The sequence below is a fragment of the Stieleria sedimenti genome, from assembly GCF_025060895.1.
Taxonomy (GTDB): Bacteria; Planctomycetota; Planctomycetia; order Pirellulales; family Pirellulaceae; genus Stieleria; species Stieleria sedimenti.
In genome coordinates, this window is the sequence record NZ_JANZKV010000121.1 from 1 (window position 1) to 57,671 (window position 57,671).

Annotated in this window: 35 protein-coding genes and 1 tRNA gene (1 of these 36 running past the window's edge); 23 read left to right on the top strand and 13 right to left on the bottom strand. The window is 58.4% G+C overall.

All coding sequences use genetic code 11. From position 1 onward, the window contains the following. From NZK35_RS16325 to NZK35_RS16360, 8 genes are all read left to right on the top strand, one after another. Nucleotides 1-3,233 (top strand): right-handed parallel beta-helix repeat-containing protein (locus NZK35_RS16325; RefSeq protein ID WP_259633598.1); only part of this gene is annotated, 3,233 nt, incomplete at its 5' end. A gap of 212 nt (nt 3,234-3,445) precedes the next feature. Continuing rightward, nucleotides 3,446-4,009: an ECF-type sigma factor gene (locus tag NZK35_RS16330; protein ID WP_259633599.1), complete on the top strand. Its 564-nt coding sequence runs from the start codon at nt 3,446-3,448 to the stop codon at nt 4,007-4,009. 103 nt (nt 4,010-4,112) lie between these two features. Beyond that, nucleotides 4,113-8,270, top strand: a complete 4,158-nt coding sequence (locus tag NZK35_RS16335; protein WP_259633600.1) for a serine/threonine-protein kinase — start codon at nt 4,113-4,115, stop codon at nt 8,268-8,270. Nucleotides 8,271-8,490: 220 nt separating this feature from the next. Continuing rightward, on the top strand, nt 8,491-22,881 hold the full coding sequence (locus NZK35_RS16340; protein WP_259633601.1) for a putative Ig domain-containing protein: 14,391 nt from the start codon (nt 8,491-8,493) through the stop codon (nt 22,879-22,881). Between the two features lie 152 nt (nt 22,882-23,033). Beyond that, complete coding sequence (locus NZK35_RS16345; RefSeq protein WP_259633602.1) at nt 23,034-23,618, top strand: hypothetical protein; 585 nt, start codon at nt 23,034-23,036, stop codon at nt 23,616-23,618. A 22-nt stretch (nt 23,619-23,640) separates the two neighbouring features. Further along, complete coding sequence (locus NZK35_RS16350; protein WP_259633603.1) at nt 23,641-24,924, top strand: dockerin type I domain-containing protein; 1,284 nt, start codon at nt 23,641-23,643, stop codon at nt 24,922-24,924. A gap of 638 nt (nt 24,925-25,562) precedes the next feature. Continuing rightward, nucleotides 25,563-25,853, top strand: a complete 291-nt coding sequence (locus tag NZK35_RS16355) for a hypothetical protein (protein WP_259633604.1) — start codon at nt 25,563-25,565, stop codon at nt 25,851-25,853. 212 nt (nt 25,854-26,065) lie between these two features. Further along, nucleotides 26,066-28,333, top strand: coding sequence for a dockerin type I domain-containing protein (locus NZK35_RS16360; RefSeq protein WP_259633605.1), 2,268 nt, complete (start codon nt 26,066-26,068; stop codon nt 28,331-28,333). A 186-nt stretch (nt 28,334-28,519) separates the two neighbouring features. Here NZK35_RS16360 and NZK35_RS16365 read toward each other — a convergent pair whose 3' ends face one another. The 4 genes from NZK35_RS16365 to NZK35_RS16380 form a co-directional block, all read right to left on the bottom strand. After that, a complete protein-coding gene (locus NZK35_RS16365) occupies nt 28,520-30,025 on the bottom strand; it encodes a B12-binding domain-containing radical SAM protein (RefSeq protein WP_259633606.1) in 1,506 nt (501 codons plus the stop codon). Continuing rightward, complete coding sequence (ispH, locus tag NZK35_RS16370; RefSeq protein ID WP_259633607.1) at nt 30,022-30,891, bottom strand: 4-hydroxy-3-methylbut-2-enyl diphosphate reductase; 870 nt, start codon at nt 30,889-30,891, stop codon at nt 30,022-30,024. The genes NZK35_RS16365 and ispH overlap by 4 nt, the downstream gene beginning before the upstream one ends. Nucleotides 30,892-30,952: 61 nt before the next feature. Further along, a complete protein-coding gene (locus NZK35_RS16375) occupies nt 30,953-31,381 on the bottom strand; it encodes a transcriptional regulator (RefSeq protein WP_259633608.1) in 429 nt (142 codons plus the stop codon). Then, nucleotides 31,371-31,985, bottom strand: coding sequence for a hypothetical protein (locus NZK35_RS16380; RefSeq protein WP_259633609.1), 615 nt, complete (start codon nt 31,983-31,985; stop codon nt 31,371-31,373). The genes NZK35_RS16375 and NZK35_RS16380 overlap by 11 nt, the downstream gene beginning before the upstream one ends. A 262-nt stretch (nt 31,986-32,247) precedes the next feature. Between NZK35_RS16380 and NZK35_RS16385 the strand changes: the two genes are divergently transcribed. Further along, nucleotides 32,248-33,747: a type IV pilus twitching motility protein PilT gene (locus NZK35_RS16385; RefSeq protein WP_259633610.1), complete on the top strand. Its 1,500-nt coding sequence runs from the start codon at nt 32,248-32,250 to the stop codon at nt 33,745-33,747. A gap of 24 nt (nt 33,748-33,771) precedes the next feature. After that, entirely contained in the window at nt 33,772-35,274 is a 1,503-nt protein-coding gene (locus NZK35_RS16390; protein WP_259633611.1) for a TAXI family TRAP transporter solute-binding subunit, read from the top strand. 178 nt (nt 35,275-35,452) lie between these two features. Here the strand turns inward: NZK35_RS16390 and NZK35_RS16395 are convergent, their stop codons facing one another. The 3 genes from NZK35_RS16395 to NZK35_RS16405 form a co-directional block, all read right to left on the bottom strand. Next, nucleotides 35,453-35,698, bottom strand: coding sequence for a DUF4032 domain-containing protein (locus tag NZK35_RS16395; RefSeq protein ID WP_259633612.1), 246 nt, complete (start codon nt 35,696-35,698; stop codon nt 35,453-35,455). Between the two features lie 375 nt (nt 35,699-36,073). Then, complete coding sequence (locus NZK35_RS16400; protein ID WP_259633613.1) at nt 36,074-37,411, bottom strand: TlpA family protein disulfide reductase; 1,338 nt, start codon at nt 37,409-37,411, stop codon at nt 36,074-36,076. A 220-nt stretch (nt 37,412-37,631) separates the two neighbouring features. Continuing rightward, entirely contained in the window at nt 37,632-38,225 is a 594-nt protein-coding gene (locus NZK35_RS16405) for a hypothetical protein (protein WP_259633614.1), read from the bottom strand. 422 nt (nt 38,226-38,647) lie between these two features. On the opposite strand from NZK35_RS16405, the gene NZK35_RS16410 reads away from it, so the two are divergent. Further along, nucleotides 38,648-39,211, top strand: coding sequence for a fibronectin type III domain-containing protein (locus NZK35_RS16410; RefSeq protein ID WP_259633615.1), 564 nt, complete (start codon nt 38,648-38,650; stop codon nt 39,209-39,211). Between the two features lie 102 nt (nt 39,212-39,313). On the opposite strand, the gene NZK35_RS16415 is transcribed toward NZK35_RS16410, so the two are convergent. Further along, nucleotides 39,314-39,387, bottom strand: a tRNA-Val gene (locus tag NZK35_RS16415). Between the two features lie 283 nt (nt 39,388-39,670). Here NZK35_RS16415 and NZK35_RS16420 point away from each other — a divergent pair. From NZK35_RS16420 to NZK35_RS16430, 3 genes are all read left to right on the top strand, one after another. Continuing rightward, complete coding sequence (locus tag NZK35_RS16420) at nt 39,671-39,961, top strand: hypothetical protein (RefSeq protein WP_259633616.1); 291 nt, start codon at nt 39,671-39,673, stop codon at nt 39,959-39,961. A 168-nt stretch (nt 39,962-40,129) separates the two neighbouring features. Next, nucleotides 40,130-40,426 carry a hypothetical protein gene (locus NZK35_RS16425; RefSeq protein WP_259633617.1) on the top strand — a complete coding sequence of 99 codons (297 nt, stop codon included), beginning with the start codon at nt 40,130-40,132 and terminating at the stop codon, nt 40,424-40,426. Between the two features lie 385 nt (nt 40,427-40,811). Further along, nucleotides 40,812-41,222: an STAS domain-containing protein gene (locus NZK35_RS16430; RefSeq protein WP_259633618.1), complete on the top strand. Its 411-nt coding sequence runs from the start codon at nt 40,812-40,814 to the stop codon at nt 41,220-41,222. Between the two features lie 284 nt (nt 41,223-41,506). On the opposite strand, the gene NZK35_RS16435 is transcribed toward NZK35_RS16430, so the two are convergent. Next, nucleotides 41,507-43,225, bottom strand: a complete 1,719-nt coding sequence (locus NZK35_RS16435) for an alpha/beta hydrolase (protein WP_259633619.1) — start codon at nt 43,223-43,225, stop codon at nt 41,507-41,509. A gap of 283 nt (nt 43,226-43,508) precedes the next feature. Here NZK35_RS16435 and NZK35_RS16440 point away from each other — a divergent pair, with 283 nt between their 5' ends. Together NZK35_RS16440 and NZK35_RS16445 are read left to right on the top strand one after the other, a co-directional pair. Further along, entirely contained in the window at nt 43,509-44,315 is an 807-nt protein-coding gene (locus NZK35_RS16440; RefSeq protein ID WP_259633620.1) for a glycosyltransferase, read from the top strand. Nucleotides 44,316-44,400: 85 nt separating this feature from the next. Next, entirely contained in the window at nt 44,401-45,027 is a 627-nt protein-coding gene (locus NZK35_RS16445) for a GNAT family N-acetyltransferase (protein WP_259633621.1), read from the top strand. Nucleotides 45,028-45,088: 61 nt separating this feature from the next. On the opposite strand, the gene NZK35_RS16450 is transcribed toward NZK35_RS16445, so the two are convergent. Next, nucleotides 45,089-48,061, bottom strand: coding sequence for a zinc-dependent metalloprotease (locus NZK35_RS16450; RefSeq protein ID WP_259633622.1), 2,973 nt, complete (start codon nt 48,059-48,061; stop codon nt 45,089-45,091). 513 nt (nt 48,062-48,574) lie between these two features. Here NZK35_RS16450 and NZK35_RS16455 point away from each other — a divergent pair. Next, nucleotides 48,575-49,837: a serine hydroxymethyltransferase gene (locus NZK35_RS16455; protein WP_259633623.1), complete on the top strand. Its 1,263-nt coding sequence runs from the start codon at nt 48,575-48,577 to the stop codon at nt 49,835-49,837. Nucleotides 49,838-49,911: 74 nt separating this feature from the next. Continuing rightward, entirely contained in the window at nt 49,912-50,376 is a 465-nt protein-coding gene (locus NZK35_RS16460; protein ID WP_259633624.1) for a response regulator, read from the top strand. Nucleotides 50,377-50,593: 217 nt separating this feature from the next. On the opposite strand, the gene cmoB is transcribed toward NZK35_RS16460, so the two are convergent. The 3 genes from cmoB to NZK35_RS16475 all read right to left on the bottom strand — a co-directional run bounded on the left by cmoB (nt 50,594) and on the right by NZK35_RS16475 (nt 53,402). Next, on the bottom strand, nt 50,594-51,610 hold the full coding sequence (cmoB, locus tag NZK35_RS16465) for a tRNA 5-methoxyuridine(34)/uridine 5-oxyacetic acid(34) synthase CmoB (protein ID WP_259633625.1): 1,017 nt from the start codon (nt 51,608-51,610) through the stop codon (nt 50,594-50,596). A gap of 98 nt (nt 51,611-51,708) precedes the next feature. Further along, the gene (gene cmoA, locus NZK35_RS16470; RefSeq protein WP_259633626.1) at nt 51,709-52,452 is read right to left on the bottom strand and encodes a carboxy-S-adenosyl-L-methionine synthase CmoA; all 744 of its coding nucleotides are present in this window, start codon (nt 52,450-52,452) and stop codon (nt 51,709-51,711) included. Continuing rightward, nucleotides 52,452-53,402 (bottom strand): DNA integrity scanning protein DisA nucleotide-binding domain protein, encoded by a 951-nt coding sequence (locus tag NZK35_RS16475; RefSeq protein ID WP_259633627.1) that lies wholly within the window; start codon nt 53,400-53,402, stop codon nt 52,452-52,454. Before NZK35_RS16475 ends, cmoA begins: the two co-directional genes overlap by 1 nt. A 199-nt stretch (nt 53,403-53,601) precedes the next feature. Here NZK35_RS16475 and NZK35_RS16480 point away from each other — a divergent pair, with 199 nt between their 5' ends. From NZK35_RS16480 to accC, 5 genes are all read left to right on the top strand, one after another. Next, nucleotides 53,602-54,210: a Uma2 family endonuclease gene (locus NZK35_RS16480; RefSeq protein ID WP_259633628.1), complete on the top strand. Its 609-nt coding sequence runs from the start codon at nt 53,602-53,604 to the stop codon at nt 54,208-54,210. After that, nucleotides 54,207-54,968: a leucine-rich repeat domain-containing protein gene (locus tag NZK35_RS16485; RefSeq protein WP_259633629.1), complete on the top strand. Its 762-nt coding sequence runs from the start codon at nt 54,207-54,209 to the stop codon at nt 54,966-54,968. Before NZK35_RS16480 ends, NZK35_RS16485 begins: the two co-directional genes overlap by 4 nt. Next, entirely contained in the window at nt 54,968-56,053 is a 1,086-nt protein-coding gene (locus NZK35_RS16490) for a M24 family metallopeptidase (protein ID WP_259633630.1), read from the top strand. The genes NZK35_RS16485 and NZK35_RS16490 overlap by 1 nt, the downstream gene beginning before the upstream one ends. Nucleotides 56,054-56,092: 39 nt before the next feature. Beyond that, nucleotides 56,093-56,563: an acetyl-CoA carboxylase biotin carboxyl carrier protein gene (gene accB, locus NZK35_RS16495; RefSeq protein ID WP_259633631.1), complete on the top strand. Its 471-nt coding sequence runs from the start codon at nt 56,093-56,095 to the stop codon at nt 56,561-56,563. Between the two features lie 136 nt (nt 56,564-56,699). Continuing rightward, nucleotides 56,700-57,671 carry the 5' portion of an acetyl-CoA carboxylase biotin carboxylase subunit gene (gene accC, locus NZK35_RS16500; protein ID WP_259633632.1) on the top strand. It continues 375 nt past the right edge of the window, so the window shows 972 of its 1,347 coding nt (coding positions 1-972); its start codon is at nt 56,700-56,702; its stop codon lies beyond the right edge, outside the window.

Here is a 57,671-nt window from a genome sequence, read left to right on the forward strand (position 1 = left end):
TCGGGATCTACGTCGACGGGAGTGCGATGGCCAGCGGCAACGTCGTGCACGGCAACGACGTCGGCATTCAGACGCACGCTTACACCACGGTCGATTCGAACCAGGTCTACGACAACCGTATCGGCCTCCTGGCCTCCTACGCCTACGACACGACGATTACCGCCAATCGCGTCTATTCCAATAGTGAAGGGATCCGTGTCGAGGGACAAAACAACGTCACGATCGCCAATAACTTGGTCTATGCGAACACGAACTCGGCGATCTACTTGCGCGACGGCTACTTGAACGCAGGGATCATCGGCAACACGCTCTACCAAGCCGTAGGCGATGCGGTCACGATTGAAGCTTCCAGTGAAGTCCGTCTTTTCAACAACATTGTTTGGGTCGAAAACGGAGCCGCGATTAACGTCACCGGCGATGCCGTCGCGGGATTCCGCACCGACTACAACCTTGTGCAACTGGGGGCCGGATCATCGGTGTCGTACGGGATCTTCGCCGGTATGATCCTGGCGGATTTGTCTGCTTGGCAAAACGCGACGGGCGATGCGATACACTCCCTATCGGCGGATCCGTTGTTCTTGGACGTCAACGGAATCGACAATTTGCTTGGGTATGTCAACGGAGTCGACTACTCGCGCGACGACAACTGGGCACTCGCTAAGAATTCGCCGGCAATCGACAGCGGACATAGCTGGCAATCGTTGTCGACGGATGCCGTCGGTTCGGCGCGTCGAAACGATCTGGCGACACCGGACTTGGGTTCGCTCGACTATGTCGAACAGTCTCCAACGAGTTCTCCCTTTGATAGATCGGGCACCGCAATGGATTGGAAAGGCAGCTCTCCCGACTACAGCTGGCAATACACGCTGCCCTTTGCGTTCTCTTATTTCGATCAGTCCTATACCACGGCGACGATTTCAACCGGCGGATTGATTCAATTCGAAGGAAACGGGTGGATCCATTGGGACGAAACCGCCTTGGAGCGATTTGCCGATTCATCACGAATCACCGCGTTCTGGGACAATCTTCGAACCGATGGCGCCGATGACAATCTTTTTATCGACGAATCGGTTCCCGATCGAGTCACGATTCGCTGGGACGCGACGCACGTCACAGAAGGCACCGATGTTGATTTTGCGGTGACGCTGTATGCGAACGGCGAGTTTTCATTTCATTATGGAAGCGATGTGACGACATCGCCGGTCGCCGGTTACGCCAACCATGAGTTTGCGCGGACGCACACCGCGGCAACTCATGGGACGCAATCGTTTGCCGCCAATCAATCGATCGATTTCAATCTTTTGCCGGGTCAAGTGGATCTCGGCTCGCTGGAATTTCGTGGATCAAGTGATGACGTGGTTGCGCCCGTCGTCTCGACGACATTCCCGGATGGGATCTCGAAACAGCAATCGATCTCCACACTGATCGAATCGATTCGCATCCTGTTCAGCGAAGAGGTCAACTACTTTGACGCCGGTTCGTTTGCCGCCTATGAATTACGCGAGGCGGGCCCCAACGGAACATTCGGTGACGGCGATGATCTGGTTTACCAGCTGGTTCCCAAGTTCGCTCTCGGCGACTCATTCGTCGACTTACAAGTCTTGTTTTCCCAAGGAGCACAAGGCCCGCCTCCCCAAGGTGGCGAGCAATTCGTGGTGCAGGGGCATCTGCCCGAAGGCAACTATCAATTCGCCATTCAAAGTGACCTGACCGGTGGCGTCCGCGACACGGCGGGGTTGCTGATGGACGGGGACAATAACGGCACGGTGGGGGGAACGTACGTCCGCCAATTCGATGTCTTTTTCCTGCCGGAGTTTGCTTCGCTTTCGTTGTCGCCGACCGTCAACGAAGGCAGTGTCGCTCGACTCTCGGGGGAAATTACCGACTACAGTTTCGCGACATCACACTCGGTGCAAGTCGACTGGGGCGATGGAACGCCAGTTGTGACGTACGACATTGCCGCCGGCCAAACCTATTTCCAAATCGACCGCGCGTATGCCCAAGACAGTGTTTCGGCACCCTCGGGACAATTCGCCGTGACGGCGACGTTGGTCAACAATCTCGGTCGTTCAAGCCAAGCAAGCGATCCGCATGGGATTGCAGTGAACAATGTTTCGCCGACTCTTTCAAGCTTGACCGCGCCGACCGACGTCCATGAAGACCAGGTTTTCATGCTGACCGGCCAGCTGGTGGATCCCGGACTTGCCGACACGCATGTTCTGTCGATCGATTGGGGCGACGGCAGCGCCATTGAGCAAGTCACACTTGCGGTCGGTGCTCGGGACTTCTCGATTCCGCACACGTATACCAACGTCGCATCACGTCTGACGCCGCTTGATCGTACGATCTCGTTGACCGTTGTTGACGAGAGTCTGGTTCCCGCGACGTTGACCCGCATGATTCGTTTGACGCCCACCAACACGGCGCCATCGATCGCCAACGGTGTGCTGGGCGTCTTGGAGATGGCGGACAATGGAACGGTGGTCGGCCAGGTGATCAACACCGATCCCGACCTGTTGGCACCCAACGTCGACAGCCAAGCGTTTTCTATCGTCGGCGGCACGGGATTGGGAAAATTTGCGATCAACAATGACGGTGTGATCACAGTCTTCAATGGTGCGGCCCTTGACTACGAATCGACCAAGACCTACAGCCTGCTGATTGAAGTGGTCGACGGCCATGGATTCAAGGATTTTGCAACGATCACGATCAATCTAGGTAACGTTCCAGAAACCGAAGCGATCAAGATTGACGGCGGTACGGCGCAACGCAGTGTGGTGCGTAAGATCACGGTGAATTTTGATTCGGACGTCGTGCTTGACCCCGCTACCTTTGAAATCGAAAGGATCGGAGGCGGGCTGTTCACACCGGCGTTCACCACCGACATCGTCAATGGAAAAACAGTTGCGACGTTGACGTTTGCGGGGAACTCGGAGATCAGCGGATCACTCGCCGACGGCAATTATCGATTGCAGGTCAATCACCAGCACGTGACTGCCGCAGGAACACAGATGCGAGCCGATTACGTCGACAACTTCTTCCGACTGTTCGGCGATACCGACGGCGACCGTGACGTCGACGGCCAGGACTACGGCCGCTTCGGACTTTCGTTCTTGAAAGCGGCAGGCAGCCCCGGATTCAACCCCGCCCTCGACTTCGACGGTGACGGAGACGTCGACGGCCAAGACTACGGGAATTTTGGGAGACGATTCTTAAAGCGGTTGTCGGAGTAACATTCGATCAATTTCCTGTCAGTTGAGGCAGAATCGGACTTCGGCGGAGTTTTCTGACGATGGTGATCATGCGTTGCGTTATAATTTCGCTGCGTCCCTGCCCGGCGTGGTCTTCAAATCCGTTGCCCCGTCACGTTGAGGTGCGCTGATAGCTTGTTTCTTTAGTGTCTGCTCGATCCATTGACCGTTTCACGGCTACTCCGTTGGAAGTCATGCCAGAATCGTCGCCAGGAACGCAAGACAATGCCGATCCGTGCACCCGCCCTGGTGATCTGTCGGCGTTTGAGTACTCTGAGTTGAAGCGAATGGCCTCGGCGAAACTGAGACACGAACGCTCTGGCGAAAAATTTCAGACGACGGCGCTGGTGCATGAAGCGTTTGTCCGGCTCGCCGACGGAAAATCGACTCCGGAGTGGGAGTCCGACGCCCATTTTTTTTCCGCCGCGGCCGAAGCGATGCGTCGCATTTTGGTTGACCGGGCACGCCAAAGGAAGAGTCTCAAACGGGGTGGGCAATGGCAACGATTGACCGGTTCGGACGCGGCGAAAAGTCTAGCTGCAACTGAATTGGAGGACCGTGTGGTGGCGGTCCATGAAGCTCTAGGCGATTTGGCCGTCGATTCGCCGCGGAGAGCGGAATTGGTCAAGCTGCGTTTTTTTGTGGGGATGACCATCGAAGAAGCGGCACAGGCATTGTGTATTTCCGTCCCGACCGCAAAACGCGATTGGGCTGCCGCCAAAGTCTGGATCTTTCGGCGACTGAAAGAATCGACATGATCCTTTTGGGGGATCGATTTCGCATGTAGCTGGTAGTGGAGATTGGCCGATTTTTCTCGGGTAACACACCGAAGCCGGGATTTGGAATACTCCAGGAAGCACCATGCCCAAGGATCTCGACGCCATTGAGACGTTGCTCGCGATGGCGGTTGAATTGGATGATGACGCAGAGCGAACGCGGTTCATCGACCAGCATTGCGACGAGAGCATTCGCGTTGAGGTCCGGCAAATGGTTGCCGATTACTTCTCCGCCGGTGATTTACTCGATTCCCCAGTCGTCGGAGACTTCGGTGCAGCACTCGATCCGCCTGACGCTCCCGCACAAATCGGACCGTACCGACTCAGGGAGAAGATTGCCGAAGGCGGGATGGGAGTGGTCTTCGTAGCCGACCAGAACACGCCGGTCAACCGTCGTGTCGCGCTCAAGCTGATCAGGCCGGGGCTGGACAGCAAACAGGTGATCTCGCGTTTCGATGCGGAGCGTCAGACGCTGGCTCTGATGGACCACCCCAATATCGCCACGATCTTTGATGCCGGCGCGACCGAGGACGGACGCCCCTTCTTTGTTATGGAGTTCGTGCAGGGGTTGCCGATCACCGAGTTTTGTGAGCAGCAATCGCTGGATCATCGCCAACGATTGGAGTTGTTCCTGAAAGTCTGCGCTGCAATCGAGCACGCCCACCAAAAGGGCATCATCCACCGGGATTTAAAGCCCAACAATCTTCTCGTCACCCTGCATGACGACGTTGCGGAACCCAAAGTCATCGATTTTGGGTTGGCCAAAGCAACGATGCAGCCCATCAACGACGCAACGGTATACACCCGGTTCGGGCAGGTCATCGGAACGCCGATGTACATGAGCCCGGAACAGCTGCAATGGAACAACCAGGACGTCGATACGCGCAGCGATGTCTACTCGCTTGGTGTGATCTTTTACGAGTTGCTGACCGGGACGACGCCCTTCGATAAACAGTCGCTCGGCCGGGCAAGCCTTGATGAACTCCGGCGGATCATCTGCGAGAGTGAACCGCCGCGCCCGAGTCAACGATTGAGCACGTTGGCCGATCGTGGAGGTCAATCAGCCAATGATCGTCAAACACTTCATTCCTTGATGTTGCACCAATCCAATTGCGGCGAGCTTGATTGGATCACTCTCAAAGCGATGGAAAAGGATCGGACGCGTCGCTACCCTTCGGCACGCGATTTCGCCGCGGACGTACGTCGATTCCTTGACAACGAACCGGTCGAAGCCTGTCCGCCGACGCGAGCCTATCGCTTGCGCAAGTTTGCCACAAAGCATCGAAGTCTGCTGACGACGCTGGGGCTGGTTTTGGCGACCTTAGTGATCGGAACGGTTCTGGCCGGCTGGCAGGCCGTCGTCGCGCACCGCGAAGCGGACCGCGCAAACCTGGCGCAGCGGAACGCGGAAGTTCAAGCCGCAATCGCAAGGAGTATGGCGGACAAAGCCGAGCAAGCCGTCCAACAGGCACGTGAATCGCAAGGGCGAGAGTCACAGCAACGTCAGATTGCCGAACGAGCGCTGTATGTCTCCGATACGCGACTGGCGGCATCACAGATCATCGCCGGCGAGCGTGCCCGTGCACTGACCACCCTGCTGAATCATGTTCCCCTCGCCAAAGCTGAAGACCGTCGTTCATGGGAATGGTTCTATTTGCTCGATCGAAGCAAGCAAAGTCGATTGAGCTGGAACGCATCGAATTCGAACATCCGATCAATCGACTGGAGCTCCGATGGCGAGCAGATCGCAACCGCGTCGGAAGATCGTTCGACTGCAATCTGGGACGCGAGCGACGGAAGCCTGGTGAAACGCTTTCGCGCCGGCGTCCGCACGACGTGCAGCGTCGCCTGGCACCCGATCGGATCCACGCTCGCCTGGGGCAGTACTTTTGACGAGTCTCTGATTCGAATCTGGGATCAAGCGACCGATCAGATCATGGAATTGCACGATGACACGTCTTCGATTTGGACGATCCGCTGGAACCACGATGGCTCCGCAATGGTGGTTGGCGCTATTCCGTTTGCTGACCGCGAAAAGTCAAAGAAGATGGGGCACAATTTGGTGATTTGGCGGCAAGTCGATGGCAAGTGGGCTGTGACCGCACGAGGTTTTTTTGAAACGAATCTTCGATCGACCGAGTGGAATTTTGACGATTCGCTGATCAGTGTTGCCGGTGAATACAGTCAGTCATGGTTAGTTGACGCCCACACGTTGCAAGTCGTCTCGACCTTTCCGTCGCAAGGTCGTGCCTCGGCATGGCATCCCACACGAAATCGACTCGCGCGCGGACTTGAGTCGGGTGAGTGCGTCGTGATCAATACTGATAACTCGGAGGAGGTCGCTCGATTTCACGCCGACGGTTCCGGTGTGACTTGCCTTTGCTGGAGTCCCGATGCGAACCACTTGGCTTCATGCGGCAGTGAGGGCATCGCCATTTGGAACACGTCCGATTGGTCCCGGGTGGCCGTTTATTCGGGATTCAGCGGAAGCGTCAATGCAATGGCATGGCATCCGAATTCGCAACGCCTCGCGTCAACCGGAACCGATGGAGCGGTCCATGTTTGGCCGTTGTCGCCACACGAGAATCAATACGATCTCGATTCGGAGTCCGACTTTGCCTGGACGGATGATGGGCTGATCCGCACGCTATCAGATCCATTCACCGTCGTCGATCGCAACGGACGCACCGGAGATATCAAGCGATCGACCCCGTTACCCAGTGCCGATCGGCCGTGGAAACTCCGGGGTCGTAACCTGATTGCAGCGAATGCCTGGGACGGCAAGCAATTAAAATTTAATGCCGCCACGATCAACGCTTCACATCAAGTCGATCGGGAACAATACGACATTCCGTCGATCGCACCGGAGGGACCGTCGGGATTGCGTTGGACAGCCAACCGCCATGGCAACAAATTGGCGGTTGTCGCCATCCGTGGCGGCCGTCCCGCGATCCATGATTTGACGGATCGAAGCGTGACGGAGCTCGACAGTCATGCTCAGCCCTTTAGCCGAGTTCTGTTTTGGTCACCTGATGAAACCATGATCGGACTCATCGGCCATGGCCGTTACGACACCGGAGTTAATCTTTGGCACCTCTGGCTTCATTTGTACGATGCCAACGCGGGATGCCATCTTGCCAGTCTCGATCTGGGGCCGGCGGTTCAGGGTGCCGGTCGATTCGCGTGGAGCCCTGATTCCAGCAGAATGGTCGCAGCGGGACGCGACGGTCAATGCCAGATCATTGAGATGCCAAAACCGAGTGATCGACAATCCGACGACAGAGAATTTCGCGTGCTGCTGAGAAAGCGAATGCACCAATCCGCGGTGACTTCGCTCAGCTGGCATCCGGACGGGACACGCATTGCATCCGTGGCGAGCAATTCGGTCGTCAAAATCTGGGACGTCAACACCGGGGATGTGCTATTAACATTGCCAGTCGAAGGGAAAATCTCGCAAATGGAATGGTCGCCCGACGGGAATCAATTGGCGACCAGGAACGAACAGGGCAAGATCCGAATTTGGGACGCGCGGGATGGCTATGCTTTTGCGTCATCTCGTTTCTTTCAAACGCGTCTCGATCGCAGAGTCGCTGATGACTTCGAGGCCGCGTTGGAAGCCGGAGATTTTGTCACCGCCCGGGAGCGTCTTGGCACATTGCTGTCGCGCGAAGGTACTTGGGGCGTCCTTTCGCATTACCACCTCGGCTTGCTCGATCTTCATGCGGGCGACCCCGCGGAGTACCAAGAGGTTTGCCGTCGAATGCTGGAGAAGTTCAGCGAACAGGAGAGCCCGACCGATTTGCACTTTGCGGCCTGGGCGTGTGCGCTCGGGCCGAGCGCGGTCCAGGATTACACGACCGTGATCGAGATGGCGCGCCAGACGCAACAGGCGGCGCCGGAGAGTCTGCAATTTCGCTGCGGTGTGGGTGCGATACTTTTCCGAGCCGGGCATTACCGCGACGCCCTGGCCACTCTCAAACCCTTGGTCGTTGTCGCCAACGAAGAGAAACTTACGTCGACGGCCTACGTCCGCTACTTCCTGGCGATGACTCTGGATCACTTAGGCAATCGGAGCGGCGCGATAGAACAGCTGTCTTTGGCCAACGGTGAAGCGGAAGCCGAATTGGAATCAAATCCTGCGTGGAACCGTCGGCTGACGCTGCAACTGCTTCGCAAAGAATGCGAGGCCACCGTTGGGCTGTCTCTCTCCTCGACGCAGCGGCGTGTTTCCGGTGAAAAGTGATTGAGGATGGGTCCGCCAGCGAGGCTTTCCCGGGTTTCCGTCAATTCGCTGATCCTTTTTTTCGCCGCTTTTCGCATGAAAGGGTGTGGCATTCCGCGAACCATCCAGGCCTGCCGCGGGGATGGTGTCTTTTTTAGCGGAAATCTGCCGACGGCGGTGAGTGCATTGTCAGTCTGCCCACCACGCGATCGCTGGCTGCACATCCACTGAGACCGATCCCATGAAAACACCCAGACGCGACAAACGGGCCTTTTTTCGGCGGTGTCGTGCAGCTGCTTCCCCAGCGACCCGCCGCAGCGTTCATCGTCGCCACAGCCTCCGCCACGAGCTGCTCGAACGCCGCGACTTACTGGCGGCGGATCCGGCTAACGTGATCGCTCATTTGAGTGGGCACAGCGATCACGCTTCCCAGATTCCCTTCGAGGTTCACACTGAAGATTTCGTCAGCGTACGTGGCACGCAAGTTTTGACATTTCGGGTCGATTCGGCAGCAGGCAGTTCGTTGAACCCCGCGGCCGCAGTGGTCCACGACGCCAGCGGGACGGTCTACCCGCTGAACTATTCGCAGCACGATCTGCCCGGCTCGACGTCCAGTGTGATTGTCGCCGAACTCACACCCGGACAGTACACGCTGGACATCGCGGCCGAAGGCGACAATTCGGGAGCATTCGATGTGTCGGTTGGTCTGGCCGGTGACTTGGATGGCGATGGACAAGTACAGCTGAATGACCGCTCGGCCATGATCGGCCTGCTGCGAGGACGTAGCTACCAAGTGGAAGCCGACGTCAACCAAGACGGCCGGCTGACTTCGTTCGACACCGGTCATCTGCTTCGCAACCTCGGGGTCGTGACCAGCATCTCACCGTTGACTGTGACCGCGACACTCGCCCCCGAGCCAGATGCATCGCTCGCCGATGGCACTTCTCTGACGCGAATCTCCGCACAAACCGTGGTGGGCCAGACAAACCCGTCAGCCACTGCGCAGATGGATGTTGATGGCGACCAACAGTTCGAAACGGATTTGACGGTCGATGGCGTCGGGGCCTTTTCATCAAACATTACCCTGACCGAAGGATTGAACTCCATTGGTGTGATCGCAATGGACCGGTTTGGCCAACAAGCCGAAACCGTGATCACGGTCATGCTTGATTCGACGCCCCCGCCGTTGACACTCAGCCTGGCAGCCGCATCCGATACCGATCCGGTCGGTGACCAGATGACGTCACTGGATCAGGTGACCGTCGAAGGCAAGACGGAGCCGTCCCTGGTGGTCACGCTCTACCGGAACGGCGACCTGTCAAGTGCCGTGGCAACAGTAACAGCCGACGCCGCGGGCGCCTATCAATACGCTTCTCAAGCCGTCGCGCTCGGCACCAACCTGTTCACAGTCGTGAGCTCCGATGCGGCGGGCAACACGTCGCAAGCGAATCTGGAAGTCACTCGCGTGACAGGTGACGTGACCGCCCCCGCAATCGGGCTCTCACTCGTCGTCGATTCGGGCAGCGACAGCGGTGATCGGATCACCAACGAGTCCGACATCGCGGCGACTGTGACCGACGTCAGCACAATCAGCCTAGTCCGTGCCGCGCTGGACGGCAGCGAGGTTGGCGTGCTAACGGAGATCACCCATCGATTGCCAATCGGAGGTGCGATTCGCATCGACGCCGATCTGCTGGCAACACTTCACGGCGGTCCGCTAGCTGACGGCACCTATCAGCTGCGACTCGAAGCGACGGACGAATTCGGCAACCGAGCGCAAAGCTCGCTTTCGTTTACGCTCGACACGACAGCTCCCGTCACGTCGATCGCGACGCCCGAAAACGCTGCAATCACGGACCGCAGCGTCTCGGTTTCAGGTCAAGTCACCGATGCGACGTCTGGTGTTGCACTGCTGCAAGGTCAAAGAGACCAAGGTTCGCTGTTCCAGGTCGGATTCGATGGCACGGGGAGTTTTCTGTTCGAAACTGCACCGCCCGCCGACAGCAGCGAGGATGGCGAGCACACGATCACGATGCATGCAATGGACGTCGCTGGAAACCAGTCCGCTCCCACATCCGCGAGCTACGTCCTCGATACGATCGCACCGACGCTTGCGATCACCGCTCCGGCGGAAGGACTGATCACCAACATCAACGTCAACATCGAGGGAAAGGGTTCCGATGAGCGAACCGGGCTGGCCGCCGTCGAAGCGAAGTTGGATGCCGGAATGTATTTCCCCGTCTCCATCGATGCCTCTGGAAACTTTGCCTTTCCGACGGATTTGCTGCTCGATGGAAGCGCCGACGGTCCGCACTTGGTATCAGTTCGCGCAGTCGACAATGCCGGCAACCATTCCGAATCGGCGACCATCGCTTTCGTGCTTGACGCCACGCCTCCCGAAGCCGCACTTTCGTTGGCCGAAGAGTCTGACACGGATGTCCTTGGAGACCACATCACATCGCTCGATTTGGTCACCCTGCTCGGGCAGACCGAGCCGGGCATTCGCGTTCTCTTCCCCGATGACGGCCGCACGGCGCAGGCGGATAGTTCGGGTCGGTTCTCGTTTGCAAATATCCCGCTGGTTCTCGGCAACAACACGATCGAGTTTGCGCTCACCGATGCCGCCGGCAACCAGGCAACCGCTGCCACCCAGATTATACGAGTCCCCGAGGGCATCACACTGGTCGAAGGCGATCGGTTCACGGTGGTGGCGGAGTTCCCGATTACCGTTCCCGAGCAGCCGTCGCACATCGAAGTCAGTTACGCCAATCTGTTGTTCGATACGGCTGACGATTTCATCAACGACGCGTTCGAAATCGCCTTGGTTGACCGTCAGGGGCGATCACTCGTGCACGCGATTGCCGGCTCCACCGATGCCGCGTTCAATCTGACCGAAGGTGAACCGGCGTTACTCGGAGCGAACACGCTGCATACAGGCGAGACGGTGAAGATTGATCTCGCTCACCTTCCGGCCGGGACTGAGGGGACACTTGTCGCCCGCTTGGTCAACAACGACGGCGACACGACGACGTCGGTGGTGATTCAAAGTAGGGAGATCGTGGCCGGATCGCTTGGGACGCCGCTCGGCGCGGCACCTGTCGCCGCCGCGGTCGGCGCGGTAGACGCACCAAATTTCGCAACGCTCAGCGATGTCACGGGCAGCCTAACACTCGAGTATGGCACTACGTCTTTCAACGAAGACGCCTCGAAGTTATCGACGGAAGTGACGATTCGCAATGACGGAACTTATGCTTTGGATGGGCCATTGGTTGTTGTGATCGACACCGTGAGCGACCCAAGCGTCCGAGTGAGGGACTTTGACGGGTTGACCCCCGAAGGTCGACCTTATTACGACTTCTCGGCGCTACTGGATGATGGCACGCTGCAGCCCGGTGAACAGACTTCCGCAAGACAGCTCGCGTTTTTTGATCCCAACGAAACGCAGTTCACATTTGCATCGACCTTCTACGCGCAGCTAAACCGAGCTCCGGTGTTTACGAGCACGCCAGATGTCGAAGCGATCGTCGGCCGCCCTCACCGCGACGAAGTCATGGCAACGGACCCTGATGGCGACGCGATCATTTACTCGTTACTGATCGCTCCTGATGGCATGACGATCGATGCCCAAACGGGCCGAATCGACTGGCAGACGTCTGCCGCTGACCTGGGCAACCACGCTTTTACTGTCCAAGCCGATGATGGTCGCGGGGGAGTTGCCAAAACTTCGTACACCCTGGCGACCATCGATCCACCGCCGAACCGCCCGCCCGTGTTCGAGAGTACGCCATCGGTAATCGCCCGTGTCAATCAGCATTATGAGTACCCACCTGCCGTACGAGATCCCGATGGAGACGCGTTGATCTTCACATTGCTTGAGGGGCCAGTTGGTCTCAGTGTTGATTCGACCACAGGTCTCCTCTCATGGATTCCTTCAGCTTCTCAAGTCACCAGCAACGTCGCACACCGAGTAGTCTTGCAAGTGTCGGATGGTGCCGGTGGAGTCGTAACTCAAAGGTACGAGATCGACGTTTCAACAGAGGTTGGCAATTCACCACCGACATTCGTAAGCTCACCTCCTTCGCGAGCAAATTTGCCCGGTGACACAAGTGAACGCGTTGGAGACGTAAATCCTAACTCGATCGGCATCGATCTCGCTGCTGCGCAGACACACTCACAGACGGTGTCATTGACGCTACCGGACGCCGGTGTGACTGAGCGATTTGCTGACGTCGTCTTTATCGTCGACGAGTCCTTCAATATGCGAGAGAATACGGCACTTGGGGACATCCCCAAAGATTCGCGTCACGGATGGATTGCCGATGCAGCTTTGGAATTGGAATCGGCATTTGAAACGCAAGGTGTCGGCCCCAATCGGTACGGCCTTTTCGGATTCGGTCAATATGATTCCGCATCTCCGGTCCGAGAGTTTGCGACCTCGGACCATTACAGCACCGCTGCAAAATACTATGACAGTCTTCAAATACGTTCCGCCGACGTAGACAATGATAATGACATGGATCTTATCGGAGACGCAGGTTACGACATCGTTGTCTACTTGAATGATGGAGCCGGTCACTTTGCTCCCGGCGTCGTCTATGCAACTGGATTGAATTACTTCATTGGCTATGAAATCACTGATCTCAATGGCGACGGGAACGCCGACATCGTCGCCACCGGCGGAGCGGTATCGGTATTGCTCGGCTTGGGAGATGGGAGATTTTCAAATTACGAAGTGTACCGTGCTCCGAGACCGCTAAGCCCAAACCTGACGATCGGTGACGTCAACGGCGACCAGATTCCAGATCTTGCGGTCACGCCATTCTTCTATGGTGACGTCTATCTCTTTCTTGGCGACGGTAACGGTGGTTTCTTAACTCCAAGTGAATTCGAGGTCGGCCCCTATCGAAGTGGTTTGGCCTCTCCTCGGGGTGTGGACTTCGGAGACGTAGACGGAGACGGCGATCTCGATTTACTCAGTGCAGCAAATTATGATGGGACGATTGTCGTTTTGCGGGGTGACGGCGCTGGCACTTTCTCTGATGAAACGTCGATGCCTAAAGCGTCGCGCGGTCAGGGACTAGGCAGCGGAATTTTTGTGGATGTCAATCAAGATAATGTGCTCGATATTGCCTATGGATTTGGCCTTTCCTTTCTAATCGGTGACGGTATCGGTGGTTTTTCCCTGGGAACATCCTACGCCGTCAACGACATCTATTCCGCCTATCCTGTTGCCCAGCAATTTGGCGATCTGGACGGAGATGGAGACATCGACGTGGTGATTGACTCCGAAACTGGCGTATCCGTTTTTCTAAATGACGGGAATGGTACTTTCTCGGAACGTTTCGACTACCTGCTTACCAGTCAATCTTTGCAAGCTGGTACGACAATCCTCGCCGACACAGATGGTGATGGAGCCTTGGACATTGTCTTTACCCAACGCGGGCAACACATGTTCATTCTTCGCGGTTTCGGGGATGGCACCTTTGATGGTCCAGTCGTCCGATACGGACCGATCGAGGGTGTCAAGGCTTCAGCGGGGGGAGATCTCGATGGAGACGGCAACAGCGATATCGTTGCGATTAGCACTACGTGGCAAGGCGAAAACCTGATTACGATCGCGTTTGGAAACGGTCAAGGTAGCTTTGATTCGCATGTCGAATTGGCAACGTCGTTCGCTTCGTCCAGCCTGGCGGTTGGCGATGTGGACAACGATGGCGACGCGGATGTCATCGTGGATAACGGCGCCAATCTCGCAGTTTTCCTGAACGACGGAACCGGTGGGATCGTGTTTGACGATTCCTATGCGGTGTCCACCGGGGATCGAATCGGAAGCATTGTGCTGGAGGATCTAACCCGGGATGGATTAGTCGACGTGATCGCAACGAACGCAGGACAATTCTTCGAAACGTTCATGCTTTCTGGATTGGGCGGCGGCAGGTTTTCGTCGAGCGTCGACATTGGCCTTCGTGGAAACGGCGAAGTCGCTATCGAAGATTTTAACGGAGACGGAGTTGTCGATCTCGTTTCTGCAGCGGGTCGTTTTACTGGTATCCAAACTTTGCTCGGCAAACAAGAAGGAGGGTTCAATGTCGCGCCCACCCCATATTCCTCGAGCAATGCTACGGATCTCGTTGTCACAGGTGACGTTGATGGCGATGGTGACATCGACATTGTCACGGCAAATTTCCAACGTACGGTCACCGTATTCGTAAACGATGGAACTGGCGATTTCTCGATTAGCAAAAATTTTGCCGTCAGCAACACTCGGTTCATCACTGCTCTCGCCATTGGCGACCTGAATGGGGATTCTTTCTCCGATGTTGTTGTCTCGGATCGAGGCGGATCTTTCGACGGTGACAGCGTGGCCGTACTCTTTGGAAACGCAATTGCGAACCTCGAAAAACGGGGTGACTATGAAACCGTTCGTGAGCCACGTTCCGTGACGTTGGTAGATCTGAATGGAGATGAAACACTTGATTTCGTCGCCAGTAATTCCTACGCCAGCTCCATCGTTGGTCTGCATGGACTGACAATCGCATTAAACGACGGTTACGGCGATTTCAGTCGCTTTGGGACGGCCGAACAAGTCGCCCGCGCCAGTCAAAGCTTGATTTCGTACGGTGGCAAACCCGATGGCTATCTTGGAATTCACAATGCCTTGGACTACGTCCTGCGGTCCGACGCCGATGTCTACTTTGTTCTGGTCACGAGCAACGATCGTTACAACGCCGATCCTTCGCTGGGATTTGGTGCGATCTACGACGAACTACACGCCCGCGGGGTCCTGTTGAACGTGATCGTGGACGGAGAGTTCGCTGACGGACTTCTGTCGTCCGCTATCGGTGTCGATAGCACCGGCAACGCCTTCGTGGAAAATGCATCTGGCGAGATTGTCCAGCAACCGGGTGGGCAATTTACCTCTGGTTCCGGCAAGGACCATTACGTCGACTTGGCGTGGTCGCTTGGTGGATCCGCCTGGGACCTTGATCTGTTGCGCCGAGACCCCGCTGCGGCTCAGGCATTTGTTCAACAGAGTACAACCGAGCTTTTTGGAGAGGATATCCGTGTCATTGCATCGGACGCGAATGTGCAATTCGTCAATCAATCGGGAACTCGAACTGGAGTCTTGCCAGGCCAAAGTGCCGCGTTCGATATTCAGTTCACGGGTGATGGAAATGCACACGGATTCGATCTTCTGTTTGTCACCGAGGACGGCGGCAACGTCCTCGGCTCGATCCCCGTGGTGATCAACGCGGAGTATGTCTATCAAGCCCAAGCGATCGATCCAGATGCCGAACTGCTGACTTATGCACTGTCGCTTGCTCCCGATGGAGCCACTATCGATCCCAATAGTGGTCTCGTCCGTTGGCGGCCTACCGTGAGCGGCGACTACACGTTTCGAATTTCAGCCCACGACACGCGCGGCGGAGTCGGGTTCCAGGAGTTCAATGTCCATGTGACCTCAGGCGAAGACAACACCGCACCCCAGTTGGATACTCCTGCGCCACCCGTTGCCACGGTCGGAAACGCTTACGAACTGCAGTTGTCAGCCACCGACCTGGACGAAGATCGGCTCTCGTATTTTCTGACGCAGTCTCCCGATGGAATGGGCATCGACACTTCGACCGGGCGGATTCGCTGGTCTGCGAACGCCAGTCAAGTCGGCAGACAGGATGTCACGGCCATTGCCATCGATGGGCGCGGCGGTACGGCTGAAGTGACGTTCACAGTCATCGTAGCCGCCGCACCGGTGAACAATTCGCCACGCATCGAATCAACACCTGCCAGCACAGCCAGTCTTGACGAGCCCTATCTCTACTACGCCCGTGCCAGCGATCCCAATGGCGATCCGATCAGCTGGGAACTGGCGTCGGGACCGGAAGGCATGGTGATAGATTCCTCTTCTGGAATCTTGATTTGGCAACCAACTGCCTACCAATCGGATCCCGTTGATGTGCTTGTCAAGGTGCGAGACAATCGCGGTGGACTCGATCTGCAACGATTCCAAGTTGAGCTTGAACGACCCAACACGCGACCAGAGATCCTTGTCACGCCTGCAACACGAGCCGTGGTCGGTCTCCCACATCAGTATGTTGTCCGTGCGCAGGACGGCGAAAACGATCCGCTAACGTTCAGCACCGTCAGCCCACCCGCGGGCCTATCCATCGACACAGAATCAGGATTGATCAGCTGGACGCCATCCGCCGCGCAGATCGGGTCGCATGCGGTCACGGTTACCGTCAGTGATGGGCACGGACATGTCGCAGTTCGAGACATCGACTTTGTCGTCGTGCCGGACGCACCGAACAGTCCGCCCCAGTTCGCACCCGTGAATCAACTTTCACCGCGCGTGGGCACAGCATTTCGTTTTCAGTTGCAAGCGATCGATCCCGATGGCGATTCATTGACTTACCAGCTCCTCAGTGGACCGTCAGGATTGGTTGTCGCGGCAAACGGAACGATCGACTGGACTCCATCTGCCGAGCAAGCTCTCGAGCAACGTGTGGAAGTACGAGTCGAAGACGGACGTGGCGGGTCCGATGCGATTGAGCTGACCTTGCTCCCTAAACCGGCACTCTTCAATCACATGCCGGAGCTCTTATCGACGCCGCCCGAGACGGCAGTTTCCAATCGAATCTATGCCTACGACTTGATTGGCTATGACGCCGACGGGGATCTGTTGACATGGTCTCTCGAGCGAGCGCCGGTTGGCATGTCGCTTGATCCCATCCGGGGTACTCTTCGATGGGTCCCGCAAGAGGATCAGGTCGGTGAGCATGTTGTGACGATTGGCGTTTACGACGGGCAAGCTCGATTCGGTAGGTCACTCGACACCTATCAAATTACGGTTCGCCCCCTCAATACGCCACCACAGTTTGCCACGGACGCTCTGACACAGGGGGCCGCAGGGCAACTCTATGAGTATCGTTCATCAGCCACGGACATCGACAATGACCGACTCACGTACCATCTGATAAGTGGCCCGAGTGGGATGCTCATGGACTCTTCGACCGGCCGCATTGATTGGGTCCCAGATCCAAATCAAATTGGTACGCACGCCGTTGCGATCCGAGTGGTAGACGGATTCGGTGGAACAGGAGACCAGGCGTTCGAGATCGTCGGCGGCGGCGACCCTATCAATGCCTACCCTTCCATACGAAGTGAACCGCCGTTCTCTGCAACCGTTGACGAAGCATACGAATACTTGCTCGAAGCAAACGATCCAGAGAATGAAACGCTGCAGTATTCCGTCATCGAAGCGCCTGACGGGCTGACCATCGACGCCAATACGGGCCAGGTTTCTTGGCAACCGACAGCCATACAGATCGGTTCCCAACTTATTACACTGGCGGCGACCGACATTAAAGGTGCGAGCGCCGTGCAACGCTTTTCGGTAGTGGTTTTTAGCGAAAACCACGCGCCGACGATTCGCTCGACACCATTCGACGTTGTGACCGCAGGCAATCACTACGGTTACTCGGTCAACGCAAACGACGCAGACGATGATTCGCTCCTGTTCAGCCTGCTGCGGTCTCCCTCCGGAATGACCATCGATTCGCGACTCGGGCGTGTTCAGTGGTCACCGATTGTAGATGATATTGGTGGCCACCCGATTGAAATTCAAGTGAGCGATCGGCGCGGCGGTATGGTGACTCAGGTCTTCACCCTTGATGTGATCGCCGACGCCGTTGCGCCGCAAGTCGCCATCCAAGTCAGCGAAAATCCAGCGACGGTCAACAGTGACGTCTTCGTTCAAGTAACGGCGTCAGACGCTGCCGTCGAATCACTGACACTACACTTTAACGGCGTGCCCGTTGCTCTCGATGGTTCTGGACGTGGTCGGTTCAGTTCACAACAAGCGGGCACATTCGTGCTTGAAGCAACTGCGGTTGACCAAGCAGGGCTGGAGGGTAAGCAGACTGTCCAGATCGAAGTTTTGGAATCGGCAACTGCCGGCGCTCCGATCGTGAGCATTTCGTCTCCAACCTTTGGCCACCAGGTCACGGGGCCGGTCGATGTCATCGGGACGGTCACCGACGATACGTTGGTGTCGTACACACTCTCCTACGCACCACTTGGTGGTGGTGAGTTCATCGAGATTGCCAGTGGCACCGATCCGGTCACCGATGGCGTGCTCGGACGTTTCGATCCGACGCTTCTCGGCAACGACACCTACATCCTGCAACTGTTTGCCCAAGACGCGAGCGGCAAGACATCGACCGAACAGATCTTGGTCGATGTCATCGGTGAATTGAAGATCGGCAATTTTGCTCTTTCGTTCACCGATCTAAGTATCCCGGTCGCAGGGATCCCGATCACCGTCGCGCGGACCTACGAATCGCTGAACGCTTCGTCGGCCAGTGATTTCGGATTCGGCTGGCGTTTAGAGTTTGCCGACGCCGACATTCGCACCAGCGTCGCGAAAACACAGGCCGAAGAAGACCTGATCTACAATCCGTTCTACGACGGCGCTCGCGTTTATGTCACCCTGCCCGGTGGCAAACGTGAAGGATTCACCTTCCGCCTCAATCTTGCCCCCGGTGTGGCCGGCGCGTACCTGGGAATCTACGAAGGCAAGTTTGTTGCGGACTCCGGCGTCACCAGTACGCTGTCTGCGGAAACGTATCAGCTCCGCACCAACGAATCTGGTGAAGCACTCGAGTACCTCTCGGCCTTTCCCTGGAATCCGTTGTCACCGACCTTCGGCGGTGGCCTGACGCTGACGACCGTCGATGGGACACGGTTCAGTTTGGATGGCACCACCGGTGATGTCCGAGAGATTGCGGACCGTAACGACAACACCCTGACGTTTCGTGAGGACGGTATCGTCAGCTCGGACGGCCAGGAAGTCCGCTTTGAACGAGATCCGCAAGGCCGCATCGTTGCTGTGGTCGATCCGCTCGGAAAACGAATCGGCTATTCCTACGACGCAAACGGTAACCTTGCTGCGGTGACCGACCGAGAAGGGAACACGACGCGCTACCTGTACGACGAACCGACTCGGCCGCTTTACCTGACCGAAGTGATTGACCCGCTTGATCGGACGGGTATCCGCAGCGAGTACGATAGCGACGGTCGCTTGATCAAGATGGTCGACGCCGACGGTAAAGAGATCTCGCTCACGCACGATCCGGCCAACCAACTGGAGACCGTCACCAACCAACTCGGATTCCCTACGGTCTTTGAATACGATGACCTGGGCAACGTGATTCGCGAAGTCGATGCCGAAGGCGGCGTCACCCTCAGCCAGTACGGCGACTCGCGGAACCCGACGCTGGAAACGGCGATCACGCGAGTCCTCGCCGACGGCACCGAATTGACCACGACCTACGCCTACGACGCGCGGGGCAACGTCACGTCCGAAACCGATCCGGCCGGCAATGTCACCTGGAGCACCTATGACCCGTTTGGCAACGTGTTGACCTCGACCGACCCGCTCGGTAACACATCGACCCATCGATACGACGCGCGTGGCAACCTGTTGTCGATCGTCGATGCGGACGGCTCCGCGACGACGTTTTCGTATGACTCGAGCGGCAATCCGCTGAGCGTCGCCGTTGGCTCCAACGTGACGGCCTTTCAATACGACGGCCGGGGACGAGTCACGCGGCAAACCGATGCCGTAGGAACAGTCCGAACCTACACCTATGACGCGATCGGAAATCAGCTGACCGAGACAGTCTCCTACAGCACGGCGCAGGGGCCGAGCACTGTGGTGACCGAGTCGACTTACGACGCCGACGGACGTGTCGTCGCTCGCGTCACACGCCAGGACGGAGTCACGCTGGCGACGAGCGGAACGAAATACGATCCGGCTGGCAATCGTGTCGAAGAGATCGACGCGCTCGGCCGTCGCACAAAGTTCGTCTACGACGATCGGGGCCTGATGACCGAGACCATTTATCCGGATGACACGCCTGCGGACGATACCGACAACCCGCGAACTCGCACCGAGTACGACGCGGCCGGTCAAGTCATCGCTGAAATCGACGAACTGGGTCGGACCACACGTTTCATCTACGATCGCGTCGGAAGACGCACCGCCACGATTCATCCCGACGAGACGCCGGGGGATGACACCGATAACCCACGCACCGAAACGCAATACGATGCAATCGGTCGGGTGCTCGCGGAGATCGACGAACGCGGCAATCGCGTCGAGTTTCGCTACGACGCGGTTGGGAACCGCACCGAAACCATTCTGCCCGACGCGACGCCCGGTGACCTCAATGACAATCCCCGGCTTCAAGATCAATACGACGCGTCGGGTCGACGGACCAGCAGCACTGATCCGCTCGGAAACACAACGCGGTTCGTTTACACCGGCGGCGGGCTCCCGCTCGAAACCATTCTCCCCGACGCGACACCGCTGGACCTAAGCGACAATCCGCGTTTGCGCAGCGAATTCGACGACCAACGCAGACTGATCGCACGGATCGATGCGGCGGGACGGTCGACCGGGTACGAATACGACGACCTTGGCCGCTTGGCAGCAGTCCTGCAAACCGTCGATAGCCGAGTCTTGCGGACAGAGTACGAGTACAACGAACTCGGTGGATTGATTGTCCAGCGAGATGCCGAAGGACGCGAAACTCGTTTCGAATACGACGCTCTGGGGCGCCGGACCGCGACGGTGCTGCCACTGGGCCAGCGTAATAGCACCCAATATGACTCCGTAGGACGGGCGGAATCGACCACGGATTTCAACGGCGATACGATTGCCTATCAATACGACGCTCGCGATCGGCTGACGTCGAAACTGTTTCCGGACACCACGACGGTCGAATTTGGCTACATGAGCAACGGGCTGCGTGAGAGTGTCGTGGACGCTCGCGGAACGACGACGTTCCAGTACGACGCTCGCGACCGACTGCTGTCACGCACCGATCCGGACGGGCGAACGATTTCCTACACCTATGATGTCGCGGGCAATCGAACCTCCCTGACGATTCCTTCCGGGGTCACGACCTACACGTTCGATGAATTGAATCGTCAGTCCACAGTGACCGATCCGGAAAGCGGCGTGACATCCTACGCCTACGATGCGACCGGACGGCTGGTTCTGACCACGCTGCCCAACGGCACGAGCGAAATACGCGAGTACGACGTGCAGAACCGCTTGCTGTTCCTGGAGAATCGATCCGCCACGGACGTGATCAGCAGCTATCGGTACACACTCGACGCGACCGGAAATCGCACCGCGGTCGACGAGCACGATGGCCGCCGAGTCGAGTATGAGTACGACGAGATCTACCGACTTGTCGAAGAACGCTTCTTTGATCCCGGCGACAACGTTGTTGACCGCACGATCAGCTACCTGTACGACGACGTCGGCAATCGCCAGTCGCGAGCCGATTCCAGCGAAGAAACGACGACTTACAGCTACGACGACAACGATCGTCTGCTCGATGAGACGCTCGACGGCATCGTCACGGCTTACACGTATGACGACAACGGCAACACGTTGTCGAAGCAGTCTCCGACCGACACCGTCTTTTATCATTGGGACTTCGAGAACCGACTCGTCGGAGTCGACACCGACGGAGACGGCAGCATCGACGTCACCAACCAGTACGACGCCGACGGCATCCGAGTCTCACAGACCGTCAGCGGAGAAGAAACACGATTCCTGATCGACGCCAACCGCCCCTATCAACAAGTTCTCGAGGAGTACACCCTCGGCGGCATCATCAAAGTCACCTACGTCCACGGCCACGACCTGATCTCCCAGAACCGCCACGGCGACACCGGCAAGTCGTTCTACCACGTCGACGGGCTGGGGAGCACGAGGGCATTGAGCGATGCGTTGGGCATCGTCACGGATCGCTACATTTACGATGCGTTTGGTCGGATGACTGGGCAGGTGGGATCGACGAGCAACCTGCATCTGTTCGCCGGTGAGCAACGGGATCCACACCTGAGTCTGCATTATCTGAGAGCGAGGTGGATCGATGTCGTGAACGGGAGGTTTGAAAGTGCCGACCCCTTTCCGCCTTTTTTGCGACAGCCTTTGACCATTAATCGCTTCGCTTACACCGTCAATAATCCCATAAACTTGACTGATCCCACGGGTCTGTTTTCAATTTCAGAGGTATCCGTTGCTCAGGATGTACGTGCGATTCTTGGAAGCATCGCGCGAACGGGCGTTTCAAAGCGATTGACTTCGCCGATGAATTTAGTCGACTTTGCGAGCGGAGTGGTAGATGTAGTTTTCATCGCTTCAGCATTTATTACTGCCCAGTCGGCGGGATTCACACCCGGCTTCAATTTAACGCTTCATCGTGGTGGGAGATTCGCGAGAGTCACGGACATCACTGTAGCTGTGGATCTGAAAGGTATTCTCAAAACAACCATCAAGGTTCAGGATAAGGCCGGCAAAAAGACTTCCTTCTCCATTGGCTACGATTTTGAGAAATCGCAACTATCAGGCGTATCCGCTGGTCGGTCATTTGAGCTTTGGTCTCTTCCCGGACCAACAAAGCACATTAAGCTGGCAAAGCTGTTGGTGGGAGCGAAGGGTGTTGCCCCTTTCAGCCCCGTTAGTAAGGCGAGAGACGTTGCTCAGGTTTACATAGAATTTTCGTTCCTAAACACGTTTAAGCTAAACAGAGCGATCTTCCCGAATTTCTAGACGGGACGCATTCAAAGAACCATCAAAGGGGTCAGGTCTCTTTATTGGGCATCGGGCGTGTTGGAGAGGGGTAAGTGTTGGACCGTGCCATGGTGAATCGTGGAACGGTCTTTGATTGAACATTTGAATTTTACTACTACGGAGAGATCATCATGATTGTGATTCGCGCCTTGTGTTTTTCGGTTTTTGCTGCTTGGGGATCGATGGCCAGTGCCGGTGTGATGCTGGACATGGACGCCGGGTCGACTGATTTGAGTCACCTGACCGTCGGTGATTCGTTTACCGTCGAGGTGTCGTTGAGTGGGTTGACCGGCGAACTCGCGGCGTTGGCCGGGTCCATCCAATACACGCCACTCTTGACGGCCGACGAACTCAGTTTGACACCGGGCGCGATCGTCCCTGATCCGAGCGATCTGTTGCTTGCAGTTGACCCCGTGCTCAATGATGTCGATGCAGAGTTCTTTCAGTTTTCCGGCCCGAACATCTCGGCGGACGGGCAATTCTTCTCCTTCCAACTCACTGCGACATCGGTGGGAACGGGATCGATCGAATTTGCTCCCTTTTCGTTGTTCTACTTGGACCAGGATTACGTTTTGGGCTTGGACATTGCGACCAACGCATTGGACTTTACGGTGACCTCGGGGGCGTCTGGCGCGGTTCCCGAGCCGACGTCGTTTGCGATTTTCTCGATGCTGCCTTTGCTTGCGTTCGGCTCACGACGCCGGCGAAAGTGTTGATCGTGTGACGACCAGTCCTATCATGCAGCATTTGAAACCTCTCGCCGTGGAAGTCTTGGAACGTCGCTGCATGCTGGCCGCATGGTTGGTCGAGCTGCCCGCGGTCGGCAATGTCTCCGCCATCGCGCAACTCTCCGCTGACCGTTCGGTTTGTGTTGCGTACCAAGGCCCGACGGGATCGGGAACGATCACTCTCCGTCGCACGACGGACGCGGCACTCGAAACGACAATTGATGAGATTGGTGGCGATGGGGAAACCGGCGTGCCACTGGCAATTCACGACGCCGTGTTTAAAAAGGACGGACCGCTGTCATTGGCCGGATCCGCCGAGACGCAACGTTCGATTCCGGGCGGAGGCGGCGAGCCGGTGGAGTGGATTGACCGTGTACCGACGCCGCGTGGGTTGGCTGAAACGGTTGTCGGCAACTCAGGCACGTTTCATGCGGTCGCAGCGGATGGGCGATTGGTCGGTGAAGATGACTTGCTGCCGATTGTTTTCGAAAATGGCGAAACGTTCGCACTGCCATTGCCCGACGGGGACGCAATCGGGAGTGCCAACGATCTCAACGAGGATCGGATCGTTGGCTATGCCAATGATGATGCGATTCTGTGGACGGTGGAACAGGGGCAGTGGCACCCAACCGTTCTGCAGCATCGATCAAGCGATTCGTTTGGTGCGGCCAACAGCATCTCCTCTTACGGCATTGTCGGCGGAGTCTTGTTGCGAGCCCCTGATGAAGGAACGGCAGCGGAAGAAGTCGCCGTGCTGTGGGACCGCAACGGAGCGGTCCTGCGAGAGTTTGTGGTTGAGGGCGGCAGCAGCGTCACGCACGTGATCGATTACCTGGCGGCGATTGAAACGAGTGACGGAACGCTGATCTACGATCCCAACCAGAGGACCGTCGCCGAACTGGGCGAAAAGCTATTGGCGTTCGGATTGCCCAACGTTCCGACCGGACCACTGCGTCTGACCGACCTGGAACTCAGTGGCGACGGGGAGCAGATACTGATTCTGTTTGAATCGGGAGGAAATGGCGAGACCCGTCAGTATGCGGCCGGCGTCGGTGTCAGCGAACTGGGCATCGGGGGCCAGCATCCTTGGGATCGCCATGACGTGAACAACGACGGTCAAGTCACACCGCTCGATGCGTTGTTTGTCATCAACAGGCTGAGTCGCGATGCAAGCGACACACTTCCAACGCCACGAAAATTTGATGAACCATTCTATGACGTCACCGGTGACGATCGCGTCACACCGCTCGACGCCCTGCACGTCCTCAATCATCTGCAGCGACGCGGACCATAACGGATTGCTCATCAACCGCCGCTGCCGATAAACGTCGACACTCTTTTTGGTGCGGCGTCGCTGTCGCTGGGCGGCGTTGTCCTTCTTAACGCCACGTCAACGTTCACCGAGATCATTGACACTTTATCGCTGCCGGTCGACGATGTTCGACTGACGCGTGCCGATGGAACCGAGAACCGGCTGGCCGCGGAGAGCAGTGTCACGTTTGAGGATCGTGGCAATGGCCTCGTTCGGATTGGCGGCATTTCGTGCGAGGTTTTCTTGCCGATCCACAAGTTGCGAGCTTCACCTTCAAGGCCGAGGGTGCGGGAATCACCGACTTGGCTGGCAATGCTGGTTTGGCAAACGCATCGACGCGTTTGGACGATCGACTTGGATTCGCCAGGGGGGCCGACCAACCTGAGGTGGCGTTTCATGTTGGAAGCAACGCTTGAAAATTCGTCGCCGGTTCGAGAATAGAATACCCGCGCGGCTGATCTGTCGAAAGCATCGTCCTGAACGACGGAGACAGCCAACGTTCCGCCATTAAATCGATGACGATCACGTTCAACCGAGCCGTCGACCTGGAATGGAGCGGCGACGGGCCGTTTCAACTGTAGCACGTCGAAACAGGTGATTTCGTCAACTTTCGGTCGCAGATGACGGAGCAAACAGACAAGACCGTCGTGACGCTGCAAGCTGCCGCCGGAACACACGTCGATGGCATCGGTCGCCTCAAAGACGGACGGTATCAGCTCACCATCATTGCCACACAGGTTTCCGCGGAGGGCTTTTCGCTGGACGGTAATCGCGACGGAGCCGTCGGCGATGACTACGTTTTTGGAGCTGATGCGGCGGATCGTTTCTTTCGCTTTTTTGGGGTCAGCGACGTGGACGGCCAAGATTACGGGAATTTCGGGCTGCGATTCTTGAAACGCTTGGCACAGTAGGCGCCTGACGTGAACAACTGGCCAAAAATCTCCATCTGGGCGTCAATTCGAGGCAACTTTAAGCACACTGGTGCGTCACATTAGTCCTCATTGGCGGTGTTCAATGCCGCCGATCGAGGCGTCGAAATGGGCGGTGATGGTATTTGACACGTTTTGGTGTATCTTCGGCCAGATGGCCGGAGTGGAAGAATTAAATCGGATGGGTAATCACGATGTGGCTTAGGGGGCAACGTCCCACAACCAAGAATCTCACCAAGCACGAACGCCGCAAGTCGCTGCGACGACGGCGGTCGGGGCTGGAAACGTTGGAGGACCGTCGTTTGCTGGTGGCGACGATCTCGGTCACCGCGGAGACGCCGGTCGCGATTCCCGAAGACCCGCTCAAACGGATCGTGTATTCGATGACGCGGGATGAAACCGATGACTTCCTGACGATCAAGTTTGAACTCTCCGGAAACGCCCTCTACGACGTCGACTATACCGCTCGCGAGATCGAGAACGACACGATTTTCTTTCCCGACGAACCTCCGGCGACCGGACCGGTGACCGCGACGGCGACGTTCTATCCGGGCGAGTCGACCGTCAAACTGTCGGTCAAGCCGATCCGGGACAGCCTGATCGAACGTGACGAAAACGTCGTCGTGACGATCGTCGCGGCGGACGAGTTTGGACCGGTCTACGGTGCCGCCGCTCATTTCGTCACCCGACGGCAAACCGATTATTATGTCGTCGATGATGAAAATCGGCTGGCCACCGTGGACGTCGAAACCGGTTGTGTGCATGTCCTCGGCACGATTGCCGCCGCCCAAACGATCACCGACATCGCGTTCACCGACGACGGTGACCTGATCGCGATCACGGCGGATCGCTTGTACGAAGTCCACCCGGAACAAATCGACGCCGGCGTGATCGCATCGACCTTCATCAACTTCCACGGCATCCCACACGCCAATGCCCTGATTGACAGCCGCGACGGCGACTTCGGCAGCGAATCGGGTGACCTGTTTGCCGTCGGCGCCAACTTCCTCGATCTCAAACTTCTGGATCTGGAAAAGTCCGGCGATCTGCTCGTCCTTCAAAATGTGACCACGGTCTTCGATATCGACGGTGCCCTGGCTGCCCGTCTACTGGCAAGCGATTACATTTCCAGTGGCGATCTCGATTATCTTTCGGCGGGGAATTTGATTCTTACGGCACGACGCCCCAGTGAGAGTTTTGATTCCCTGATTGAAATTCAGACGCCGGGGACCGGTGGCACGATCGAGAACGCTCCCAAGCCGGCCCAAGATCCGGGCGAAAATTTTATCGACGTTTACGGACTCGCGCTGGACGGCAACGACAGCTTCGCCTTTGCCGGACACACGCTCCTGTCGGTCAACCAGTTCACCCGTGACACGTCGCGTCAATTGGAAATGACCGGTCGCCCCTATCTGGTCGGCTCAATGGCTTCAGCAGTCGGAACCATCATCGGGGATCCGGCCGATCCACCGGTCGTCACGCTCAACACCCTTCGTAGTGACCCCGGCGATCTGGCACATGGAACCCAGCCCACGTCTTGGATCCAGCAACGGAGCCAGTTGCGCGACATCGTGATCGAACTTGGGGCGAGCATTCCGAGCATTCCCTCCGACGGGATTGTGTTGACCAATTTGGGAGTGACAGGGTTTGAAACGCCCGTCGAGATTGCGTTGCGTAGTGACCAAGTCGTCTTTGAACCGGGCAGCACGACGATCACGATCCAGCTGGACGAAGGTCAGCTACCCGATGGCCGCTACCGATTGGCGCTTTCACCCAGCGTCACCACCGGTCCCCAATTCACATGGACCGGCGATCGTCTCAACCGGTTCTTCGTCTTGAAGGGTGATTGGAATGGCAACGCCCGTGTCGACCTGTTGGATTTTGCGACGTTCGCCTACTGGTTCGGCAGCTCGACCAGCCTGGCGCCACCGTACGTTGATTTGGATGATTCGGGAATCGTGGACGTCGGCGATTTTGCCCCCTTTGAAAACCAGTATGCCGACTTGGTCGCATTGCCCGGCGCGCCCGATCCGGTGACTCCGGACTTGGTGAGCAAAACGGAACTCGATCGGGCGCTCACCTCGGTGCTCAATCCACTCAACGTCAACGGTCGCGACCAGGTTTCTCCGCTGGATGCCTTGAACGTGATCAATCGTCTCGCCTCGGGTTTTCCGACGGCGACCGATTGGCGTTTCGATGTCAACCGCGATGGAGACATCACACCGCGTGATGCTCTCCACGTGCTGAATTTCCTGGCCCTGCAATCACCGCCACCGCCCGCGTCCCAGTCGCCCGCGTCCCAGTCGCCCGCGTCCCAGTCGCCGGAACGTTCGTCGGCCGTGACTTCGTCGGTCGCTGTGCCGTCGCCGTTGGTGAATCAGGACGACGATGAGGATCGGCTGCGATTGGAGACGGTGGATGAATGGTTCACGGCCCTGGGTGGCGTGCGAACGGCGGTCTGAGATCAAGGTAGGGCATGCTGTGCATGCCAGATGTCACGCACAGCGTGACCTACGAACTGCGACCCCGTCGGGGTCGAGGTCGCGCTTCGTTTCGAGCCCGGCGGTGTTCGCTGCGCTCGACCGTCGGCTAATTGCTGCAATCCCTTTCGGGATCATCCGAGTGTGGTCAAACGCGGCGTCCCGTTGCTACACCCCCGCGGAAACGACGGTGCTGCCACGGCGGGACGTCTCGGACTTGGCCTCCAAACGACGACGAAATCGGACGTGTCGCCGCCGCGTCCATTCCACCAGCGGTCGCCAAACCGCCGCGGTCAATCGATACTTGATCAGCAGGTGCCACATCCAGTTGGAGCGTTTGTACAAATACGACATCGCCAAATAGGCGGGGACCGCACGCCAGTCTTTCGGACGCCGACGCCAAATCGACGCGTGTGAAAACAGGCGGTCGTAACAGAGTTCGTAACCGGCCGCCAACTGCTCGGGACTCATGTGCTTGGGCCGAAACACGACGTTGGCCGTGTCATACTTGCTCCAATCGCGATGCAGCAACCGCCCCTCGGATTCCAACTGGCGAAACAGCGGTGTTTCCGGATAAGGCGTCATGATGTGAAACGTCGCACACTCAAGGCGGTTCTCTTCGACCCAGCGAATCGTGTTTTCAAAGACGTCTTCGCGGTCGTGGTCGAACCCCAACACAAAACTTCCGTTGACCTGAATGCCGTTGTCGTGCAATAGCGTGACACGACGCGCGTAGTCTTCGGTGTTCGGGCTTCTTTTCTTGGCGTCGCTGATGTTCTCGTTTTGCAACGACTCGAACCCGATGAACACGCCGGTGCATCCGGCCAGCGCCATCTCACGCACCAAGCCGGGGTCGTCGGTGACGTCGATGCTGACCGCGGCACTCCAGATCTTCTCCAGCGGCCGCAGCGCACGACACAACTGTCTCAAGTACTCGGGCTTCGATCCCAGGTTGTTGTCGGTGAACACCGCGTACGGTTGCCCGTCACGTTGAAACTCTTCGGCGATCTGCTCGACATCTCGCATCAGGTAAGGCATGTGCAAGCCCTTGGTCGAGAGGTAGCAAAACCCGCAGCGATTGTGGCAGCCGCGCGTCGCGATCAAACTGGATGTCGTCAAGAAACTGTTGCGTGCCAACAGATCACGTCGGGGCGGCGGATCGTCTCGATAGGGTCGGCGAAAGTCGGCGCGATAGGTGGCTTTCAAACGGCCGTTGTTGACGTCACGCAGAATCTTCCCCCAGAGGGCAACTCCGTCACCGATCGCCAGTGCGTCGGCATGCGGTGCGGCCTCATCGGGACAAGACATCACGTGTAGGCCCCCGAGGATGACGACGGAGCCGCGTTGGCGATACCAGCGGGCAAGCTCATAAGCTCGCCGGGCAAACGTCAGATGGACCGTGATGCCGACGACCGCCGGCATCGGGTCGCTCGGCGGCGGCCCCTGCAGCAGGTTTTCATCCCAATACCGGACCTCCCAATCCGGCGGCGTGCTGGCGGCGACACTGGTCAGCGCCAGCGTCGGCGTCAATACATGTTTGCCAAAACTGGCGTGCGGATCCTTGGGATAGAACGGGTTGATCAATAACGCCTGACGCTCGCGGACCGGAGGCGTGGGCAGGTGCGGATCAAGGACGGGAGCGATTCGCATCGCGCGGGGGACCCAACGTTTCATTTCATCCGTCCTGTTTCTTCGTGGCAATGTCCCAGACGCAGCAGCGCGTGGTGAACCTGGTCGATGGTTTCGTCCAGCGTCGACGTGCCGGCAGTCAACCCGATGTTTTCAAAGGCGTCAAACCATTCCGGCCGGAGATCTTCGGCCGACTGGACATGAAAGGCCGGCCTATCCTGTTGCCGGCAAAGGTCGACCAGCCGCCGCGTGTTGTTGGAGTTTTCTCCGCCGACCACAACCACGGCATCAACGCGTTCGAGCAAGGTCAACATTGCCGCTTGCCGACGCTTGGTCGGGTGGCAAACTGTGTCAACGAAGCGAATGTCGGCGCCGCGGTTCTGGAGATGAATCTCCCGAGTGACCGATTCAACCACGTCGCTCGGCATCGTCGTCTGGCTCACGATGCCAAGCCGGTTCGATTCATAAACCGCAACGTCCTCGACGCCGGCGACAACGTCGTAGGCATCCAGATCATCGACAATCCCTTGGACCTCGACGTGCCCCCTCTTTCCGATCACGATGACGTGCCGACCTGCGGCCCGAAGCTCAGCTGCAGCGTCATGAACGCGTCGAACGAGTGGACAGGTCGTGTCGATCAATTGTTTGCCGGCGGACCGCAATCGCTCGCGTTCGGCGTCGCTGACTCCATGTGCAGTGATCAAGACCAACGGGGTTTCGGCGCGACAGTCACGTTGCTGTTCATCGGATTGTCGAAACCCCGCATCGGCGAGCCGCTCGTTGACGATCCGGTTATGCACCAGTTCTCCGTGGATCGTCACTTGAGTCGGGTCCTCGACTTCCGCAGCGATCTGCAATGCGTCGCGTACACCAAAACACATCCCCATCTCGTCGGCGCGAATCACATTCATGGAAGGTCCTGCAGCCCTGGCTTTGCAATACAAAGTGAACAAATAAAAAAAGAGACGTCGCTCAGGCCGAAGACCAGCCACGCGAATCCCGCAGGCGGCGACTGGAGGCTTCGGCATGCGGCGCGGCATCGAGCTGGGCATCGGCGATCACCCGTTCCAGTTCGTTGATGTAGTCGGCAAAGCGGGAGCGTCCCACGTCGGTCAGGCGATACATGGTTTGGGGCCGTGTTCTGCCGGTGCCCTTCCAGATTTCAACCAGCCCCGCGTCGCTCAAGACGGCCAGATGACGACTCAGGTTTCCGTCGGTGAGTGAGCAGAGTTGTTTGAGATCGTTGAACAGCAAACCGCCGTCATGCGCGGCCAGGGAGGCAAGAATGCCCAGCCGGGCCTTTTCATGCATGACGCGATCGAGTCCGCCGTAGGCGAACCGGCCCGATCCGGCAGGGGCGGGCTGCGAGCTTGTCGATTTCGGGTTTCGTTTAGCGGGCATCGGGTCGCTCCAGATACCAATACAGAATCGCGGCGCTGAGAAGCTGGCCGCCGCCGAAGGTGACGAACATCAGCCATGGGGAAAATGCATGCTCGCCCTGTCCCCACTGCAGGCATCCACAACCACAGGCGATGTAATAGGCGCCGACCCAAAACACCTGACGTGGCATCAGACGATAGGAGGCAAACACGCCGAGGCCGAAGATCAATGCCCAAAGCCCGGGCAACATCCAGCCGACCTGGGGGGCATACCGATAAATCGAGAGCGTCATCAACGCCCCGACGACGATGCAAGGTGCGAATTGTTCGACCGCCAGACGCGTCATCTCACGCGATCGCCCCGCGCCGTTGATCTCGCTGCGCCAGATGAATTCGGCAGCCACCACCATCACGCTGACCGCGGCGACAGCGACCCAGCCGACCAAATAACGTCCCAAATCCGTCGCCGGTGTTGCGACCCACTGCGATTGAAACACCGCGGCGGTCATCCCGATCACGGCGGAAAACCCAACGGTTGCCGATCGATAGCCGCGAAACATTTCGCTCCGCGCGACGCACGCCCGAATTTCGGAGATCTGACGAAGCGCCTCGCGAAGTTCCATCACCGTGGCCCGGAGTCGAAGAGAAACAGAGTTACTTTGCATTACAAAGTACAAAGTCCGGCGTGGCCCGTCAACTGTTTTTTCGCCCCGTGCCGCGATGATTTCGACAACACACGCCCTCCGCTTTGACGCGATCGCGTCAAGCATCGAATTGTGGTTTCGCGATCTGCCGGGCACACTTGATGATTGACCGGCGTGACCGGCAGGAGGAAAATCAGGAGGTCACGAAAACGGGCAGGATGGCCAACCGGACGGGGAACAAGCCATGGCTGAGAAGATTATCGGCGTCGGACAACAATCTGATCTGGCGGTGATTGCCGAGATCATCGAAGCCGAGATCCGCCGGACCTATGGGGGAGCGAAACTAATCGCCGCGCGCGCCAGCGGGATCGAAATGCAGGCGCAGCGCAAGGGTTTTGATGGCCCCTTCGACTCCTACAAGATTCGCATCAGCGCCGATCCCGAGACGCTTGCGGCACTCGGGGAATCCGCCCAATCATTTCCACCCAACGCCGCGGTGACTGAAGAAGAAGGCGTTTTCTGTATTGAGTTTCTCAAGGTGGCGCATCACAGCGCCGCTTCCATGGATGCGGTGAAGGAGATCTCCGGAAAGCTGCTGCTGCCCGACGTCTGGCGTTTTCAAGGCGAGCGTTTTCGGCGTGAAGTACTCCGTCCGCACCGATTGATGGAAGCGATGGTAAAGTTTCGGGCCAGCGATCTTCATTTGTACCCCGACGCCGATCCGGTGTTTCGCGTTGATAACGCGATCCGGCGTTCTGATTTACGGCACCCGCTAACGGCCGATCAGATCACGGCGTTCATCAAAGAGCTGGCGCCGGAAAAGGACTGGAACGAGTATCTGGAACATTCGCAATGCAGTTTTCGATATCACCAGATCGGAGTCGGATTCGCTCGGGTCTCGGCGTTCATTCGCGGCGGGGTCCCCCATTGCACCCTGCGTTTTCTGCCCGAGGTGATTCCCTCCTTTGATGAGCTACAAATTCCCAGTGATGTGATGAAAAAGTTGGGCGGCCTGCACTTCGGGTTGGTCCTGGTCACCGGGATGACCGGCAGTGGAAAATCGACCACGGTCGCATCTTTGATTGATTGGATCAATCAGAATCAGGCTCGGCACATCCTGACGATCGAAGATCCGATCGAGTACGCCCAGGTCAACAAGAAGTCGATCGTTTCCCAGCGGCAAGTCGGTGAAGACGTGGAATCGTTCAACGAGGCGGTTCGCGCGGCGCTCCGGCAGGACCCCGATGTGATCTTCGTCGGCGAGATGCGCGACAGCGATACGATTCGTTCGGCGATCAGTGCTGCTGCGACGGGGCACCTGGTCATCAGCACGCTGCACGCGAACACGGCTTCGGAAGTCATCACTCGAATCGTCAGCTTCTTTGACCCGATCGAACGCGACCTGGTGCGGCTGCAGTTGCGTGATTGTGTCAAGTGTATCATTTGCCAGCGTCTGGTCGCCAAATCCAATGGCGGACGCGTTCCGGCGTTGGAGTTCCTGTTCAATGACACCAAGCAAATCGCGGACTGCATTTTGTCCGGCGACGCACAGGGGATTCGTGCCGGCATGCAGCAAGTGATGTCGGAATCGTTTATCGTTGAGAAGTATTTGGTCGATCTAGCGAAGCAGGACGTGATCACCCATGATGAAGCGGTTGCCCACGCCGCCAACCATGACACGTTCGAGCAGATGTGGCACGGCAATTACGCCCCGCCGACCATCGATTCGATCAAGCAGCACTGAACGAAGTGATTCAGGAACGAGCTTTTGACAGAGAACACGAGCCATCGCAGCGAAAGCTTGCTGACCGAGCACTTTCGCGAAACGCGTCGCCAACTGCGTGGACTGTTGCTGAAGATCTGGGGCGGCGGATTCCTGGTCGTCTTGTTCGGATTTGCCCTCGCCTGGTTCTTCATCCAGCCGGCCCCGCCGCGCACCATCGTGATGGCGACCGGATCCGACGATGGGGCGTATCACCGATTCGCGATGCAGTACCGGGACTACCTGGGACGGCAGGGCGTGACGCTTGAACTGCGTTCGACGGCCGGTTCGATCGAGAACTATCGGCTGTTGGAATCCGATCCGGAAGTCAATTTGGCGATCGTTCAAGGCGGCACGGCGCCGAACTCAATCGGCGGCGGGGTGGAAATCGAAGCCTTGGCCAGCCTCTATTTCGAACCCCTGTGGGTGTTTTACCGCGGCGACGAAATGCTGGCCGACCTGCGAGACCTGAGAGGGAAGACGATCGCGATCGGCCGCGGCGGCAGTGGAACCGAATCGATCGCGACGTTGTTGCTGGACGAAAACGGGATCGATGCCGACTCCGTCTCGACTCGGGTGCAAGCCGGAGGCCGCGATGCCGTCGAGCGTCTGAAGAACGGTCAGGTCGACGTCGCCATGTTCGTCCTTTCGCCGCAATCGACGTTGATCCGCGAAATGATCGCTTCGCCCGACATCCATCTGCTGAGCTTTGAGCGGGACGATGCGTACGTTCGCCGTCACCCGTTTCTGACCGCCGTCACTCTGCAACGCGGCGTGATCGATCTGCAACATGATTACCCCAATCAAGACGTTCAGCTGATCGCCCCGGCGGCGAACTTGATCGCCACCCGATCGCTACACGACGCGCTGATTCCACTGCTGTTGCGGGCGGCATCGCAAACCCACCGCGGGCACGAAAGCCTGCTGCAACCGGGCCGCCTGCCATCGACCGAGTTCATCGAGTTTCCGCTGAATCAATCGGCCCGGGTGTACTTTGAAGATGGGCCACCGTTCCTGCAAAAATACCTGCCGTTTTGGGTCGCGTCGGCCATCAGTCGGGGAAAGATCCTGTTGTTGCCGGCGTTGACGTTGCTGCTGCCGTTGTTTCGCATGGCGCCGCCGCTGTATCGCTGGCGGATCCGCTCGAGGATCTATCGATGGTACGAGATCTTGCGCGGGATCGAGTCCGAATTGCGCAACGAATCAAACCTCCAGCGGTTACAGAAAAATGTGACAACGCTGGTTCAAATGCAAGGCGAACTGGATGACTTGAAATCCGTTCCACTTTCTTACATGGAAGAGTTCTACAATCTGCGTTTGCACGTCGAATTCGTTCAGCGACGTATCCAGAATGCGATTGCCGAACGCGAGCCGACCACTGCGGCCGACGACGAAGCTCCTCCCGAACCGGCCGATCTATCCGTCCCGAGTCAATCTGCCACCGATGATCCTGCCGCGGCCGCGCCGCACCACCCCGACCAAGCGTCCGACGGTATCGCAGGATCATAAGTTCTGGGGCACGGCGGATGAGAAAAGCGAACCACACTGATTTTGAACCGTCTCGTTGAAACGGTGGCAGTTCGACGTGAGCCAGATGTCACGCACCGCATGTCCGGCGACTACGCCTCGCTCCCAGGTAGAACCTGGGATCGAGAATCGCCTCGGGGCAAGTCCCCTTGGCATCGGGTTAGACGGCTGCTCGAGAAATCAACCGTTTGAAGAACCCGCTTAGCCCCTTGGGGCGAATCGTCGCCGGGGCGGACTCGGCGGTGGCGGACTCGGCGGTGACGACTTGTGGCCCAAAGTGTTCACGCCAATCCTGTTCGGCGTGTTCCCAGCCGACGTCATAGCCGGCCTTTTCACTTAAGAAATACTTGTGTTGCTCGATTTGAGCGATTTCATTTTCGGAGAGTGTCGACGGAGCGTTAGGCATCATTTGCTTCCTTGACTTGATCGGATGGAACTGATTCCCCGTTCAAGCGATGGCTGCCAACAGATGCGAACTGGTGACGACCACGACTCGACGGAGACGGACTCCCAGATTGTTCGCTTCCCAACCCGCCCGTCAATCTCATCTCGGCAAGGATCGTCATCGGCCCCGATAGCGGCATCCAGTTTCACCCTACGGGGCGTGTAGGGCACCGCTGAAACGGACGTACAGTTTTCCTGGCTCCCACTCCTATGTCCTTGTCCTCGTCTTCCGCCACAACTCGCTCTTCGGGTAGGGCGTCGTGGACCTTTCACAAGATCGACGAACCAGAAGCAACGAGTGCCTACTGCGCGACGGCTACGCCAACGTCATGCCGCGTTAGGCTCCCTCAGCCTCCGCGTCGTCAGGCTTCGTTTCTTCAGCCTCCGCGTCGTCAGGCTTCGTTTCTTCAGGCTTCGTTTCTTCAGGCTTTTCAGCCGCATCGGCCCTGTCGGCTTCGGCTTCGGCCTTTTCGTCCAAATACCCTTTGAGCGTTGCTTCGATTTGCCGTTGTCCGTTGGCATGCTCGACGGCCATCCGCTGATACTTGATGGCTTCATCGAGCTGGCCGAGCTCGTAGTAGCAACGCGCGAGCGTATCGAGGATCGGCCCGTCTTCGTTTTGTTGCAGCTCGGACGCCCGCTTAGCAGCTTTGAGCGCGAGTTCCAGATCCGAAGGTTCGCCATTGGTCGCGGTGGTCCAGGCGAGTTGGGCCAGAAGCATCGCATCATCCCAGGCCAATTCGACCAGAGCTTCACGAGCCACCGCCGCTTCGCTGGTACGCCCGGCGATTTCCAGAACCCTCACGCGATAGTTGAGCAGCGTCTTGGATGATCCGAATTCTTTTTCAAATTGATTGAGTCGCTCCAACGCGGCATCCCAATCTTGGGCTCGCAGCAGTTTCCCGACTTCTACGGACAGCTGCTGCAACTGTTCTTGCTGTTTGTATTCGGCGATCGCGGCTTCGCGGTCCCAGGTTCCGTCGATAATTTCCTTGAGCGGTTCATCGATGCTTCCGGGGTGCCCGATCCATTCGACGACTCCATCACGTCCGACGATAAAGGCGCACGGGATTCCGCCTTGCCCGGCCGCCTTCATGTACGCCAAGTTCATCCAGTCGTTCTCGTCGATCGCCAGGCGATACCCGATGATGTCGTCCCAGGTTTCGTCTCCCGTCGCGTTGTCGGCGAGAAAGCCTTCGACCGTCGCTTCGTCTTCACGGGTCACACCGATGAAGGTGACGTCGTCGGCGAACTCGGATTGCAGCTCGGTGATGTGCGGCATACCGGCACGGCAGGGGCCACACCACGTCGCCCAGAATTCAACCACGTGGACACGATCACGAAGCGGTTCTTGGACCGGTTCGCCACGGACCCATTTTGCAATCGCCAGACCAGGACTCTTGTCCCCGACGGCCAGCTTCTCCGGCAGCGGCTTGAAGGCCGGCAGATCCGATTCCGATTCGCCCGATGTGCTGGGGACGGTTGCCGACGCGTCGTCGGAATCCGCGGAAAGGGAATCGTGCACGACCGGCGGTTCCAATCCATCGGACGCCTCATCACGACTCGATTCTTTGCAGCCGCTGGAGACGGCAAACAGCGTGAGCAACAAGAGGGTCCAAACGGATGCCTTCGATTGAATCAATCGTCGACGCAAAGCAAGACTGCGAGTTCCCATAACACCGTGACTCCCGTAAAGCATGTGGATCGGGAGATCGACCCCCGGAACGATCGATGCTATCGCCTCGGCACCACCATGGCAACGGTTCGCCACCGCCATTGACGAAGTTCGCGGCCTCAGATGGGGGCGGATCTGGTTCAGGACAGACCGATCGGGTGGGTGGGTGGTGACCTGCAGCACCGGGGAAAGGCAAAACGATGCCGGCCGCGGCAGCATGCTATTGAAAAAATGGATTCGCCTTCGTTCCTGGAACGGCACGGTGTTGAGACCGGGAATCGTGCTCCGAATCCGCTTGCGCAGGCCGGAGTCCGACTGGATTGGCTGCCGTCGAGGGGTCGCGCGGTTGCAACGTCACCGGGGTCGCAGTTGCGGACGACGTAATAGGTTGCTCAGTCGTGACCACCATGTATTGGAACACCACCGCGGCCCAAAATATCAACACCGTCCCGAGTCCCGAAAGGATCGAGTGGGCAAACACGATGAAGATCGACTGCATCAGACCACACTTGGCGGCGCAGGACGTCCAGTACACCGCCAGAAAGCAGGCGAATACCAGCAGCACTCTTCCGCCGGCGGGGCCCATCAGGGCTGAGAAAGCGAACACCAAAATGAAATTGGAAACGGAGATCCCCAAGATCCACCCGAAGCAGGCGACGTAACCGGGCGTTGCATCACCAAACCACGTGATACATCGTTGGTAAGACGCAATCGTGACGAGCACCGCCCCGACGATCACGACCAGACCAAGCGTAGAACTGAACGAGATGGATTGGCCAAATGCGGCGAACGGATGTGCCGAAAAGTCGGTCATTGTGGTTCGATGGAGCAGAGTACGGATGCGGGTTTTCAGTCATCGTTCAATGCATAGCTTGCCCTTTACAACAGGTGGGCTAACGCGGCTCCGCACCGGACAATTCCCCCTTCGCAAATTCAAACCACCCGCAACAACGGCCTGACCGGTGTATTCCGCGATTCCTTGACATCAAGTCCCAGCCCGCCGGTCCCGCGCTGAGCTCGTGTTGGATCACGCGGCAGCTGACCGGGTGGACGGGACCGCTGGAACAGGCAAGACACACACCATTCACCACCTCGCCGGATCACTCAGCGGACACACCACCCTTTTGATCTCGGCAGAACAGGTCGGGGTGCGACTGCTTTTGCGTTCAATCGACACGACTCTAGAATGGCCGCGAAACAGAATGTGTACGTCTGCCATTTCACGAGACGACTGCGATGTGGAAGCTCTTTCTCGTCACCTGTGTTTTTGGGTGCTGCCTCGTTTTGTGCCTCCAGCAACTCTATCGCGGCATTCGCGATGGAAAGGTGACGGGCCTTGCCGGCGGCAAAGGGAAGTCGTTTTTTGTCAACGTCGACAGGACTGAAAGGCCGTTCGCGTTCTGGGGCTTTATGGTGCAACAGCTCATCTTCACCGCGCTCGTGTCGTCGGCGCTTTGGATGGGGTTGTTCCAACAGTACGTGTTCGCGGAACGGAAGCCGACGATCGCCTCTGTCCAACACGACGGTCCGGCAACCCTCCTGGTCTACTGGCGTCGCCCGGACCGAATCGATGATCCGCTCCAATACATTGTCTATCGCGGTTCCGCTGACAACGCGATGGTCGAGATTGCTCGACTCCCCGGCGGAGCGACCGACGGTCAATATGTGGACCGGGATGTCGATCCGGGCACCACCTACACCTATCAAGTTGAAGCTCGCTTTCACCGTCTGACTCAGTGGCTACTTGCGAATGGGGCAACACGAAGTGAACCGATGAGCGGCAAAACGTTTTCACGGTAGGTGCAAAAGAGACCTGGATCGCTTTGCCTGGACTGGCCGCCGCCGACGACGGGCCCAAAAGAAAACCCCGACAGACGGTGGGTCGGTCGGGGATTTGCGTTATGGGCGATACAGAATTCGAATCTGTGACCTCTACGATGTCAACGTAGCGCTCTAACCAACTGAGCTAATCGCCCGCGTGCTGTGGGGGCAGCCGGCACGGTCGCCGAGGCGGGGTGTCGTGCGGTGGTCTGCTGCGGTATCGAGTGGGATCGGACGTCGCGGGCTGAAACTTCAGCCTTCTCTGTCGACCGCTCGATTGCGTAGTCTGTAGCGATCGCGACGCGTCGTCAAGACGCCTTGGCGAAGGAACGAAAAAACTTCGGACTTGCCCCGGAAGTGGTGCAGGCCTAAGAATAAAACCGCGGAATTCGTGGGTTCCGCCTGTGTCCCCGCTTTCGTCCTCCCCTGGCCGCCGAGATGTCTCGATTTTTTGCCGGAATGTTCTGCGGCGCGCTGCTGCTGTTCGTCGTCATGCACTACCACATCGTGCGCGGCAACAACGGCGTCGTCTTGGTGCCCAAGATCAGCAATAATCTAGCGGGGATCTACACCGACATCCGCGCCTTCGATCTGCAGGACTGGCAGAGCCACAAGGCCTTGGCGGCCGCGATCATGCGTAGCAATCAAGCCGATCTGCTGGAAGACTCCGCCCACCGCAATTTCGGCGATGCGATGCGTCGAGTCGTCGACGACGTCTTCGGCGGGTGACCGAAACGCCAAACCGCGCGGTCGGCACGATTGGCACGTTCGCTTTGATCTTGGCGACCCGTCGTTGGGCGACACCATTGATGGCATGCCAGAGGCAATGCCGATGCCTCTATCACGGTTTGCCGCTTGCTGGACGACCCCCAAGGCGATTTACACAGAGCTCGATCCATGTCTTTCTATCGAAATCGATATTTCCTCAGCGGAATCCTGCTGATTCTGCTCGGGCTGCAGTTTCGTCGCGTCGAATCCTTCGTGCTCAATGAACGCTCCACGAGATTCGTCGCGCGGATGACCAATACCCCATTGGTCGACAATTCGACAACGCTGGGTTCGATTTTTGAACCCGTCACTCCGGTGCCCAGAAAACGCGTCACCCCCCCGCGTTGGCTGGGGCTGTCACTGATCGCGTTCGGTTGCGTGATCACGTTTCACTCCTTCGTGATCCCCCGCCACCGCGAGGGATAGGCAGCAGGTTGCGAACGTCAATACGACGCCTCCGAAACAACGAGGCAACGTTACCGTTGGGTGATCAAGCGTCGATCATCGATGGAAACGTCTTGTGATTCTTGCTCACGTCACACCCGATCGGGGATGGGTGGTGGACACCGTTGTAAGGTGTCGTGACAGCCCACCGGCGGCCCCAACGCAGGCTTTGGGCGATCCGAATTTGTTTGCCCTGCGTGTCCATTCTTGATATGCTTTCATGAAGTTGAATGCAGAAAACATTGGGTTTTTCGCAACAACATCGTTTGTCATGAAGCAGTCGGAGATGGCTGTGGGTCCCGATGACACCACAGTTCTGGCACTTGGTCCAGTTCTTTGCCCTTAGACGTGAGAACACATCACACCGATGACTCAAGCAACGGCAGTTGAGATCCATTTCCACGACTGTTCCCTGGTCGTGTCGCCTTCGCTGAAGGAGATCAACCGTCGAAAATCGGCCCGAAAAATTTCCTCCAAGGTGACCGCTGCGCTGGATCAGCCGCGTGAGCACATGGTGACCGACGTGATCGTTGATCTCGGACAGGTGACCTGGATCAGCAGCGCGGGGCTGAACGAATTGATTCGGCTGCGGGCGCAATCGCGGGCTTCAGGCATCCATCTGCGTCTGCGTTCACTCAATGAAGCCGTTCGTGATGTGTTTCGCATCACACGTTTGGAGCGGATCTTTGAATTCGATGTAAATCCGGAGAACGAATCGACGTCCGTCGCTTCGGCAATCGAATCCGATCACGACCATTCGGTGCAGGTTTCAGTCTGAATCACGATCCCTTTCAGAGCATCGGGATCAAGGCAGGTCGCAAGACTTGTCGTCACGCCGCCCTTCAGCGAGGGTCGGACGCGAGCTACGAGCAGCCGACCCTCCCCTCGCTCCGCTCGACCCTCCCTGCCAGGGAGGGTGACTTCGGATGGGTAGACACCAATGCCCGCTAAGAGCGTGATTTCAAGAGCGTGATTTCTCGACTTGAGGCGTGGGGGTTCGAGTGATCCGCAGGGGGGCAAGCGGTCGGGGTGTGGGACGACGACGGCACCGATGTGGCGTTGCTATTTGATCGACGAGGGCTCGGCGGAGAAACGTTGTTGTACGCTCGGTTGCCCGATCAATTGCCAGTAGGTCAGTGTGCCGAGTGGCCGCGGGACGAGTTGGGGCCGCTGGGTCGCCGGCAGTCGGTTGCGGACGAGCTGGTACAGATCCTGCAGCATCGACGGCGCATCGCCATAGTAGCTGTGCCCGAGCAGGCTGAGGTCGATGCCGCTGACATCGATGGTTTCAACGCCCGGGACCACCACGATGTCGGAACCACTCTCACCGGCGCGGGGGTACCCATGCACTTGCTTGGATGCGATCAGCGCCTGATCGTCGGAAGACGCATAGAGCGTGACATGCTGGGCGATGGAGGTCAGCGCGGGTGCCAAGTCGCGGCGAAACCGATCGGCGTCCACATCGGGAGCTGCCAACACGACCCGATCAAACAGGGGAGAGGGTTCGGTGTCGAATTGCCGCTGCTCCCAACCGATTTCGACCAGCGCCCCGGTCGTCGGCCGATTCCCCATGCTGTGGGCGACGACGTTGATCGAACGCGCACCGCTTTGATGGGCCAGATCGAGCAGGAATTGCTTGAGGTGCGTTTGAGTCCAGGCGGCGTTGTTTTCATCGACGGTGTAGCCCAGCAGCGTGCCTTGGCTGGGCCAACTGTAACACACCGGAACACCTTCGAAGGGAAGGTCGACTGCGATCTGGGCGGTCCGCCGGATCGCCGATTGGAAGTCGACGTTGTAGCCGTGAATGAAGACCAGCAAGTCTTGGCTGGGCGACAGAGCGACGGTCTCGGCCAGTCGTCGCTCAAATTCGGAATCGGAGAGTTCGACCGCACTGGTCAGGACAATGTGCTCCTGTTGGTCTTCGCGAATTTCGAATCTCAGCAAACTGGGTCGCTCGACCATGCCGCGTTGGTGCGTGTCCGGCACCGTCACTTCGGCGATCCCTCTGACCAGCGTTCCCCGGTCTGCGCTGTACGTCACGCCGTGTTTTTCGATGTTGGCGGTGCCGGATAGCAAAACGGCCGACGCGGCCAAGGCGGAAACGACGCCGAATGTCGAGAACCCCAAAGCGGCTTGGGAACGGCGTCGCAGCACGCTGAATCCGGCCAGGGCGAGAAAGACGACCGACGAACCGCCCAACAACACCAGCGCGTCGCGGTTGCCGGTGATGTTGTAGGCGGACAGGGCAACCGAATCTCGCTGGCGATCGGTGGCGTAATAAACGGCTACCGTCGCGAACGCGCGGTCGGAGTCGTGGGTCGCCCCGGCGGGGAGCGTCGCAAAGGGGCCTGTCGGCGCCGATTCGGCAACCCGGGCTGCCATCGGCGGGGGCGGCGGAACTGCAAGTGAGCGAGGTGCCCTCTCGGACGAGAACGCCATCGACGACTCGGGTTCTGACTCGAACGCGGAATCGGCGAGTTTCCGATCGCCCTGGTCGATGGCGGCGGGCCGATCACCGAATGTTGGTGGGGCTTCCGGGGCGAACGTGATGTCGGGATCGATCTCCGGAGCCTGCTGAATCGCCTCGGGTTGGGCCTCGGGTTGCTCCATCGCCTGACCGCCCCGCTCCCCAGAGCAGCCGGAAAGGCTCAGCAATGCCAGCAAGATGAGCCCCAACGGAACGAGGCCGTGCGACACGACATCTCGGGCGATGCGGTGGCAGCAATGGACGTCGAGTCGGGCTGGATCGGCGGGGGCTGGATCGATCGGGTCAGAGAGCATGATGGCGTGACCTTGGGCAGGTGTTGGTCATTACACGGTTTGCCCGTGTGCTCGGGTGGAAAGCTCGCTCGGGCGCGGGGCGACATGCCTTCGATACTCTGCCGAAACGGTCCAGGTCGATGTCAATTGGGGCAGATCAATCTTTACCCGACTCCACGTCTTTCTGTTTACTACGCCAAACCGCCTTCTCAGCCCTGCCTATGAGTGTCGACGCATGGATTCGCACCGTCTGCCCGCCAGCCAGCCAACCCGCCAGCCCGCTCCCGTTTCAGCGTCCGTCATCATGACAACGTTTCGGTCTCCGCATTATCTCCGCCAAGTCCTCCAGGGGTTTGCCCACCAGACCTGCCGTGACTTTGAAATTGTGGTCGGTGAAGATGGCCGGACGGAAGAGACGCGCGGGGTGATCGACGAGTTTGCCACACGCACGGACGTTCGCGTCCGTTATGTTTCCCAGCCCCATCAGGGATTCGGAAAAACGCGGATCCTGAATCGTGCCATCGACGCCGCCCAGGGTGACTACTTGATCTTCACCGACGGCGACTGTGTTCCGCGCCGCGACTTTGTCGCCGAGCACGTTCGGCTTGCCGCGGCGGGGCGATTCTTGTCCGGCGGCTGCTATCGGCTGAAACGTGCGTTGACCGACCGAATCCTGGCCGGCGACGTCGCATACGACGATTTCACCGACCCGATTTGGCTGAAACACAACGGCGACGACGTTCCCGCCAAATGGTTGTGGATCCAAAACCGCCCAGGACTGGCCAAGGTGTTGGACCTTGCCACGACGACTCGCCCGACATTCAACGGCCACAACGCGTCGGCTTGGAAAGCGGATGTCGTTGCCGCCAATGGCTTCAACCATGAAATGCGGTATGGCGGCCTGGATCGTGAACTCGGGGAACGATTGGAGAATGCCGGTGTGCTGGGCATGCAAATCCGCCACCGTGCGGTCTGCTATCACCTGGACCACGACCGTGGCTATGTCAACGACGAAGACTGGCAGCGCAATCGCGACATCCGCCAGCGCGTCCGGAAGACGGGAATCACACGGGCACAGCAGGGGCTGGACGAGGTCCGGGAGGTGGCTTGAGGGATCGGGTGACGGGAGGTCGGAACGGTGGGGCAGAATGATGGGATGGCAGAATGATGGGATGGCAGAATGATGGGGTGACAGGATGACGGGATGGTTGGATGCGGTGACGCTTGCTGGCGATGGGGTTCGACTCGAGTTACTCGATCCAGTCCATCACGACGACCTTGTTGAATCGGCCCGCGACGGTCGTCTGTGGGAACTTTGGTACACGAGTGTCCCCGAGCCCGACGCGATGGCTGGGGAGATCAAACGCCGGCTTGGTCTGTACGCGCGGCGGTCGATGTTGCCGTTTGCGATCATCGATGAGGCATCGGGCCGGGCGGTCGGAATGACCACGTACATGAACATCGACGAAGCGAATCGACGCTTGGAGATCGGGTCAACGTGGTATCGTCAATCGGTTTGGCGCAGCGGACTGAACACTCGCTGCAAGCGACTTTTGCTGACGCAGGCGTTCGAAACGATGAATTGCGTCGCCGTCGAATTTCGCACGCACTTTTTGAACCGTCGCAGCCGTGTCGCGATCGAACGCCTTGGCGCGAAGCTGGACGGGATTCTGCGGAACCACCAGATTTTGTCCGACGGGACGCTGCGGGACACGTGCGTCTATTCGATCCTCGCCAGCGAATGGCCGGCGGTCAAAACGCATTTGACGTTTCTGTTGCATCGGCGCGGCGACGAGTGCCGTGGGCCGAAAGGGGTCGGGTAGAAACGAAACGACCTCTCCCGAAGGAGAGGTCGCATGAGAATGAACAGAGTGCGGAAACCGCTTACTCCTGGTCTTGCGTTTCACCGAGAATCAGCATGCCCGAAAAGCTGGGCGCCTTGGCTGAGTTGTAGGTGTAACCGGCTTTAAGAGCTTGCTCGATCCGCATGGAGACTTCATGAAGATGGGCGCGTGAGTAGGCGTCCATTTTCTTTTCGCACTTTTTCAGTCGCATGTCGATCTTTTTCATCAGATCGACAAGCTGCATGCGTGCCAGGTCACCGATCGGCTTGTAGGCCGCCGCGCCGTCGTTTTTCTCCAGGATCAAATCGATCAACCGTTGGACATGCTCCTGCTGCAGGTTGCGGCGGAGCGAGCTGATCATCGGCTGGCGATTGCTGCGATTTTCGGGGCATTCGGATTCGAGTTCCGTCCAGGCAGCATTGCTGATCGTGGTGAGCAACTCGGGCAGCGTCAACGCATCGTCTTCGGCGGGCAGACGGAGCTCATTGTCATAGACGCGACGCAGCGTCGTGGGGCTCATCAACCAGGTCAGCGCGGAAGCTTGTAGCCCGAGCACACGGTCGTGGATCGGCCAGGTCGCTTCACCGGAAGTACCGAAGTGGGCACCGCCGTCGAGCCATTGATCGGAGGTCATTCGCTCGAGCAACTTGGGCGTCAAGCCGAAAGCGCTGTCGCTGAACGTCTGGTCGATCACAAACTGCATCGCTTCGCGTTGCTGTTTTGCCGGGACGACGACGACCGGGGGTCGATCGTTCGGATCCCCTTTCTTGTCTCGGTTGACGAACGCACCGCCGACCCAATTGGCCATCATGCTTGCCGCACGGGTCTGGATCGACAGGGTCAATTCGTAGCCGCGACGCGCCTTGGCCCAGCTGTCACCGTCTTTGACAAACTTGTCCAAGATACGCTCGCGATAGAGCTTCACCAATTTCATCTGCTCTTGAGCGTAGTCGAGCGGATTGGCGGAGAAGTCGTAGCGACGGGCGAGCGGGTCGGGACCATTGGTGTCTTCGTCGGTCGCGTATTGCAACTCCGGTTCGACGCAACGCTTGAGGATCGTGGGTAGCGCCTTTTCGTCAAAGGTGTAACCGTATTCGATCGCCCAATAGTCGTACGGCCCGATGTCGATCATGGTGTAATCGCCTTGGACATCGCCGCTTTCATAGCGGAAGTTGATCGGGATGTAGTCCATCACCGAGGCGGTGAAGACTTCTTTGCCCTTGAGTTCTTCGCTATTGATTTTGTCGAGCGGGTGCAGTGCCGAGCCTTTGAAGTTGTGACGCAATCCGAGGGTGTGTCCGACTTCGTGAGCCACCAGGTCGGCCAACAGCGGTCCGACGAACCAATCCGGCATGCCGTCGAGCATGTCCACCGAATCGTCTTTCTTCTCGTCGTCTTTCTCGTCGTCCTTCTTCTCAGCATCGTCGTCCTTGTCGTCGTCTTTCTTGTCGGCGTCGTCGTCCTTGTCGTCGGAGTCATCCGCGTCGTCCTTGTCCGACGCTTGCTCTTCTTTCTCTTTCTCTTCGTCCTTCTCGTCTTTCGCTTCGGCCTTGGGTTTGTCTTCCATCATGGCCAGTGCCCAATCCATTCGCGCGACGGCGAGGTCCAGGCTGCGGGCGTTGGCGGCCATGCACATCCCGTTCTTTTGGCTGAGGTGACCGATCAGTCCGTCGAACTCATCGTCGCCGATCAGAGACGAATCGGCGGCGGCCATGGAGAAACCCGCGTAGGGTTTCTGTGCGTCTTGGGCGATCTGTTGACGAACTTGCGTGACCTTTGAGGGAGAGGTCATGCGGACGCGGGGGTCCCAGGAGGGGTGCTCGCTGAGCCAGGCCAAAGTTTCCGGGCTGGCCCCTTCCATCGCCAGCTTCGGCAGCAGGTCGTCGTAGTTGTAGTTGTAGTAGCGGATCCAGCCGTCGGTCAGAATGATGTCGGCGTCAAGGATCTCACCGGTCATCGGGTGCACGCGGCTGGGGCCGATCGCGGTACCGATGTCATTGTTCAACCAGCGAATGAAGTTGTAGCGAACGTCTTCCGGGTCCTTTTCCATGTGGGCGCCGCTCTGGGCGTCCTGGTAACGGACTTCGATCGCGTCGACGATGCCGACTTTTTCAAAGGCTTTGTTCCAGTAGTCGACACCGGCGCGGATGAATCGGCGATAGCGGACCGGGGCGGTGTGCTCGACGTAGAAAATGATCGGGTCTTTGGGCGGGCTCAGCTTCAGTTTCGAATCGCGCTTTTCCAAGTTCCAACGATTGATGTAGCGAATCCGGGTCTCATCGTCGGTGTACTTGCTGAGGTCGGAGTAGGTGGTGGTGAAGAACCCGACCCGTTGGTCCGCCAATCGCGGCTTGAATCCGCTGGACGGACTGGGGACTTCGCTGAAGGAGTAATGCAGGGTTTGGAAGCGACCGGCGGCACCGACCGTCTCCAGGGCGACTTCCACGTTGGACGGGAAGACTTTGATCGACTCAATTTTTTTGATTCGCGAATTGGAGATGCGGACACTTCGTCCAAAGAACGTGCTGGCGTTGCCCAGCAAGAGCGAGTCCAGATCGATCACCGGACCGCCTGCGCTGCCCTTGGCGACGATCGGGATGTCGAGCAGGACTTTGTCGGTGAACAGGCGTGCGACCGATGCCTTGGATTCCGGATCGCCGGTGGCGCGGATCGACAGGTTCGGCGCGATCAGGGCCAGCCGATCGTCATACTGGCGCCACTTGACGACCAATTCTCCGGACTGCAACCCGGCATAGGTGTCACCGCTGCTGACCGTCAGGGCGATAAAGTAGCTTTTGGTCGCGAAATTTTTCGGCAGTTCGGCCAGCAGTTGGGCGTCTTTGGTCCGCTGCCAGACGTTGAAGAATCCCTTGCGATTCTCCTGGTCAGAAACCGGAACTGCTTCGTAGCCCTCGGAAACTTTGTCAAAAGTGGGCAATTCGGCGGCTGAAACGCGACGTTCAGCCGCAGAAAGAGTCAGCAAAAAAACAAAACCGGCGACGGCGTATTTCATTCCAGGCACTCGAGCATCAGGTGAAAATGGAAACGAAGCAAGCGTAGGTCACGCTTTGGGTGGGGCTGGGGTTGGCGGGCGCCGGCAGGCCGATTCAGGGCCGATTCAGGGCCGATTCAGGGCCAAGTCGAGAGGGGCCAGGGCCTTCAAGCACCTACCGAGGCGCGATCGGGGAGCGGACCGTGAAAAACCCTTTCGGGTTGAACCGGCAAAAGCTGCCCAGACCAAACAATTGATTGTACCGTTTTGGACATGAAGGTGGGATAGTTTTTACGAATCTGCGGCCGAGATCGGTTCTCCCCAGGGCCCGCATTGCGGTCCTCGTGCTGTGTCAGCGTTAAAAGTCCGGGTTGCGATCGTCGAGCGGCCGCGAAAACCGCGGTTCGGGTAGCTCGTTCCGAAATGCCAAGGATTGACTGGTTTTGGTTCCCCATCAACAATCCCAGAGAAGCTCCGGGACAACGCGTTGTTCTCGAATTCCAATTACCAGGCATTTCTCACTGCAAGGCCACGATGAATCCGCTCCAACAACAAGACCCCCAAATTTGGGACGCTATCCAGGACGAAGCCAGCCGTCAACGCGACGGGCTAGAAATGATTGCCAGTGAGAACTACACCAGTTTCGCGGTGATGCAGGCCGCCGGCAGCGTGCTGACCAACAAGTATGCCGAAGGCTACCCCGGTCGCCGCTATTATGGCGGTTGCGAACACGTCGATGTGGTCGAGTCGCTTGCAATCGAGCGTGCCAAGCAACTGTTCGGTGCCGAGGTGGCCAACGTCCAGCCACACAGCGGTTCCCAAGCCAACACGGCCGTCTACCTGTCGTGCCTGAAACCCGGTGACAAGGTGCTGGGACTCGATTTGGCCCAAGGCGGTCACTTGACGCACGGCATGAAGCTGAACATCAGCGGCCAGCTTTACGATTTCCACTCCTATGGCGTGACCCAAGACACGAATCGTTTGGATTTTGACCAGATCGCCTCGCTGGCTCGCGAACACAAACCGAAGCTGATCGTTGCCGGTGCGAGCGCCTACCCCCGCGAAATCCCCCACGACAAATTCGCCGAGATCGCCGAGGAAGTCGGCGCACGGCTGATGGTGGACATGGCTCACTACGCCGGATTGGTAGCAGCGAAGATTCACAACAGCCCGGTCGGGTTGGCCGATTATGTCACCACGACGACCCACAAGACGCTGCGCGGCCCCCGCGGCGGCTTGATCCTGTGCAAGGAAGAACATGCCAAACTGATCAATCGAAACGTCTTCCCCGGCACCCAGGGCGGTCCGCTGATGCACGTGATCGCGGGCAAGGCGGTGTGCTTCGCCGAAGCGTTGACCGAAGAGTATCGGACGTACGCCCAGGCCGTCGTGGACAATGCCAAAGTCCTGGCCGAAACGCTGCTCGCGGCAGGATTGCCCCTGGTCAGCGGCGGCACCGACAACCACCTGATGCTGGTCGATGTCACGTCGGTCGGCTTGGGCGGGAAAGTCGCCGAATCCGTTTTGGACAGCTGCGGGATCACCGTCAACATGAACATGATTCCTTTCGACAAACGCAAGCCGATGGATCCGTCTGGCATTCGAATCGGCACGCCCGCGTTGACCACGCGGGGCATGGGCGGCAACGAAATGCGTCGCATCGGTGCCTGGATCCACAGCGCCCTGTCCAACGCCGAAGACACCGAGCTGCATACCCGGATCCGCGGTGAAATTCGCGAAATGAGCGAGAGCTTTCCGGTTCCGGCGGATCAAGAGTCCCATGCGACGATCGCTTAGGCGGTCGTCGCAAGCCCGCCGCCGGGCGCCCCCACCCCGTCACTTCCATCGCCCCGACATCCCGCACGCTGACCATGACTGATCCGACCTTGCCGGAGGGAACTCATCGCATCCTGATCGCCGACGACAATGTCGCCAATCGCGAGTTGCTCGAAGCCTACTTGGCCGAGATCGATTGCGAAATCGAAACCTCCGTCGATGGTCAGGACACCCTCGACAAAATCGCCTCCTTCGAGCCCGACGTGGTGCTGTTGGATGTGATGATGCCGAAGCTGAGTGGTTTCGAGGTCTGTAAACAAATCAAAGACAACCCCGACACGTCACGGGTGATGGTCTTGATGGTCACGGCACTCAACGAACTGGGTGACATCGAACGCGCCGTCGCCGCCGGGACCGATGATTTCATGAGCAAACCGGTGCAAAAGGTCGAGTTGCTCAAGCGTGTCGAGAACATGCTCAAGCTCAAGGGCATGAACGATGAACTGAAGCGATTGCAACAGTACATCCAGGCGATGGAAGACGCCCAGCGAGCCAGTTGAGGATGGGCGGGGTCAGGGCGTGGCAAAACGATGGGGGCAAAACGATGGGGGCAAAACGATGGGGGCAAAACGATGGGGGCAAGGCGATGATGGCAGAATGATGGGGTGGCAGAATGATGATGAGCTGGTAGCCGAGTCGACAAAAACGTTGCCCTGATCCACCGCTCCCTGTCTCCCGCCACGCCCCTTCGCCGTCACTCATCATTATCGCCCCGAATCATTCCGCCTCCTTTCTTCTGGCGACGACCGTCGCGCGGACCGGCCCCGGGTAGCCTTCGATCGTCTTGGAGGAATCTTGCGGGTCCAGGAAATCGGCGAGCGACTGAAAGGTCATCCAGTCCGTTGAACGTTGTTCATTCGTGTCGGTCGGGGTGATATCAATGGTCTTGATGTCTTCGAAACCAGTCCGACGCAACCAGCGAAACAGCATCTCCAGCGAGGGGATGAACCAGACATTTCGCATCTGCGCGTAGCGGTCTTCCGGCACCAGCACGCTCGGCTGGTCGTCTTCAATGATCAGCGTCTCAAGCACCAGTTTGCCGTCGGGGACCAGGGCACCGGCCAGACTTCTCAAGTGATCGATCGGACTGGTCCGGTGATAGAGCACGCCGGCGGAAAACACGACGTCGAACGCGGCGAGTTTTTCGGGCAAATCGGTGTCGACCATCGGCAGCACGAAATGGCGACGTGGCCTGGTCTCGTATCGATCAAAGACTTGGAACTGCATCAAGAACCGCAGGATCGGGTCGAGCCCCATCACGATCGAAGCGCCCGCCTCCAGCATCCTCCAGCCGTAGTAGCCGTTGCCACAGCCCACGTCGAGCACCGACTTTAGCTTCAGATCGACGGCCCGAGCGATGCGATTCCATTTCCAATCGGACCGCCACTCGGTATCGATCGGCACCCCCAGAAACTCGAACGGGCCCTTCCGCCAGGGGTGAAACCGCATCAGGGTTTCGCGTAACGCGATGGGATCGCCGCCCGGGCCGACGACCCGCACCCGACCGTCGCTGTAGTCCAGCTGGCGACCTTGGCCAAACGGCAGGTCAGCCAGCGCGGCCACCCAGCGTTTCAGATCCCCGTTGGTGGGTTGGTCCAACCGCCGCGCACAGATTTCGGCAACGGAATCCGCAAAGGCATCGTGCCCGCGTTTTCGCAGCCATTGGTCCAGTGGCCGGCGATCGAACCAGTCGGGAAGCTGGGGGGTGTCGTTGGGCACTGGTTTCTTCACCATTCGCAAGAGTTGATGTCACCCTGCTGGCAGGGAGGGTGACTTCGGTTGTGTCGATACCAATGCTGCCGGGGAGGGTGACTGACGAGGCCACCGCCGGTTCAGCTGGGCGTCGATTTCACGGCCAGGATGGAGGCAAAATTGAAACATTGGAACCAGGGCGCGACGACGCCGAAACCGACGTCCTTCAGTCGATCCGTGTGCGTGGGGATCGATTCGGGGACCAGCGTGTTCTCCAGCGAAGTCCGTTTCTGGGCGATCTCCAGTTCGCTGTAACCGCAAGCGCGTTTGAAATCCAAGTGCAGATCGGTCAGCAGGGATTGCTGCCCGGGATCATCGAAGCACACCTTTTCACTGAGCAACAGGCCTCCGCCGGGCACCAGCGCATCGAAGCACGCTTGGAGCAATCGGTGACGCTTCGCCGCGGGGACAAATTGCAGCGTGAAATTCAGCACGATCATCGAGGCGTCGGACAGGGCGATGTCACAAAGATCGGCCAGATGAAGCTCGACATCACAGGCATCCGGGCCGCCGGATGCCTGGTCCAGTCGTTTCCGCAGCCGGTCGATCATCGCGGAGGAGTTGTCGACCGCATGAATCGTGACGTTCGATGGGGCCTGGTTGCGAATCAGCAGCGTCGCCGCACCGAGTGAGCAACCGAGGTCATAGACGTTGGTATCGGGGCGAACGAATCGGCCGGCCAACTGTTCGATGACCGAGAGGATGGACGCGTATCCGGGGACCGATCGCGAGATCATGTCGGGGAAAACGTCGGCAACATCGGCGTCGAACTGAAATTGCCCGACACGGTCACGCGGCAAGGAGTAGAGGTTGTCGCGAGACATCAGTCATCGCCACTGGCGCTCGGGGGTTTGAACGAGATTTCCTGCCATTTGATGCCCTTGTCCATCGGCTCAATCTGCATCTTCAAGAACCCATTTTGATACAGCCGGACGGTGCCGGTGGACTGGCTGACGACGATCGCGACGGCTTTGGTGCGACGTGTGATCGCGGCGGCCGCCCAGTGGCGTGACCCCAGGCCCTTGGACATGTTCAGATCTTCGTGCAGCACTTCCAACATTTGGCGGCTGCGTTCGATCGTCCCATCGGCATTGATCAGAAACGCACCGTCCAACTGGGAGAGTTCTTTGGCGTCTTCCTGAACCCTGGCGTCAAACAGGTTGCGTGATTTCTTGTTGTAGCCGCGGAACGGGTCGACACCACTATCGCTGGCATGTTTGAGCACGCTGCGGGTGTCGCCGACGACGAACAACGCCCCGACCGGTTTGCCTTCGCGGCCTTCGACACCGATCTGGACGCCCAGATCGACGACGACCTTCAACGTTTTTAGCGGGACGCTGCTTTCGAGTGATTGCAGGTCGCGTGTCGTCAGCCGACGCATGCGTTCGTCGAGTTTCAGATGACTGATGGAGTCCAGACGGCCGGAGGTGAATCCGCCATAGATCGCGACGATTTCGTCGTTCGGTTTGATGAACTCATCGGCAGCCGCTTCCAGCAGGGCGTGCTGCAAACGTTCCAACAGCGGTGCTTTTTCCTTGTTGAGCGCGACGGGTTTCAAGCCCGCTTCGGCGGCCCCATCCAATTCTTCGATCGAGTCGACGGCAACGACCAGGGGCTTTTCAAATTCATGCTTGCCCATCAGTTCGGCCAAACGCTGCCAATCGGTCGCCCCTTCGAGCAGCAACACGATCGCGTCGGCAGAAATCGCATTGACCAACGTGAACGCCGATATGAGCATCGCCGTGTTGTGTTTGGTCAATCGGAGAGTTGCCATAGCGCCGCAGAAATCAGAAGGGAGGGCAGGAAGCGTGGTCTCTAAACTGTAGCTCACCGTTAAAATCCCGCCCAGCCAGCGCGCGCGTTCCGCCCCGTTTTTTTCGGTTTACTCTGGCGGTCGGACACCACATCGCCGCATCAAATTTGGTCGAAGTCGTGGTTTGCGGTTAACGCACCGAGAGCCTAGACTCGACAGCATGAGTACGGCGCGAAAACACGAATTCATTTCGGTCCGAGACTACCTGACCGATGAGGAGCTTTCCGACCAGCGTCACGAATACGTCGCAGGGATCGTCTACGCCCAGGCCGGCGGGACCAATCGCCACAATGCGATCGCGACCAATGCGACCGTCGCGCTCGCCAACCGACTTCGGGGAACCGCCTGCCGGGCATTCAACTCGAATACCAAAGTGCGGATCCGAAACGCGACGGGCACACGCTTCTATTACCCTGATGCGATGGTCGTTTGCCGGTCGACCCCCCCGGGTGATTCCCACCAAGACGAGCCCGTGTTGATCGTCGAGGTCATCTCGGAGACCACTCGGCGGATCGACGAGGGCGAAAAACGCGAGGTCTATCTGGAGACTCCGTCGCTGGCCGGTTACGTGCTGGTCGAGCAGTCGTCGCCTTTGGCCGTCGTCTACCAGCGCGGCCGGCAAGTGGGTGGCGACCAGGGGTTTCAGCGATCGATCGCCAGCGGGCTTGATGGCGTGATCCAGATTGACGAGATGCCGCTGGGACTGACGCTGCGGGAATTCTATGAAGACGTGGAACTGGGGGAACCGGATTCCCCGGACCGATCATGAAACGGACCTTCTTGGTTTGCCGACGCCCGGGACAATTCGCGGCCACGCTGATCCCTGTCACCCTGATCACGTTGCTGACGTCGATCGGTTGCCGTGACCGATCGACACCGGCGGAACTGGCGGGGCAGGTGGAAGTCACGCCGGCTGCCGAAGTCGACTTTGCCGGCCAACTCGCCCGCGGGCGTTCCGGGCAATCCGATCGGATCGAACTGTCGCAAACGCCGATCGACGACAGTCAGCTGAAGGCCTTCACCAGCGGTGATGATTGGCTGGAAGTGCTGCAACTCGATGCGGGCGTGATCGGTGACGAGGGGATCGAGTCGATCGCCGCGTTGACCCAATTGTGGCACTTGCGATTGCGAAATTCGCCGGTGACCGATCGGGGGCTGAAGACGATTGCGCGGTGTCCTTCGATTCAGATCTTGAACCTGCCCCACTGCGACGCGACGGCCGATGGCGTCGCCGAGCTGGCGGCGTTGCCGGATCTACGCAACCTGCGTCTGGGTGGGGCGCGGCTGGGATCCGACACGGCCGCCTCGGTCGCTGGGATCAAAAGTTTGCGAAACGTGCATCTGATTGGTGTGCCGATCGACGACCAGGGATTGCGGCAGATCGCTTCGCTGCCCAAACTCCAGTCGCTCTATTTGGACGATAGCGCGGTGACGCAGTCGGGGTGGGACTGGTTGTTCGAAACACACCCGCGCCTGCACGTTCACGTCAACCAACAACATCTCGACCGTGTGAACCAGAATCATTGATGAACGACAGAATCCGGAAACTCAGTGGCCAGCTTTCGACGCTGCAAGCCGACGCGTTCTTGGTGACCAACGAGATCAACGTCACGTATTTGACCGGTTTTACTGGCGACAGTTCATCGCTGTTGGTGAAACCGACCGGCCAGTTGATGCTCAGTGACGGTCGTTACAAAGAGCAGCTCGAAGAAGAGTGCCCGGGATTGGCCGTTGAAATCAAGTCGCCGGCGGAAAAGCCGATCGATTTCTTCTGCCAGGTCGTGGCCGGATCCGGGGCGACTCGCATCGCGGTCGAGGCCGACCAGCTGACCGTTGCGCAGCTGAGCCAGTTCAGAAAGCACCTGCCCGATGTCGAATGGATCGAGACCTCGGGCGTGATTGTCGGTCATCGCATGATCAAAGATGCCGAAGAGATCGAGATCCTGCGCAGCGCGGTGCGGATCAACGAGCGGGCGCTCGAATCGATTTTGGCCAAACTGGGGCCGGACTGGACGGAACAGGAGATCGCCTACGAGCTGGAATCGACGATTCGGCGGCTGGGGGCGACCGGGTTCAGCTTTGAACCGATCATCGGTGCGGGGCCTGGGGGTGCGAAACCGCATTACCGCAGCACTCAGACGGTGATCGGCGATTATTCGACGCTGCTGGTCGACTGGGGCACCAAGCTGGGGGGCTACGCGAGCGACATGACCCGCAGTTTCCATTTCGGCAAACCACCGGCGCGTTTTTTATCCGCCTATGAAGCCGTCTTGGAATCGCAGCTTGCAGCGATTGATGCGATTCGTCCTGGCGTGGATGCGTCAAAAGTGGACGCGGCGGCGCGAAATGTCCTGAAAAAAGCTGGCTTGGATGAATACTTTGTGCACGGACTCGGCCACGGGGTGGGACTGGAAATCCATGAGATGCCGCGACTTTCGGCGGTCAGCGAGGACGTTCTTGCCCCAGGCATGGTGATCACGGTCGAGCCGGGCGTGTATTTTGGTGGCGAATTCGGAATCCGCATTGAGGATGACGTTTTGGTGACAGAGACTGGGCACGAGGTTCTCAGTCAAATGCCAAAGGGACTCGATGATTGTGGGCTGATCCTGTAAAACCTCGCCCAATCTTTTTTTTTCGCGATCGAGATAGGCATGAGCAAAGGCAAACAACCGGGCGACAACGTCTTCGATTTGGAACGCATCCGTGACATCGTGAAGCTGATGGAAGAGCACGATTTGACGGAGGTGGATTTGCAACAGGGTGACGACCGGATCAAACTCGGTCGCGGCGGTCCGGCGGCGGTTGCCCCGGCGGCGGCTCCGGTACCGGCGGCCCCCGCGGCAGCGGCTCCGGTTGCATCGGCAGCGGTCGACGACGGATCCATCACCATCAACGCGCCGATGGTCGGGACGTTCTATTCCAAGGCGAACCCCGAGGCCGAACCGTTCGTCCAAGTGGGACAGATGGTCAGCCCTGACACGATCGTCTGCATCGTCGAGGCGATGAAGGTGTTCAATGAGATCCCCGCTGAATGCAGCGGCAAGGTCCTCGAAGTCCTGGTGGCCGACCAACAAGCGGTCGATTTCGGAAAGCCGATGTTCCGGATTCAACCCAACCCCTAGTCAATCACCTCGGCCCTTCAGTCATCGCGTCGGCCCATCGCCACCGGGTCGCCGGGGTGCCAACCGTCGGATTCAACGCGACCGCGATTGCCCAGGTCGCTGCGCCGCACCACCTCCGGGTACGTCAGAGAAAGCTGTGTTTGAGAAAGTATTGATCGCCAACCGCGGCGAAATTGCGGTTCGAATCATCCGCGCGTGCCGCGAGATGGGTATTCAATCCGTCGCCGTGTATAGCACCGCCGACGCCGATTCGATGCACGTCCAGTTGGCCGACGAAGCGTATTGCGTGGGCGGACCGAAAAGCTCCGAAAGCTACCTGAAGATCGACCAGATCATTGCGGCGGCCGAGGTCAGCAATGTCGACGCGATTCACCCCGGCTATGGGTTCCTGGCCGAGAACGCGCATTTTAATGAAGTCTGCCGCGAGAGCGGTTTTGAATTCATCGGCCCGAGTCCGGCGGCGATGGAGAAGTTGGGCGACAAAAACACCGCCCGCTCGATGGCGATTGCCAGCGATGTCCCCGTGGTACCCGGCAGCGATGGACTGATCGAAGACGACAAGGCGGCGATCACGACGGCCAACAAGATCGGATTTCCGGTTCTGATCAAGGCCACCGCCGGCGGTGGCGGCAAGGGGATGCGGGTCGCGGAAAACGCCGAAGCGTTGGAAAAAGCGCTCTCGCAAGCTCGCACCGAAGCTCAAGCGGCGTTCGGCAATGGCGGCGTCTACCTGGAACGTTACATCGGCTCCCCACGCCATGTTGAAGTCCAAGTGATTGCCGACCATCACGGCCATGTTTGCCACCTGTTCGAACGGGATTGCAGTGTCCAGCGTCGACACCAGAAACTGATCGAAGAAGCCCCCAGCCCGAATCTGCCCGACGAAAAGCGAAAGGCGATTTGCGACGCCGCCGTCCGCATGATTCGTGGTGCCGATTACAGCAATGCCGGAACGGTTGAATTTATCGTCGACCAGAACGACGACTTTTTCTTCATCGAGGTCAACGCGCGGATCCAGGTCGAGCACCCGGTGACCGAAATGATCACGGGCATCGATCTGATCAAGGAACAGATCCGCGTCGCCGCCGGTGAGGAACTGTCGTTCACC

What these genes read in the sequence shown, in the direction of transcription:
- NZK35_RS16445 (WP_259633621.1), top strand. Translation starts at nt 44,401, where the DNA reads ATGACGGGATGGTTGGATGCGGTGACGCTTGCTGGCGATGGGGTTCGA.
- NZK35_RS16475 (WP_259633627.1), bottom strand. Translation starts at nt 53,402, where the DNA reads ATGGCAACTCTCCGATTGACCAAACACAACACGGCGATGCTCATATCG.
- NZK35_RS16365 (WP_259633606.1), bottom strand. Translation starts at nt 30,025, where the DNA reads ATGAAACGTTGGGTCCCCCGCGCGATGCGAATCGCTCCCGTCCTTGAT.
- NZK35_RS16440 (WP_259633620.1), top strand. Translation starts at nt 43,509, where the DNA reads ATGACAACGTTTCGGTCTCCGCATTATCTCCGCCAAGTCCTCCAGGGG.
- NZK35_RS16420 (WP_259633616.1), top strand. Translation starts at nt 39,671, where the DNA reads ATGTCTCGATTTTTTGCCGGAATGTTCTGCGGCGCGCTGCTGCTGTTC.
- NZK35_RS16490 (WP_259633630.1), top strand. Translation starts at nt 54,968, where the DNA reads ATGAACGACAGAATCCGGAAACTCAGTGGCCAGCTTTCGACGCTGCAA.
- NZK35_RS16385 (WP_259633610.1), top strand. Translation starts at nt 32,248, where the DNA reads ATGGCTGAGAAGATTATCGGCGTCGGACAACAATCTGATCTGGCGGTG.
- NZK35_RS16335 (WP_259633600.1), top strand. Translation starts at nt 4,113, where the DNA reads ATGCCCAAGGATCTCGACGCCATTGAGACGTTGCTCGCGATGGCGGTT.
- NZK35_RS16345 (WP_259633602.1), top strand. Translation starts at nt 23,034, where the DNA reads ATGATTGTGATTCGCGCCTTGTGTTTTTCGGTTTTTGCTGCTTGGGGA.
- cmoA (WP_259633626.1), bottom strand. Translation starts at nt 52,452, where the DNA reads ATGTCTCGCGACAACCTCTACTCCTTGCCGCGTGACCGTGTCGGGCAA.
- NZK35_RS16485 (WP_259633629.1), top strand. Translation starts at nt 54,207, where the DNA reads ATGAAACGGACCTTCTTGGTTTGCCGACGCCCGGGACAATTCGCGGCC.
- accB (WP_259633631.1), top strand. Translation starts at nt 56,093, where the DNA reads ATGAGCAAAGGCAAACAACCGGGCGACAACGTCTTCGATTTGGAACGC.
- NZK35_RS16435 (WP_259633619.1), bottom strand. Translation starts at nt 43,225, where the DNA reads ATGCTCTCTGACCCGATCGATCCAGCCCCCGCCGATCCAGCCCGACTC.
- NZK35_RS16400 (WP_259633613.1), bottom strand. Translation starts at nt 37,411, where the DNA reads ATGGGAACTCGCAGTCTTGCTTTGCGTCGACGATTGATTCAATCGAAG.
- cmoB (WP_259633625.1), bottom strand. Translation starts at nt 51,610, where the DNA reads ATGGTGAAGAAACCAGTGCCCAACGACACCCCCCAGCTTCCCGACTGG.
- NZK35_RS16460 (WP_259633624.1), top strand. Translation starts at nt 49,912, where the DNA reads ATGACTGATCCGACCTTGCCGGAGGGAACTCATCGCATCCTGATCGCC.
- ispH (WP_259633607.1), bottom strand. Translation starts at nt 30,891, where the DNA reads ATGAATGTGATTCGCGCCGACGAGATGGGGATGTGTTTTGGTGTACGC.
- NZK35_RS16340 (WP_259633601.1), top strand. Translation starts at nt 8,491, where the DNA reads ATGAAAACACCCAGACGCGACAAACGGGCCTTTTTTCGGCGGTGTCGT.
- NZK35_RS16360 (WP_259633605.1), top strand. Translation starts at nt 26,066, where the DNA reads ATGTGGCTTAGGGGGCAACGTCCCACAACCAAGAATCTCACCAAGCAC.
- NZK35_RS16330 (WP_259633599.1), top strand. Translation starts at nt 3,446, where the DNA reads ATGCCAGAATCGTCGCCAGGAACGCAAGACAATGCCGATCCGTGCACC.
- NZK35_RS16350 (WP_259633603.1), top strand. Translation starts at nt 23,641, where the DNA reads ATGCAGCATTTGAAACCTCTCGCCGTGGAAGTCTTGGAACGTCGCTGC.
- NZK35_RS16395 (WP_259633612.1), bottom strand. Translation starts at nt 35,698, where the DNA reads ATGCCTAACGCTCCGTCGACACTCTCCGAAAATGAAATCGCTCAAATC.
- NZK35_RS16410 (WP_259633615.1), top strand. Translation starts at nt 38,648, where the DNA reads ATGTGGAAGCTCTTTCTCGTCACCTGTGTTTTTGGGTGCTGCCTCGTT.
- NZK35_RS16405 (WP_259633614.1), bottom strand. Translation starts at nt 38,225, where the DNA reads ATGACCGACTTTTCGGCACATCCGTTCGCCGCATTTGGCCAATCCATC.
- NZK35_RS16480 (WP_259633628.1), top strand. Translation starts at nt 53,602, where the DNA reads ATGAGTACGGCGCGAAAACACGAATTCATTTCGGTCCGAGACTACCTG.
- NZK35_RS16455 (WP_259633623.1), top strand. Translation starts at nt 48,575, where the DNA reads ATGAATCCGCTCCAACAACAAGACCCCCAAATTTGGGACGCTATCCAG.
- NZK35_RS16375 (WP_259633608.1), bottom strand. Translation starts at nt 31,381, where the DNA reads ATGCCCGCTAAACGAAACCCGAAATCGACAAGCTCGCAGCCCGCCCCT.
- NZK35_RS16450 (WP_259633622.1), bottom strand. Translation starts at nt 48,061, where the DNA reads ATGAAATACGCCGTCGCCGGTTTTGTTTTTTTGCTGACTCTTTCTGCG.
- NZK35_RS16355 (WP_259633604.1), top strand. Translation starts at nt 25,563, where the DNA reads ATGACGGAGCAAACAGACAAGACCGTCGTGACGCTGCAAGCTGCCGCC.
- NZK35_RS16425 (WP_259633617.1), top strand. Translation starts at nt 40,130, where the DNA reads ATGTCTTTCTATCGAAATCGATATTTCCTCAGCGGAATCCTGCTGATT.
- NZK35_RS16430 (WP_259633618.1), top strand. Translation starts at nt 40,812, where the DNA reads ATGACTCAAGCAACGGCAGTTGAGATCCATTTCCACGACTGTTCCCTG.